This is a genomic window from Myxococcus sp. MxC21-1 (assembly GCF_032612255.1).
Classification (GTDB): Bacteria; Myxococcota; Myxococcia; order Myxococcales; family Myxococcaceae; genus Myxococcus; species Myxococcus virescens.
This window is the reverse complement of record NZ_CP123278.1, coordinates 5,040,353-5,098,023: the sequence shown is the minus strand read 5'-3', so window position 1 is coordinate 5,098,023 and position 57,671 is coordinate 5,040,353. Positions and strand designations below refer to the sequence as shown.

General features: G+C 69.3%; 25 protein-coding genes and 7 pseudogenes (2 of these 32 running past the window's edge). 18 read left to right on the top strand and 14 right to left on the bottom strand.

Annotated elements, in window-relative coordinates; genetic code table 11:
- From QEG98_RS22685 to QEG98_RS22625, 8 genes and pseudogenes are all read left to right on the top strand, one after another.
- Positions 1-8,628 (top strand): annotated as a pseudogene (locus QEG98_RS22685) (amino acid adenylation domain-containing protein); it begins 291 nt to the left of the window's first position.
- A gap of 10 nt (positions 8,629-8,638) precedes the next feature.
- Positions 8,639-14,202, top strand: a pseudogene (locus QEG98_RS42060) (type I polyketide synthase).
- 7 nt (positions 14,203-14,209) lie between these two features.
- Positions 14,210-19,699: a type I polyketide synthase gene (locus QEG98_RS22650; RefSeq protein WP_316562785.1), complete on the top strand. Its 5,490-nt coding sequence runs from the start codon at positions 14,210-14,212 to the stop codon at positions 19,697-19,699.
- On the top strand, positions 19,696-24,003 hold the full coding sequence (locus QEG98_RS22645; protein ID WP_316562784.1) for an amino acid adenylation domain-containing protein: 4,308 nt from the start codon (positions 19,696-19,698) through the stop codon (positions 24,001-24,003). The genes QEG98_RS22650 and QEG98_RS22645 overlap by 4 nt, the downstream gene beginning before the upstream one ends.
- Positions 24,003-25,082, top strand: coding sequence for a patatin-like phospholipase family protein (locus tag QEG98_RS22640; protein ID WP_090490719.1), 1,080 nt, complete (start codon positions 24,003-24,005; stop codon positions 25,080-25,082). The genes QEG98_RS22645 and QEG98_RS22640 overlap by 1 nt, the downstream gene beginning before the upstream one ends.
- Positions 25,083-25,100: 18 nt before the next feature.
- Complete coding sequence (locus QEG98_RS22635; RefSeq protein WP_316562783.1) at positions 25,101-26,264, top strand: ArsA family ATPase; 1,164 nt, start codon at positions 25,101-25,103, stop codon at positions 26,262-26,264.
- Complete coding sequence (locus QEG98_RS22630) at positions 26,264-26,734, top strand: hypothetical protein (protein WP_244171813.1); 471 nt, start codon at positions 26,264-26,266, stop codon at positions 26,732-26,734. The genes QEG98_RS22635 and QEG98_RS22630 overlap by 1 nt, the downstream gene beginning before the upstream one ends.
- 75 nt (positions 26,735-26,809) lie before the next feature.
- Positions 26,810-32,340, top strand: a pseudogene (locus tag QEG98_RS22625) (type I polyketide synthase).
- A gap of 4 nt (positions 32,341-32,344) precedes the next feature.
- On the opposite strand, the gene QEG98_RS22620 reads toward QEG98_RS22625, so the two are convergent.
- The 7 genes from QEG98_RS22620 to QEG98_RS22590 form a co-directional block, all read right to left on the bottom strand.
- Positions 32,345-32,605 carry an acyl carrier protein gene (locus tag QEG98_RS22620; RefSeq protein ID WP_090490716.1) on the bottom strand — a complete coding sequence of 87 codons (261 nt, stop codon included), beginning with the start codon at positions 32,603-32,605 and terminating at the stop codon, positions 32,345-32,347.
- Positions 32,602-33,390 carry a thioesterase II family protein gene (locus QEG98_RS22615; RefSeq protein ID WP_316562782.1) on the bottom strand — a complete coding sequence of 263 codons (789 nt, stop codon included), beginning with the start codon at positions 33,388-33,390 and terminating at the stop codon, positions 32,602-32,604. The genes QEG98_RS22620 and QEG98_RS22615 overlap by 4 nt, the downstream gene beginning before the upstream one ends.
- Before the next feature lie 30 nt (positions 33,391-33,420).
- A complete protein-coding gene (locus QEG98_RS22610) occupies positions 33,421-34,821 on the bottom strand; it encodes a hypothetical protein (protein ID WP_316562781.1) in 1,401 nt (466 codons plus the stop codon).
- A gap of 145 nt (positions 34,822-34,966) precedes the next feature.
- A complete protein-coding gene (locus tag QEG98_RS22605; protein ID WP_167371106.1) occupies positions 34,967-35,119 on the bottom strand; it encodes a hypothetical protein in 153 nt (50 codons plus the stop codon).
- A 61-nt stretch (positions 35,120-35,180) separates the two neighbouring features.
- The gene (locus tag QEG98_RS22600) at positions 35,181-36,509 is read right to left on the bottom strand and encodes a JmjC domain-containing protein (protein ID WP_316562780.1); all 1,329 of its coding nucleotides are present in this window, start codon (positions 36,507-36,509) and stop codon (positions 35,181-35,183) included.
- A 3-nt stretch (positions 36,510-36,512) separates the two neighbouring features.
- Positions 36,513-37,772, bottom strand: a complete 1,260-nt coding sequence (locus QEG98_RS22595; RefSeq protein WP_316562779.1) for a hypothetical protein — start codon at positions 37,770-37,772, stop codon at positions 36,513-36,515.
- A complete protein-coding gene (locus QEG98_RS22590) occupies positions 37,769-38,230 on the bottom strand; it encodes a DUF6624 domain-containing protein (RefSeq protein ID WP_316562778.1) in 462 nt (153 codons plus the stop codon). The genes QEG98_RS22595 and QEG98_RS22590 overlap by 4 nt, the downstream gene beginning before the upstream one ends.
- A gap of 258 nt (positions 38,231-38,488) precedes the next feature.
- On the opposite strand from QEG98_RS22590, the gene QEG98_RS22585 reads away from it, so the two are divergent.
- The 5 genes from QEG98_RS22585 (at position 38,489) to QEG98_RS22565 (ending at position 46,097) form a co-directional block, all read left to right on the top strand.
- Positions 38,489-38,647, top strand: a complete 159-nt coding sequence (locus tag QEG98_RS22585; RefSeq protein WP_316562777.1) for a hypothetical protein — start codon at positions 38,489-38,491, stop codon at positions 38,645-38,647.
- An 87-nt stretch (positions 38,648-38,734) separates the two neighbouring features.
- Positions 38,735-40,120 carry a hypothetical protein gene (locus QEG98_RS22580; protein WP_316562776.1) on the top strand — a complete coding sequence of 462 codons (1,386 nt, stop codon included), beginning with the start codon at positions 38,735-38,737 and terminating at the stop codon, positions 40,118-40,120.
- Positions 40,117-42,312: a phospholipase D family protein gene (locus QEG98_RS22575; protein WP_316562775.1), complete on the top strand. Its 2,196-nt coding sequence runs from the start codon at positions 40,117-40,119 to the stop codon at positions 42,310-42,312. The genes QEG98_RS22580 and QEG98_RS22575 overlap by 4 nt, the downstream gene beginning before the upstream one ends.
- Complete coding sequence (locus QEG98_RS22570; protein ID WP_316562774.1) at positions 42,299-45,229, top strand: helicase-related protein; 2,931 nt, start codon at positions 42,299-42,301, stop codon at positions 45,227-45,229. Before QEG98_RS22575 ends, QEG98_RS22570 begins: the two co-directional genes overlap by 14 nt.
- A gap of 169 nt (positions 45,230-45,398) precedes the next feature.
- Positions 45,399-46,097, top strand: a complete 699-nt coding sequence (locus QEG98_RS22565; protein ID WP_316562773.1) for a LysM domain-containing protein — start codon at positions 45,399-45,401, stop codon at positions 46,095-46,097.
- Between the two features lie 121 nt (positions 46,098-46,218).
- Here QEG98_RS22565 and QEG98_RS22560 read toward each other — a convergent pair whose 3' ends face one another.
- Entirely contained in the window at positions 46,219-47,130 is a 912-nt protein-coding gene (locus QEG98_RS22560; RefSeq protein ID WP_316562772.1) for a serine protease, read from the bottom strand.
- A 306-nt stretch (positions 47,131-47,436) separates the two neighbouring features.
- Here QEG98_RS22560 and QEG98_RS22555 point away from each other — a divergent pair, with 306 nt between their 5' ends.
- The 5 genes and pseudogenes from QEG98_RS22555 to QEG98_RS22535 form a co-directional block, all read left to right on the top strand.
- Positions 47,437-47,994 (top strand): hypothetical protein, encoded by a 558-nt coding sequence (locus QEG98_RS22555; protein WP_090490705.1) that lies wholly within the window; start codon positions 47,437-47,439, stop codon positions 47,992-47,994.
- A gap of 173 nt (positions 47,995-48,167) precedes the next feature.
- Positions 48,168-49,652, top strand: a complete 1,485-nt coding sequence (locus QEG98_RS22550; protein WP_316562771.1) for a hypothetical protein — start codon at positions 48,168-48,170, stop codon at positions 49,650-49,652.
- The gene (locus QEG98_RS22545; RefSeq protein WP_316562770.1) at positions 49,649-50,233 is read left to right on the top strand and encodes an HMA2 domain-containing protein; all 585 of its coding nucleotides are present in this window, start codon (positions 49,649-49,651) and stop codon (positions 50,231-50,233) included. Before QEG98_RS22550 ends, QEG98_RS22545 begins: the two co-directional genes overlap by 4 nt.
- 37 nt (positions 50,234-50,270) lie before the next feature.
- A complete protein-coding gene (locus QEG98_RS22540; RefSeq protein ID WP_316562769.1) occupies positions 50,271-50,909 on the top strand; it encodes a hypothetical protein in 639 nt (212 codons plus the stop codon).
- 11 nt (positions 50,910-50,920) lie between these two features.
- Positions 50,921-52,351: pseudogene (locus QEG98_RS22535) on the top strand (heavy metal translocating P-type ATPase); the annotation flags it as partial.
- A gap of 307 nt (positions 52,352-52,658) precedes the next feature.
- Here the strand turns inward: QEG98_RS22535 and QEG98_RS22530 are convergent.
- From QEG98_RS22530 to QEG98_RS22505, 6 genes and pseudogenes are all read right to left on the bottom strand, one after another.
- Positions 52,659-53,219 (bottom strand): SgcJ/EcaC family oxidoreductase, encoded by a 561-nt coding sequence (locus QEG98_RS22530; RefSeq protein WP_316562768.1) that lies wholly within the window; start codon positions 53,217-53,219, stop codon positions 52,659-52,661.
- An 86-nt stretch (positions 53,220-53,305) separates the two neighbouring features.
- Positions 53,306-53,794, bottom strand: coding sequence for an Hsp20/alpha crystallin family protein (locus QEG98_RS22525; RefSeq protein ID WP_316562767.1), 489 nt, complete (start codon positions 53,792-53,794; stop codon positions 53,306-53,308).
- A 144-nt stretch (positions 53,795-53,938) separates the two neighbouring features.
- Positions 53,939-55,194: pseudogene (locus QEG98_RS22520) on the bottom strand (hydroxymethylglutaryl-CoA synthase family protein).
- Between the two features lie 57 nt (positions 55,195-55,251).
- Positions 55,252-56,280, bottom strand: a pseudogene (locus tag QEG98_RS22515) (alcohol dehydrogenase catalytic domain-containing protein); the annotation flags it as partial.
- 47 nt (positions 56,281-56,327) lie between these two features.
- Positions 56,328-57,067 (bottom strand): annotated as a pseudogene (locus QEG98_RS22510) (CoA-transferase subunit beta).
- Positions 57,064-57,671, bottom strand: the 3' portion of a protein-coding gene (locus tag QEG98_RS22505; RefSeq protein ID WP_171440705.1) for a CoA transferase subunit A. Its footprint extends 190 nt past the window's final position; 608 of the gene's 798 nt are visible here — the last part of the coding sequence; its start codon lies off the right edge, out of view; the stop codon is at positions 57,064-57,066. The pseudogene QEG98_RS22510 and the gene QEG98_RS22505 overlap by 4 nt, the downstream one beginning before the upstream one ends.

The window sequence follows — 57,671 nt, the reverse complement described above, 5'->3', positions numbered from 1 at the left end:
GCGGCGATGCACGCGTACAACGAGATTGACTGCCACGCGCTCGACCTGGCCCGCTTCGAGGACGCCTGGAACCTGCTCATCGCCCGCCACGAGATGCTTCGGGTGGTGGCGCTCCCGGGCTTCCAGCAGCGCATCCTCCCCGACGTGCCGCGCTACGTCCTGCCCGTGGAGGACCTGCGCGGACGCGAACAGGAAGAGACGGAGGCTCGCTTCCAGGCCATCCGTGAGCGGCTGTCGCAGCAGGTGCTGGCGCTCGACCAGTGGCCGTTGTTCGAGCTCCGCGTGTGCCAGCTCGATGGGGGCCGCTCGCGCCTCTTCATGAGCATCGATGGGACCTTCATCGATGGTTACAGCTTCCAGATTCTCTACCGGGAGCTCGTCCACCTCTACAAACACCTGGGCGGGGCGCCCGCGCTTCCCCAACTGGACCTGTCCTTCCGGGACTACGCGCTGGCGGTGCAGCATGCGCGCGGTGCTCGTTACGCGCGTTCGCTCGAGTACTGGCGCTCCCGCCTCCCGACTCTCCCGCCCGCTCCGGACCTCCCGCTGGACAAGGACCCGGGTTCGCTCCGGCGTCCTCGTTTCGGGCGCGTGTTCGAACGGCTGGGGCCGGATATCTGGCAGCCGCTCAAGCAGCGAGCCCGCGCGCGCAAGCTGACGGAGCCGGAGCTGCTGCTGGCGGCGTACGCGGAGGTCATGGCGCGCTGGAGCCGCAGCCCTCGCTTCACGCTCAACGTTCCGCACTTCAACCGGCTGCCCCTTCATCCCCAGGTCAACGAGATTGTCGGAACCTTCGCCAGTTTCACGCTGATCGAGGTGGACCACCGGCCGGAGCGGACGTTCACGGAGCGGGCCCTTGCCATCCGGGACCAGCTCTTCCTGGCGCTGGAGCACCGTGAGGTCAGCGGCGTCGAGCTGCTGCGGGAGCTGTTCAGGGCCCAGGGCCGTATCGCGGGCGCCATCATGCCGGTGGTGATGACGAGCTTCGCGTCTCACTCCAAGAGCAAGGACTCGCACTGGGTCGACTTCCTGGCGGAGGAGTTCGGCGAGCTCATCGAAGCGCTGACGCAGACGCCCCAGGTGTGGATCGACCTGCAGATTGTCTACCAGCGGGGCGGCGTCTTCCTGAACTGGGACGTGGCGGAGGAGCTGTTCCCGCCCGGCATGATTGAAGACATGTTCTCCAGCTTCTGCGCCCTGCTACGGCGCCTGGCGGAGGACGACGCGGCGTGGGACCAGCAGGGGCTGGACACCCGTCCGGTCCGGCAGGTGGAGCTGCTGGCCCGCGTCAACGACACGGCGCGTCCGCGGAGCGGGGAGCTGCTCCACACGGGCTTCTACCGCCACGCCGCGGCGCGCCCGGACGCCCTGGCGCTGGCCTCGTCGAGCGTCAGCCTGAGCTATGGCGAGCTCGCCCGGCGCTCCAGCCGGCTCGGACATGCGCTGCGCGAGCGTGGCGCCGCGCCCAACCGCATCGTCGCGATTGTGATGGAGAAGGGGTGGGAGCAGGTCGTGGCCGCGCTGGGGGTTCTCAGCTCGGGAGCGGCGTACCTGCCCATCGACGCGGGGCTGCCGCACGAGCGGCGCGTCTACATGATGCGGAACGGCGGCGCCGAGCTGGCGGTGACGCAGCCGAAGTTCGCCCAGGAGTCCTGGCCCGAAGGGGTGCAGGTGCTGGTCGTCACGCCGGACGCCTTCAGTGAGTACAGCGAGGCGCCACTGGCGCCCGTGCAGAAGCCCGAGGACCTGGCGCACATCCTCTACACCTCCGGCTCCACGGGCCAGCCCAACGGGGCCATGCTCACCCACGCCGGGATGGTCAACGGAGTGGAGTGGACGAACCGGAAGTTCGGCGTCGGGCCGGATGACCGCGTCATCGCGCTCAGCGCGCTCCACCACGACTTCTCCGTCTACGACATCTTCGGAACCCTGAGTGCGGGCGCGGCCCTGGTCATGCCGGACGCCTCCTCGCGCAGGGACCCCTCCCATTGGGCCGAGCTGATGTCCCGTCATGGCGTCTCCATCTGGAGCACCGTGCCGGCGATGATGGAGATGCTGCTGACGTATCTCGAAGGCAGCAACGCCCGGCTGACCTGCCCGCTGCGTCTGGTGATGCTCGGCGGAGATTGGCTCCCCGTTACCATGCCCGCGCGGCTGCGGGCGAAGTTCGGCGACGTGAAGCTGATGAGCGTCGGCGGCCCGACGGAGACGTCCCTGTGGAACATCTCCCATCCGGTCGTCGAAGCCGACGAGCGGCGCCGCAGCATCCCGTACGGAAAGCCCATCTCGAACACGAAGTACTACGTGCTGGACGAGCACCTGGACGAGCGCCCCATCTGGGTGCCCGGCGAGCTGTGCTGCGCGGGCGTGGGTGTGGCGCTGGGCTACGTGGGCGCGGGAGCGGGCTCGAAGAAGTTCACCGTGCATCCACGAACGGGCGAGCGCCTCTACCGCACCGGCGACCTCGGGCGGTACCTGCCGGATGGCACCATCGAGTTCCTCGGCCGCGTCGACTTCCAGCTCTCCATCCGTGGACAGCGCATCGAGCCGGGTGAAATCGAGGCCGCGTTGCTCCAGGAGCCGAGCATCAGCGCGGCGGTGGTCGGGGCGGTCGGCGAGCACCACGAGAAGCGCCTGGTCGCCTACGTCGTCGCCTCGGACACGAAGCGCGGTGTGGATACCCGGCACGTCCGCGAGTTCCTGTCGCGCAAGCTGCCCGAACACCTGGTCCCAGCGACCTATGTCGTGCTGGAGGCGCTGCCGCTGACCCGCAACGCCAAGGTGGACCGCAAGGCGCTGCCTCATCCGGACCACGTCGCCCGGCCCACGCAGCGCGAGGAGAGCAAGCCCGCCGTCGCCGCCCGTCCAGGCCGTGAGGCCCAGGCGCTTCAGCAGTCCATCGCGAAGGCCGTGGCGGAGGTGCTGGGGGTTCCAGAGGTCCACCCGGACCGGAACTTCTTCGAGCTGGGCGCCAACTCGGTGCACCTCATCAAGCTCCACCTCGAGCTCAAGGAGAAGTTGGGGCTGTCGGTTCCCGTCACGGACCTGTTCGGCAGGCCCACCGTCAAGGTGCTCGCGGCCGTGCTCGCGGCGGCGGGCGGAGAGGCGAAGCCCGAGGTGGCGCTCGCGCCGCGCGAGGAGACGCCGCGGACGGAGGATGCGCGGGACATCGCCATCATCGGCATGAGCTGCCGCTTCCCCGGGGCGTCGACGCCCGAGCAGTTCTGGCAGAACCTGATGCAGGGCGTGGAGTCGGTGGGCACCTTCACCGATGACGAGCTGCTGGCCGCGGGTGTCAGTCCGGAGGCGTTCCGGAATCCCGGGTACGTCCGCTCGTCGGCGGTGATGGAGGACTTCGACGCCTTCGACGCGGAGTTCTTCTCGCTGACGCCCCGCGAGGCGCGTGCGTTGGACCCGCAGCAGCGGGTGTTCCTGGAGTGCGCCTGGGAGGCGCTGGAGCACGCGGGCTATCCGCCGTCGGGACGCAACGGGCTCGTCGGTGTGTATGCCGGGAAGAGCGTCAGCCACTATCGCTATCCCTACCCGGACCTGACGCGCCCCATCGGCTTCTTTCAGGACCTGATGGCCCAGGACAAGGACTTCCTGGCCACGCAGGTGTCCTACAAGCTCGACCTGCGCGGGCCCAGCATCAACGTCCAGACGGCGTGCTCCACGTCCCTGGTCGCGGTGTCCGAGGCATGCGCGGCGCTGAACGAGGGCAGCTGCGACCTGGCGCTCGCGGGCGGCGTGGCCATCAAGGTCCCCCACCGCGTGGGCTACTTGTACGAGGAAGGCAGCGTCTTCTCGCGCGACGGCCACTGCCGTCCCTTCGACGCCGGGGCCAACGGGACCATCCCGGGAAGCGGCGCTGGCATCGTGGTCCTCAAGCGCCTGAGCCAGGCACTGGCGGATGGGGACCGGGTGCTCGCCGTCATCAAGGGCTCCGCCATCAACAACGACGGGCACCGCAAGGTGGGCTTCATGGCGCCCGGTGTCGAGGGCCAGACGGACGTGGTGCGCCGTGCGCATCAGCACGCGAAGGTGGACCCGCGGTCCATCTCCTATGTCGAAGCCCATGGCACCGGAACGGCCATTGGCGACCCCATCGAAGTCTCCGCGCTGACGGAGGCGTTTGGGGGACAGGTCCAGACGCAGTCGTGCGGCCTGGGCTCGGTGAAGGGCAACATCGGCCACCTCGACAGCGCGGCGGGCATCGCTGGGCTCATCAAGGTCGTGCTCGCGCTTCAGCACCGCACCTTGCCGCCCACGCTCCACTATCAGTCGCCGAACCCGCGGCTGGAGCTCCACAAGACGCCCTTCTATGTGGTGGACAAGGCCCGGCCGTGGACCGCGACGCAGGGTGTCCTGCGGGCGGGGCTCAGTTCGTTCGGCATCGGCGGCACCAACGTCCATGTGGTCGTCGAAGAGGCGCCGCCGCAGGCGACGCCAGCGCAGGACGTGCAGCAGTTGGACCGCTCGCGGCACCTCCTGGCGCTCTCGGCGCGGAGCCCGGAGGCGCTGCGGCAGCTCGCGGGCCGCTACCGGGCGGCGCTCGAAGCACCGGGCGCATCGCTCGCGAACGTGTGCTTCTCCGCGAACACCGGGCGTGTCGCCTTCGACCACCGGCTCGCGGTGGTGGGGGCGGACGCCGCGCAGGTGGCCGCCGTCCTGGGCGCGGCGGAGCGGAAGGACGAGCACCCGGGAGTCATCCAGGGAGAGGCCGACACGAAGCAGGCGGTGAAGGTCGCGTTCCTGTTCTCCGGTCAGGGCTCGCAGTACGTCGGAGCCGCGCGCGAGCTGTACCAGACGCATCCGGGCTTCCGCCGGCGCATCGACTCGTTCGACCAGATGCTCCGTGAGTATTGGGACCGTTCGCTGATCTCCGTCCTCTATGCGGAGCCGGGGACGCCATCGCCCATCGACCAGCTCGACTACGCCCAGCCGGTGGTCTTCGTGTTGGAGTACGCGCTGGCCGAGCTGTGGATGTCGTGGGGAATCCAGCCGGACGTATTGCTGGGACACAGCACGGGCGAGCTGGCGGCGGCCTGCATCGCGGGCGTGTTCAGCGTGGAGGATGGCCTGAAGCTGGCCGTTCACCGCGGACGGTTGATTCAGCAGCTTCCGGAGGGCAGCAACATCGCGGTCTCCGCCGCGGAGCCGGAGCTGCGCCAGTTCCTCGCCCAGGGCGGTTGGGCCAGCTCCATCGCGGCCGTCAACGGGCCGGACAACGTCGTCATCTCCGGCATCCCCGCGGAGATTGTGGAGATAGGCCGGGCGCTGGACGCGAAGGGCTACAAGGTCAAGCGGCTGAACATCCCGCGCGCGGCTCACTCGGTGATGATGGAGGCCATCCTCCCGGAGTTCCGGGCCATCGCCGCGTCGCTGCGTTATTCGCCGCCGTCGATTCCGATGGTCTCCGGGATGACCGGCGAGCTCATCACGGACGGGCTCTGCACGCCGGACTACTGGTGCAGCCAGCTTCGCAACCCGGTGCAGTTCGGCCGGGGCGTGGAGGCGCTGTACCGCGACGGCATGCGCGTCTTCGTCGAGGTCGGCCCGAAGGCGACCCTGCTTGGCATGGCGGCGCGCTCGGTGCCCGAGGGCGCGGGCACCGGCTGCCGAGCCTGCGCGCCGATGACGGCGGCTGGCGGCAGATGCTGGAGAGCCTGGCGGCGCTGTACGTGCGCGGCGTTCCGGTGGACTGGGCGGCCGTGGATGCCGGCTACCCACGGCGCAAGGTGGAAGTCCCGACGTATGCCTTCCAGCGTCAGCGCTACTGGGAGGAGGGGGCGGGCCTCCAGCGTCCCAACGGGCGAAGCGTTTCCCGCGCCGAGCACCCGCTGATTGGCGAGCGCGTGCCCCTGGCCGTCCTGGAGGCCGGCGAGCTGCTGTTCGAGGCCACGCTGGGGCCTGCCTCGCAGGCGTTCCTGGGCCAGCACCGCGTCTTCGGAACGCCCACACTGCCTGCGACGGGCTACGTCGAGATGGCATTGGCCGCCGGAACCCGGCTGTTGGGCACGACCGCGCTGGAGTTGACGGACCTGGCCATCCTCAACGCGATGACCTTCCCGAAGGATGCCGAGCGGAAGGTGCAGTGCGCCGTGCGCCGCGACGGAGAGGGCAGGGCCGCTGTGCGCATCTTCAGCCGGATGGGTGAGGGCTCGGAGGGCGCGTGGAGCCTTCATGCGACGGGCACGCTCGCCGTCCTCGGTGATGATGCATCGGCCACCGAGGCGCACGACCTCGACAGCGTGTTGAAGGACCTGCAGACCCCGCTTCCCGTCGAGGACTACTACCAGCGAGCACGGAACGCGGGCGTCGACTTCGGGCCGGAGTTCCAGGGCATCACCGAGCTGCGCCGGGAAGGCGAGCAGGTCCTGGCGCGCATCGAGCGCCCGGCGGGCCTCGGAAGCGGCGGTGGCTACCTCGCGCATCCCGCCCTGATGGATGCCTGCCTTCAGGTGGTGGGCGGCGCCTATCCGGACATGGATGGCACCGAGCTGTACGTGCCGGTGCACATCGAGCGCCTTCACGTGCTGGGCAGCATCGAAGACGGCGTGTGGAGCCATGCCGTGGTGCGGCCGGTGGACGAGGCTGGGAAGCGGTTGCGCGCGGATGTCCGCATCTTCGGAAGAGATGGCGCGCTGCGCGCCTGGGTGCGCGGCCTGGAGCTTCAGCGCACGAGCCAGGAGGCGCTGCGTGCCGCGCTCTCCACCTCGCTGGATGAGTGGCTCTACGAGCGGCGGTGGGAGCCGCTCGCATTGGAGGGACTCGTCCGGAGACGCTGGTGCCCGCGAGCGGCGCGTGCCTGATTCTCTCGGAGCGCGACGGCACGGGGCAGCAGCTCGCACAGGTGCTGACGCGCGATGGCCGCGCTTGCTTCGTCGCCATCCGTGGCACGGAGCCGCGCCGTATCGATGAGACCACCTTCGAGGTCCCCGACGCGCCCGACGCGCTCATGGAGGCCTTGCGAGAGCTGCCACTTCCGGCGGCACTGTCCGACGTCATCCTGATGTGGGGCTCTCAGGCCGCGGAAGCGGAGACGCTGGATGCGGATGCGCTGGGGCAGGCGGCTCGGGTGACGGGGGGTGGCGCGCTGGGCGTGCTCCAGTTCCTGCTGGACCGTGGGTACTCCGGAACGGTGTGGCTGGTGTCGCGCGGCGCGCAGCCCGTGAAGCCGGGCGTTCCGTTGCCCGGGCTCGCCCAGTCGTTGCTGTGGGGCATGGCGCGGCCTCTGGGCATCGAGGCGTCGGAGTTGGACTGCCGGTGTGTCGACCTCGATGCCCAGGGCGAATCGAGCGCCCAGGTGGAGCTGCTCGCGCAGGAGATTCGCCGCCGCGCGGAGGTGGCGGAGGACCAGGTGGCCTATCGCGATGGCCGCTACGTCGCGCGACTCCGGAGGGCCGAGTCACGGAAGCTCGTCGAAGCGTCCGCGGAGCGCGTCGAAGCCTTTCGGCCGGACCGCACCTACCTCGTGGCGGGCGGGCTCGGACGTCTGGGCTTGCTGACGGCGGAGTTGCTGGCGAGCCGGGGGCACGCAACCTGGTGCTGACAGGCCGGGGGGCTCCGGGGCCGCAGGCGGTGGAACGCCTGGAGCACCTGCGCCAGCAGGGTGTCCGTGTCGAGTACCGGCAGGTCGACATCGCGGAGGCGGAGCCGCTGGCCGCGCTGCTGAACGAGGTGACGCGGGACATGGCCCCTCTGGGGGGCGTGTTCCACTCGGCCGGCGTGCTGGATGACGGCGTGCTGCGGCAGCAGCGCTGGGAGCGCTTCGAGACCGTGCTGCGGCCGAAGTTGCGTGGCGCCTGGAACCTGCATCGCCTGACCGCGGGCCTGCCGCTGGACTACTTCGTGATGTTCTCCTCCGTTGCATCGCTCGTCGGCTCGGCGGGACAGTCGAATCACTGCGCGGCGAACGCCTTCGAGGATGCGCTGGCGCACCACCGCCGTGCCCTGGGGCTGCCTGCCCTGAGCATCAACTGGGGCATCTGGGCCGGTGACGCGGGCGCCCAGGTGTCGGTGAGTGAGGAGGCTCGGACGCCGGGCTTCGGCGTCATTCCGAAGGCGCAGGGCCTGCGCGCCCTGGAGCTGCTCCTCACGTCGCGCGTTCCGCAGGTCGGCGTGGCCGCCATCGACTGGGCTGTCTTCGGAAGTGGCCGGTCCACGCCCTACGTCGCGGAGTTGCGCGAGCGGGCAGGGGGCGAGCGCACGGAGGAGCGCGCGTCGTTCCTGGACACGCTCACGGCGGCGCCCACCGAGATGCGCCGGCAGTTGCTGATGGACTACGTGCGCGAGCAAGTGGCGTGGATGCGAGGCGCGGGCTCCAGCGAGTCCATCGACCCGGCGCGTGGGTTCCACGAGCTGGGCATCGACTCGCTGGCGGCGCTCCAGCTCAAGAACCGGCTTCAGAGCGGGCTCGGCGTTTCGCTGCCGGCGACGCTCGTCTTCAACTACCCGACGGCAGAGAAGCTCGCGACGCAGCTCATGGACGCGTTCATCCCCCTGGAGTTCACGGAGGAAGCGCGCGTCACGTCGAAGTCAGACGCCCCGGTCGAGAGCCCGTTGGAAGGGCTGGCTGAAGCGAACCTCGCGCACCTGCTCTCCGAGCAGCTGTCGAAGATGAACTAGGGACGGATCGATGTCAGCGCAAGGAAGCGATACGAGCTACGGCGAGCTGATGAAGCGCGCACTCCTGAAGTTGCAGGAGACGCAGTCGAAGCTCGATGCCCATGAGCAGGAAAAGCACGGGGCCATTGCCATTGTCGGTATCGGCTGCCGTTTCCCGGGGGGCGTTACCAGCCCTGGCGAATACTGGCGCCTGCTCTCCGAGGGCGTGGACGCCGTCACCGAGATTCCATCCGACCGGTGGAACGCGGACAGCTTCTTCCACCCCGACCCGGACCATCCCGGTGGCATCTACACGCGCCACGGGAGCTTCCTGAGGGACATCGACCAGTTCGAACCGCGCTTCTTCGGCATCTCCCCGCGTGAGGCGGCGCGGATGGACCCGCAGCACCGGCTGTTGCTGGAGGTCGCCTGGGAGGCCGTGGAGCGTGCCGGCCGGAACCCGACGAGCCTGAGCGGGACGCGGACTGGCGTGTTCGTCGGGCTGATGGGGCAGGACTACACGCAGATTGCCACCCAGTCCCCGGAGCTCATCGACGCCCACACCGGCGCGGGAAATGGCGCGAGCGTCGCCGCGGGACGTCTGTCGTATTCCTTCGGGCTCGAAGGGCCCAGCCTCACGGTCGATACCGCGTGCTCCTCGTCACTGGTCGCGGTGCACCTGGCCATCCGCAGCCTGCGCCAGCGGGAGAGCGACTTCGCGCTGGCGGGCGGGGTGAATCTGGTCCTCTCTCCCGTCGCGACGCTGATTGAGTCGCGCACGCACATGCTGTCGCCCGATGGCCGGTGCAAGACCTTCGACGCCTCGGCGAACGGCATCGGGCGAGGGGAGGGCTGTGGGCTCGTCTTCCTGCGGCGCCTGTCGGACGCGATCGCGGATGGGGACCCCATCGTCGCGGTGATTCGCGGCTCGGCGGTGAACCAGGATGGGCGGACCAGCGGGCTCACGGTACCCAACGGGCTTGCCCAGCAGCGCGTCATCCGGGATGCCCTGCGGGACGGACAGGTGGAGCCCGCGAAGGTGGGCTACGTCGAGGCCCACGGGACGGGGACGTCGCTGGGCGACCCCATCGAGCTGGAGGCCCTCGCGTCTGTCTACTGCGACAGGACGGGACGGCAGCAGCCGCTGATGGCCGGCTCGGTGAAGACGAACATGGGGCACCTCGAAGGTGCGTCCGGTATCGCGGGGTTGATCAAATCCGCGCTGTGCCTGGCGAACGAGGAGGTCCCGCCGCATCTCCACCTGCGCACGCCCACGCCGCATGTGGACTGGAAGCAGTTGTCCATCGAAGTGCCGACCGCGCGCCGTCCGTGGCAGGGGACGGAGTCGCGCTTCGCGGCGGTGAGCTCGTTTGGCTTCTCGGGGACGAACGCGCACGTCGTCCTGGAGTCCGCGCCACGGCCGAAGTCTCCGGTCCGGGATGTGGAACGCCCGCGGCACGTCCTGGCGCTCTCAGCACGCTCGAACGCCAGTCTTCGCAGGCTGGCCGGGTCCATCGCGGAGGCGCTGTCGCTGGGCCCCGCGGAAGGGCTCGCGGATGTCTGCCACACGGCGAACACCGGCCGGAGCGCCATGGAAGAGCGCGCGGCCTTCACGGCTTCGACCTCCGAGGAGCTGTCCGAGGCGCTGCGCGCGTTCAGCCGTGGAACGCCCACCGTCCCCGGGACCTGCGTGGAAGGCCGCCGCGACGCCGAGGCACCGCGCGTCGCGTTCCTCTTCACGGGCCAGGGCTCCCAGTACGCGGGCATGGGCCGGGAGTTGTTCGACACGCAGCCCGAGTTCCGCAGGGAACTCCTGCGCTTCGAGGGCATCCTGAAGCCGCACCTGGAACGGCCGCTCACCGAGGTGCTCTTCCAGGACACGGAAGGGGCGCTGGACGAGACGCGATACACCCAGCCAGCGCTGGTGGCGCTGGAGCTGGCGTTGGCGCACCTGCTGCGAGCGTGGGGACTGCGCGCCGACGCGGTCCTGGGCCACAGCGTGGGCGAGTACGCGGCGGCCATGTTCGCGGGCGTCCTGGAGCCCGAGGTCGGCTTGCCCCTGGTGGCTGAGCGCGCTCGGCTGATGCAGGCGCTGCCCGAGCGCGGCGCGATGCTGGCCGTGTTCGCCGAGCCATCGCGCGTGCTGCCGCTCATCGCTGGGCATCCCCGGGTGACGCTGGCGGCCATCAACGGGCCGCGGAACACCGTCATCTCGGGGGACAGCACGGCCATCGAAACCGTGGTCCAGGCGCTCGTGGAGGCGGGCATCGAGAGCCGGCGACTGAAGGTGTCACACGCGTTCCACTCTCCGCTGATGCAGCCCATGCTGGCGGAGTTCGAGCGGGCCGCGAGCCGCGCCTCCTTCCAGAAGCCGCGCCTTCCCCTCATCTCGAACCTCGACGGACGCGAAGCAGGTGAGGCCATCACCCAGCCGGCCTACTGGTCCCGGCATGTCCTCCAGCCCGTACGCTTCGAGGAGGGCATCCGGACGCTCCTCCAGCGCGGGGTGCGTGTGTTCCTGGAGGTGGGCCCAAAGCCCTCGCTGTCCAACCTCGCGCGGGACGTGGTGGCGGGTGAAGAAGCGCTGTGGCTGGAGACGCTTCACCCGCGTCGCTCCGACTGGGCCGGCCTGCTCCGCGCGATGTCCGAGCTGTATGTGCGCGGCGCCAGGCTGGACTGGGAGCGCTTCGATGCGGGCTATGGGCGGACCCGCAAGGCCCTGCCGACCTATCCCTTCGAGCGGCAGCGGTACTGGCTGGACGTGCCCGCGCCGTGGACGCGCACGTCGCGCCGTGCGTCGACTCACCCGTTGCTGGGGACGCGTCTGGAATCCGCCGCTCTGAAGGAGGGGACGACCGTCTTCTCCAGTGAGCTGTCGGCGGGAACCCTGCCTTTCGTGGCGGACCATCGGGTGTACGGCAAGGCGGTGGTCCCCGCGGCGGCCTACGTGGAGATGCTGGCCTCGGCGGCGGCGCAGGTGCTCGGAACAGAGTCGCTGCGGCTGGAGGACATCTCCCTGCTCCAGCCGCTGGTGCTCCCCGAACAGCAGACGCGGGTCGTCCAGACGTTGCTGGAGGACCAGGGTGAGGCGGGCCTTGCGTGCAAGGTGGTGAGCCGGGGGGACGAGCGCTCGGAGGAGGGCGGGGCGGCGCGCGCGCGGCCTGGGTCACCCATGTGACGTGCCGGGTGTCGGCACTGAGCGCCGTGGCCCCATCGGTGGATCGGGCGGCGTGGGGCCGTGACTGCTCGACGCCTGTCTCCATCGATGAACTCTCCGCCGTCTTCACGCACCACGGGCTCGACTATGGGCCGTCCCTGCGCGTGCTGACGTCGCTGCATCGGGGGACTGGGGCCGCGTTGTCGTTGGGCCAGGTGGAAGACCGGAGCGGGCACTACCGCGTCCACCCGGCGCTCTTCGACGGCTGCTTGCGCACGGCGGCGGCGGTGTCGCAGCTCACAGCGGAAGACGCGCTGCACCTCCCCGTGGCCTTGCAGACGCTGGACCTGTACCGGCCGCTGCCGGAGCGGGTCTGGACGTATGCGGCGCAGCCTCCCCGGGAGGGACAAGAGGGCTTCTCCGCGTCGGACCTGACCCTGTGTGACGACGATGGCGCCGTGGTGGCCGTCGTGTCCGGGTTCTCGGTGCGCAAGGCCGAACGCGATGTGTTGCTGCGTGGGCTCGACAACGACTTCCAGGACTGGCTGTACCGCCTCAACTGGGTGTCGCGTGCCGTCCCGGAGGAAGCCCACTCCGCGAAGCAACATTGGGCCGTCTTCGCCAGCGAGGACGACTTCGCCTCGGACCTGGTGCAGGTGCTCTCGCAGCGTGGCGAGCGCTGCACGTTGGTTCGCAAGGGGGCGTCGTTCAGCAGCACGCCAGAGGGCTTCCGCATCAATCCCGCCAACCCGGAGGACCCTGCGCGGCTGGTCGAGGCGTGGGCGAATCAGCCTCCCACGGGGCTGTTGTACCTCTGGGGCCTCGATGAGGGGGACCAGGCGGGGGACGCGGGCGCCGGCTCGACGCGGCTCAGGAGTCGGGGTGCCTGGGCGCGCTGCGGTTGACGCAGGCCCTGGCGCATGGGCAGGGCGCGTCGCCCCGGCTGGTGCTGGTGACGCGAGGCACGCAAAGCCTGCCCTCCGATACGCACGGCGCCCGCGTCGCGCAGGCGCCGCTGTGGGGCTTCGGACAGGCTGTGGCGACGGAGTTGCCCGAACTGCGGTGCCTCCGCATCGACCTGCCCGCGGAGCCCCGGTCCGAAGACCTGGGCACCTTCGTGCGGGCGCTCGCGTTGCCGGATGGGGAGTCCGGCGCTGCCATTCGTGGCGGCGGTCTCTACACCCCCGGCTCGAGCGGGCCCGTTCACGGTCGGTCGCGGCGAAGAAGGTGTCCATCGTCGCGGAGGCCACCTATCTCGTCGCGGGAGGCCTGGGGGACTCGGTCTGCGTGCCGCCAGCTGGTTGGCGGCGCAGGGCGCGCGGCATCTGGTCCTGATGGGGCGCAGTGCTCCGGCGCCTGAAGCCCGCGCCCAGCTCGATGCGCTCGAGGCCCAGGGCGTGAAGGTGCGGGTCGCACGGGTGGACATCGCGTCTCACGACGCCATGGCGGACCTCTTCGCGAGCCTGCGCGAAGCCCCGCCCGTGCGCGGCATCATCCATTCGGCGGGCGTCCTCCGCGACGGAACGCTCGCCAACCAGACGCCCGAGCAGTTCCGGGAGGTGCTGGCCCCCAAGCTTCAGGGCGCGTGGAACCTCCATGCGCTCAGCCAGGGCATGGCGCTGGATTTCTTCGTCTGCTTCTCGTCCGCCGCATCCCTCATCGGGTCGCCGGGCCAGTCGAACTACGTCGCCGCGAATGCCTTCCTCGATGCGCTGGTCCATCTGCGCCACGCGGAGGGGTTGCCCGCGTTGACGCTCAACTGGGGCTCGTGGGCGGAGACGGGCATGGCGGCGCGGCTGGAGCGGGCAGCCTCCGCGCGGCCGGGGGCGCAGGGCTTCGGCGCCATCCCCGTCCAGCAGGGCTTCAGCGTGCTGGAGCGCCTCATCGGGAGCGCGCAAGTCCAGTGGGGCGTCTTCCCCGTGGACTGGACGCGGCTGGCGGAGCAGCTGCCAGGGCTCGCGCGGCAGGCGCTCGTCCAGGGCTTGCTGGGGAGCGTGCCACAGCGGGTGCAAGCGCCGGCCTTCCGCGCGCAGTTGGACGCGGCGCCGCCGAATCGCAAGGCGGAGCTGCTGCGTCAGCACGTCTCGGGGCAGGTGTCCGCGACGTTGGGCATGCCGGAGTCGGAGCGGCTGTCCGGAAACGAGCGCCTGTTCGAGCTGGGCGTCGATTCGCTGCTGGCCATTGAAATCAAGAACCGGCTCGCGAGCAGTCTCGGGCGAAGCCTGCGTTCGACGCTGATTTTCGACTTCCCCACCGTGAACGGACTCGTCGCGCATCTGGCCGAGGAGCTGGAGCTGGAGCTGGGGACCGAGGTTCAGAAGAAGCAGGAAGCATCGCGGGAGGCGCAGGGCGCGCTCTCCGCGGAGATTCAAGGGCTGTCAGAGCAGGAGCTGACGTCCCTCATCGACCAGGAGCTGGAGAGCGCGCTCACCAGATGAGACTCTGATGGCGAAACTATCTACACGCATTTCCGAATTGCCTGTCGTCAAGCTCGCGTACCTCGCGAGCCAGCTGCGCTCGAAGAAGGAGCTGCTGGCGGCCGAGCCCATCGCCGTGGTGGGCATGTCCTGTCGCTTCCCCGGTGGAGGTGACCTGCCAGAGACGTTCTGGGAGCTGCTCGCCGAGGGCCGCGACGCGACACGGGAGGTGCCAGCCTCACGCTGGGACGTCGACGCGTTCTACGACCCCACGCCCGGTGTCCCGGGAAAGATGTACACGCGCCGAGGCGCCTTCATCGACGGTGTCGACCTGTTCGACCCTGGCTTCTTCGGCATCACGCCGCGTGATGCCAAGGGGATGGACCCACAGCAGCGCTTGTTGCTGGAGGAGTGCTGGCGAGCCCTGGAGCGCGCCGGCATTCCGCCCGCCGGCCTCACCGGGAGCCGCACCGGCATCTTCCTGGGGCTGATGCACAACGACTACAACCTGCTGGGCATCGCCGAGAACATGGAGTTCCACTCGGCGTCGCTCAACTACCCGTCCGTCGCCGCGGGGCGCATCTCCCACACGCTGGGCCTTCAGGGGCCCGCGGTCTCCGTGGACACGGCGTGCTCGTCGTCCGCGGTCGCCATCCACCTGGCCTGTCAGAGCCTCCGCAACGACGAGAGCGACCTCGCGCTCGCCGCGGGCGCGAACCTGAACCTCTCTCCCGTCACGGTGATGGTGGAGTGCCAGAACCGCATGCTTGCGGCGGATGGCCGCTGCAAGACGTTCGACGCCTCCGCGGACGGCTTCGGGCGCGGCGAAGGTTGCGGCGTCGTCGTGCTCAAGCGCCTGTCGGACGCGCTGGCCCAGGGCGATGCCATCCTCGGCGTCATCCGGGGCTCGGCGGTCACACATGACGGCCGCAGCAGCGGGATGATGGTGCCGAACGGACGCTCGCAGGAGCGCGTCATCCGGGCGGCCTTGGACAGCTGCGGCGTGGAGCCGGACCAGGTGGGCTACATCGAGGCCCACGGGACGGGGACGCTGCTCGGTGACCCCATCGAGATGGAGGCGCTGCGGTCCGTCTTCGGGCGCAAGGGCGCTCGCGGTGAGCCGCTGTACGTCGGCTCGGTGAAGACGAACATCGGGCACCTGGAGGCCGCCGCCGGCATCGCGGGGCTCATCAAGGTCCTGCTCGCGTTGCAGAACGAGGCCATCCCCGCCCACCTGAACTTCGAGCGGCCCAATCCGAACATCCGCTGGGACGACCTGCCCGTCACCATCCCCACGGCCACGCGGCCCTGGCTGCGCGGTGACAAGCGCCGCATCGCGGGCGTCAGCAGCTTCGGCTTCAGCGGCACCAACGTGCACATGGTCGTGGAAGAAGCCCCCGTGCTGGCGCGGCCCCGCGTGGACGCGGAGCGCCCGGCCCATGTGCTGACGCTGTCGGCGAAGAGCGAAGCCGCGCTCGAAGCGCTGATGGAAGCGCAGGAACGCGCGCTGCCGGAGGACCCGCTGACGTTGGGAGACTGGTGCTACACGGCGAACGCGGGCCGCTCCCAGTTCGAGCACCGCGCCGCTGTTTCGGGCGCCACGGCCGCGGAGCTGCGCGCGAACCTGACGCGGCTGCGCGAAGAGAAGCTGCGCCCGGCGCGCGAACCCCTGCGCGGAACGGAGAGCCCCCGGCCTGTCTTCCTCTTCACGGGGCAGGGCGCGCTTCGTCCTGGCGTGGGACGGGAACTCTTCGAGACGCAGCCGGTGTTCCGGGCAGCGGTGGAGCGGTGCTCGAAGGCGCTGGAGGGCCTGCTCGATTGCAGCCTCGAAGCGCTCCTCTTCGGTGAATCTTCCGCGACGCTCCTGGAGGACACGCGCCATGCGCAGCCCGCGCTGGTGGCGCTGGAGTATGCGCTGGCGGAGCTGTGGGGTGCCTGGGGCGTCACACCAGCGGCCCTCATCGGGCACAGCCTGGGAGAGTATGCCGCGGCCGCTGTCGCGGGGGTGTTCAGCATCGAGGAGGCGCTGCGTCTGGTCGTGACGCGCGCGCGGCTCATTGGCGAGCTGCTGGGCCCAGGCGCGATGCTGGCGGTCTCTGCTTCGCTCGACACGGTGATCCGGGCCATCGCGCCGCACGCCGGCGCGGCCTCCCTGGCGGCGGTCAACGGCCCTGATGACGTGGTCATCTCCGGGACGCCCGACGCCATCACCGAGGTGGAGCAGGCGCTGTCGAGCCAGGGCATCCAGACGAAGCGTCTACGGATGTCCTACGCCTTCCACTCCACGCAGATGGAGCCCGTGCTGAAGCCGTTCGCCGAGGCCTTCCAGGGGCTCACGCTGTCGGCACCGCGCATCCCGCTGGTGTCCACGCTGGAGGGCCGGCGTGTCGGCGACGAAGTCTCCCGGCCCGATTACTGGTGCCGCCAGATTCGAGAGCCCGTCGCCTTCGCCAAGGCGCTGGAGGCGTCGCGGGAGGACGGGCACCGGACCTACCTGGAGCTGGGGCCCGCGCCCATCCTGGCTGGCATTGGCCGTAGGACGTTCCAGTCGGAAGACCTGTGCTGGCTCCCCAGCCTGCGTCCGTCCACTGGAGAGACAGCGCAGCTGCTCTCCAGCGTGGCGGAGCTGTACATGCGTGGCTTCGACGTGGATTGGGCTGCGTTCGATGCGCCTTTCGAGCGGCGCCCGCGCTGCTTGCCGACGCATCCCTTCCAACGCGAGCGCTACTGGATGGACTTGCAAAGCTCCGAGAATCGCCGGGGCTTTGCGGCGCGTGACGATGCCGCGCGAGGCGAGGCGCACTCCCTGCCGGGGACACCGCTGTCGCTCGCGGGAGCGAAGGAAACGCGCTTCGCGGCCCGGCTGAGCAGGGACGAGCCCGCCTTCATCGCGGAGCATCGTGTGCTGGGCAACCCAGTGCTGCCAGCCGCCTGCTACGTCGAGATGGTGCTCGGCGCCGCACACCACGCGACGTCCGGCGGGAAACCTCTGGAGCTCACGGCCATCGAGCTGGAGCGAGCGTTGGTCTTCGCCGAGGGACAGTCACAGGACGTCCAGACGGTGCTGACGCCCGAGGAGCAGGGCTCCCGCTTTGAAATCTTCGGGCAGACGACGGGGACGGCGGACCGGAATTGGGCCCGGCTGGCGCAGGGCCGCATCACCGAGTACCGCACGCAGCCGGAGAACGTGGCCCTGGAGTCGGAGCTGTTGCAGGCGTTCCCCCGGCAGGGCTCCGTCAGCGCGCACTACGACATGATGGCGCGCGGTGGGTTGGAGTACGGCCCTTCGTTCCGAGGCATCGATGCGCTGCGGTTCGGCGGGGAGGGATGCCTCGCCCACGTGCGGCTGCCCGATGCGCTCGTCATCGGTTTGGGGGACTACTGGCTGCATCCGTTGCTGCTCGACGCATGCTTCCAGACGGCGGCGGCGGCGTTCACGGACGGCGGCGCGCAGGTAGGAAGCGAAGGGCAGGGGCGCATTCCGGTCGCCATCGAGCGGCTGCGTTGGTTCAAGCGGCCCGGGAGCAGCATCTGGGTGCATGCCCGAACCGGGGCGCGCACGTCGCTCTCTGACGGACTGGTGAGCGCCGACCTCCGCATCCTGGATGAGGACGGCGCCGTCGTCGCCGAGGTGGAGGGTCTGCTGCTGAAGCAGGTCGACCGCCGTGCGTTCCAGGCGGCCTTCTCGGGGGCGATGCAGGAGCTCCTCTTCGAGCTGGCGTGGCGGGAGCAGCCCGTGCCCTCCGCGCGTGACCAGGTGGCTTCGCAGTCCGGGCCCTGGCTGTTGCTGGTGGATTCGGACCGCGTCGCGGACGAAGTCAGGGCGTTGGCGCGGCAACGCGCGTGGACCTGCGTGGTGGCCACGCCCGGTGCGTCCTACGAACGCGTCGACGCCAACCACTACCGGCTGAACCCCCATGACGCTGCGGGCTTTGACCGGCTGCTCCAGGACGTCTCCGCTCCAGCGGCAGTGGCCTACCTGTGGGGGCTCGGCGACCGTTCTCCCGAAGCCCTCTCCGGCGCGGTGACGTCGAGCACCGTGGGCGCGCTTCACCTCGTGAAAGCGATGGCGCGTGCCGGCTGGGCGCAGTCGCCTGCCCTCTGGATGGTGACGGAGAGCGCGGTGGCCGCCACGTCCACGGATGCGGTGGAGGGCTTTGCTCAGGCCTCGCTCTGGGGCTTCGGCCGCGCGGTGGCCATCGAGCACACGGAGCTCATGTGCCGCATGGTCGACCTGGAGCCGGGCTCCGAGTCGCTGGAGCGCTTGTTCCACCTCATGGCGCAGCCGCCGCAGGAGAACGTCATGGCCCTGCGCGGCGGCCGGCTCCTGGGCGCGCGCCTCGTGCGTCCTGGCAAGCCACCGGAACGCGCGGCCCCCGTGCGTATCCACCCGGAGGGCGTCTACCTCGTCACGGGAGGCCTGGGGGCGCTGGGGCTCGCGACGGTGGAGTGGCTGGTGGGGGCCGGGGCGCGGCACCTGCTGCTGGTGGGACGGAGCGAGCCCACAGACGCGGCGAACGCTCGGCTCGCGGCGCTGACCGCCCGGGGCGTCGGCGTCACCGTCGTACGCGCCGATGTCTCCCGTCAGGAGGACGTGCAGCGGCTGGTGGCGGGCGTGTCCGAGCGGGGCCAGTCCCTGCGAGGCATCATCCACACGGCGGGTGTGCTGGAGGACGGCGTCATCCTGCACCAGGATGCGGAGCGCTTCTCGCGCGTGTTCGCGCCCAAGGTGCAGGGCGCGTTGAACCTGCACCGCGCCACGGCCGGGATGCCGCTGGACCTCTTCGTCATGTACTCGTCCGCGGCCTCGCTGGTGGGCGTGGCGGGGCAGTCCAACTACGTGGCGGCGAACAGTGTTCTGGACTCGCTGGCGCATCACCGGAACCGCCAGGGTCTGCCAGCCCTCAGCATCAACTGGGGACGGTGGGCGGGCGCGGGCATGGCCGCCAAGAGCGCGGACCGGCCGGAAGCGTCGGATGCCGCCAGCCTCTCACCCGAAGTGGCGCTCCAGGTCTTCGAACAGCTGCTGGAGCAGGGGGCCGTGCAGGTGGGCGTGGTGCCCTTCAGCGTCTCCTCGCTGGAGGCGGGGCCTTCGCCCGGCCATGGCCCCTTGTTCTCCGAGCTGATGCTCCGTGAGCAGGCCCGGTCCGCGGCGGCTTCGCGGATGCATGAGCTGATGGACGAGCTGAAGCGGGCGGACGGGGAGCGCCGGCGCGCGCTGCTGACACGGTACGTGCAGAGCCGGCTGGGGCCCTTGCTGGGCTTCGCCCCGGACCACGAGGTCCTCCAGAAGAGGATTTCCTTGAACGAGATGGGGCTCGATTCGCTGCGCGCGGTCGAGCTGAAGAACCGCATTGGCCGCGAGCTGGGAGTGGACCTGCTCATGGCGCGTTTCATCGACGGCACCACGCTCGACGGGATTGTGGATGCGCTGAGCACCCAGCTCGAGCTCAAGGAGCTGCTCGCGCGTGCTCCCGCGGCCGAGGCCGCAGCCGACATCGAGGAGTTGACGGTATGAACCTGGGGGAATTGCTCGCCGAGCTGAATCGGCGGGGCCTGGAGGTCCGGGTGGAAGGCGACGCGCTGAGGCTGCGCGGACCGAAAGGCGCCGCCACCCCAGAGCTTCGGCAGTCACTGGCGGAACACAAACCCGAGCTGCTCGAGCTCCTGCGTGCCCATGACCGGGGGCAGGAGGAGGCGCCCATCGTCCCGGTTCAACGCACCGGGCCCGCGCCGCTCTCCTATGGGCAGACGCGGCTGTGGTTCCTCGACCGTTTGGAGCCCGGGAGCACCGCCTACAACCTGATGCTGGCGTTGCAGGTCGAAGGGCACCTCGACGTGGCCATCGTGAAGCGCTGTTTCACCGAGGTCATCCGCCGCCATGAGGTGCTGCGCACGCGGTATGCCGAGCACGCGGGCGTCCCGGTCCAGATTGTCGACCCGGAGCCCCGGTTCGACTTCCGCGTGCTCGACGAGCGCGAGGTGCTGGCCTCCGAGCCCGCGGGCGTGGAGGCCTTCCTCCAGCGGGAGGGCAAGCGGCCCTTCGACCTGGCCACGGGCCCCGTGATGCGTGTGCTCATCATCGAGCGGGGGCCCCAGGGACAGTACCTCCAGCTCTGCCTGCACCACATCGCGGCGGACGTGTGGGCACAGGCCATCCTCGTCCGCGAAATCGTGACGTTGTATGGCGCCTTCGCCAGCGGCCAACCTTCGCCGTTGCCGCCCCTGACGCTCCAGTACTCCGACTTCGCCGTCTGGCAGCGGGAGTACCTCCAGGGCGAGGTTCGCCAGAAGCTGGTGGACTACTGGCGCAAGAAGCTGGAGGGGGCGCCTCCGCTGCTCGAGCTTCCCACGGACCATCCTCGCCCCAAGGTGCAGTCGAACCGAGGCGGCGAGGTGCGCTTCGAAGTGGGCCCCCAGCTCACCGCCGCCCTGAAGGCACTGAGCCACACGGCCCGCACCACGCCCTTCGCGGGGATGCTGAGCGCGTTCTTCGTGCTCCTGCACCGCCTCACAGGGCGTGAGGACCTGGTCCTGGGCGCGAACTCCATCAACCGGACGCGCACGGAGCTGGAGCCGTTGGTGGGCTTCTTCGTGGACAACCTGGTGATGCGGGTGGACCTCGGCGGCAACCCGGGGTTCGCCGCGGTGCTGGAGCGCGTGCGTGAGACGGTGCTCGATGCCTTCGCTCACCAGGACCTGCCCTTCGACCTGCTCGTGGAGGAGCTGAGGCCCGCGCGCAGCCTGGGCTTCAACCCGTTGTTCCAGGTTGTCTTTGCGTGGGTCCGCGCTTCCGGCGAGGCCCAGGACGAGACGGGCCTCCGCATGCGGCCAATCGAGTTCGAGGCGGAATCATCGCGCTTCGACCTCAACCTCTTCGTGGATGACCACGGCGACCGGTTGTCGGCGCGGATGGTGTTCAACCGCGACCTCTTCGAGCAGGGCACCATCCAACACTACGTGGACTGCTTCCAGGTGCTGCTCGAAGGGCTCGTGGCCGAGCCCCAGCGGCCGGTGGGCGAGCTGCCCGTGCTCCCCGCGGATGTCCGCGAGCGCGTGCTCCGGCAGTGGAACGACACGGGGACGCCGCAGGCGGAAGGCGCGTGCCTCCATGCGCTCATCGAAGCCCAGGCGCTGCGCACGCCGGATGCGGTGGCCGTCGTCGTGGACGACTGGGAGCTGACCTACGGCGAGCTCGACCAGCTCAGCGACCGGGTCGCGGCGTCACTCCAGGATTGGGACGTGGGACCGGAGGTGGTGGTCGGCGTCTACCTGGACCGTTCGGCGGAGCTCATCGTGAGCCTGCTGGCGGTGATGAAGGCAGGGGGCGCGTTCCTCGCGCTCGACGCAGACGAGCCCGTGGACCGGCTCCGCCACATCGTCGCGGATGCCCGGCCCCGGGTGGTGATTTCTTCCACGAAGCTGTCCGAGCGCCTCTGGGGCATGGGGGGCTTCGTCACGCTCCACGTGGACGAAGGCTTTCGGGGCGTGCCCGCCGCGCCAGGCCAGCAGCTCCGCCGTGAGGTTCTCCCCGAACAACTGGCCTACATCCTCTACACGTCAGGCTCGACGGGCCGGCCCAAGGGCACGGAAATCACGCACCGGAGCATCGTCAACTACCTGCGCTGGAGCGTGGACGCCTACCGGCTTCGCGAAGGGACGGGGAGCCCGGTGATTGGCTCCGTCAGCTTCGACGGTACGCTGACGAGCCTCTTCGCGCCGCTCCTGGCGGGCCGCGCGCTGTTCCTCGTGCCGCGCGGTCACGAAATCGACCAGCTGACGTCCCGGGACTACCCCGAGCAGGGCTTCAGCTTCATCAAGATGACGCCGTCGCACCTGCGAGCCTTCAACGGCCTGGGGCGCACGCGCGAGGTGCTCGGCCGCACCCATGCGGTGGTGCTGGGCGGGGAAGGGCTGCACGGCGTGGACCTGGCCCCGTGGCGGGAGCAGGGTATCCCCACGCGCGTCATCAACGAGTATGGCCCCACCGAGGCCGCGGTGGCGTGCTGCTTCGAGACACTGCTGCCGGATGGAACACCCCCTCCAGAGCGGGTGCCCATTGGCCGGCCCATCCCGCACATGCGGTTGTACATCCTGGACCGGTACCTCCAGCCCGTGCCCGTTGGCGTACCCGGCGAGCTGTACATCGGCGGCGTCGGGCTGGCCCGAGGCTATCTGCGCCGGCCGGACCTGACGGCGGAGCGCTTCGTGCCCAACCCCTTCGACGGGGGGCTCGAGGGCTCGCGGCTCTACCGCACGGGGGACCACGCACGGTACCTCTCCGACGGCCGCATCGAATACCTGGGCCGCCAGGACGACCAGCTCAAGATTCGCGGTCACCGCGTCGAGGCGGGAGAGGTGGAGGCCGCGCTGGGCCGCCATCCCGACGTCGTCCAGGCCGCGGTGCTCCTGCAACGCCTTCCCAGCGGGGCACCGCGCCTGGTGGCCTACGTGCAGCCCCAGTCGATGGAGAACGGTGACCTGAGGGCGGAGCTGCGCAAGTCCCTGCGTGAGGTGTTGCCCGAGTACATGATGCCGGAGGTCATCGCGGTCCTGCCCGAGCTGCCGCTGACGCCCAGCGGGAAGATTGACCGCAAGGCGCTCCCACCCGGGGTGTCCGAGGCCCCCGTCGCCAGCGCGCTGACCCGCACGGAAGCGCGGACCGAGACGGAGCGGCAGCTCCAGGCGCTGTTCGGCGAACTCCTGGGCCTGAGCGCCGTGGCGCCCACCGACAGCTTCTTCGAGCTGGGAGGCCACTCGCTCCTCGCCGTCACGCTCATCTCGCGCATCTCCGCGAAGCTGGGCATCGAGGTGCCCCTCAACGAGGTGTTCGACCGGCCCTCCGTGGAGGCCCTGGCGCACTGGATTGACGAACACTCCAGCAAGGTCACCGCGCTGATTCGCCAGCTGCCCGCCTGTGTGGTGGCGCTGAAGCCCCTGGGACACAAACCGCCGCTGTTCCTCGCCCCGCCGTCCGCTGGCAGCCCGGCCGTCTACGTCGCCCTGGCCCGCCACCTGGACGCGGAGCAGCCCGTGTTCGGCTTCCAGATGCCTGGCGTCATGGACGACCAGCTGCCACCGGAGACCATCGAGGACACCGCCGCGCTGTATGTGGCGGCCCTGCGGCAGGTCCAGCCGCGCGGGCCGTACCGGATTGCGGGCTGGTCCTACGGAGGGCTCGTCGTCTGTGAAATGGCGCGGCAGCTCGAAGCGCTCGGGGAACAGGTGGCGCTGCTCGGCTTGATTGACGGTGCGGCGCTGGACCGGCTGGCCGGGCACGACGGTACCCCGCAGGAGATTCCCGCGGGCTCCCAGCTCATCAAGGTGCTGGGGGAGGCCCAGATGCCGCGGGACTACGCCAGCCTGAGATTGATAGGCGAATGGATGGGAATCAGCCTGCCCGAGTCATGGGCAGACCTGCTTCGTCGGGATACAGATGGGCAGTATTCATACCTGTGGCGTTTCTTGCGAGACAGCGCGCTGACGGCCCGGAATTTCCTGGCAACACGCCGTTCGGAGCAACTCTATACGTTCTCTTCGTATGGAGGCTCCGCCACACTTTTCAGGACGGGTCCGGTGACGATTGGGGGCGATCCGCTCGTCGACAGTGTGCGCAGATTCGCGCTCGCGGGGACGGAAGTGATACCGGTTCCAGGCAATCACATGACGCTCATCATGGATGAACGGAATGTCGCCGTGCTTGCAATTGAAATACAGAAATGTCTGGATAGGGTTTTGCCGCTCCCGCCAATCGCAGAAATGTCTCGGGCGGAAATGCCAGCAACGGGGCTGGCTGCGCAGCTCCCCATGGAGGTCATGTAATGCCGCACCGAGTCCTAGCAATGGATGGTACGTCTATTTCCGGCGGTGAGGGGTATGTCACCGCGGGCTTGCTCAAATCGTTGAAGGAGACGCTGACCAGCCGCGGAGGCGGGCAGAGCCTGCTGAACGACGTGGAGCTGTTCTCCGGCACGTCCGCGGGGTCCTTCAACGCCGCGTTCTTCGCCACCTACGAGAACCCCGATGACGCCTTCCCCAAGATCCTCGACTTCTGGGGGGAGGTCGTCCAGATGAACCGCAAGGCGGTGTCGCTGGGGCGGACGGCCATGGCGCTGACGGGCAACGCCGCGCTGCTCGACTCCAGCTACATGCGCGACTTCTTCTGCAGCTACTTCGGCGCCACGTTGCGCCTGGGAGACCTGAAGCGGAAGGTGGCGCTGCCGTCCTTCCAGCTCGACGGCCACCGCAAGTCGCTGCGGACCTGGAAGGCCAAGATCTTCCATAACACCGGTCCGGACAACGACTCCGACCACAACGAGCTGGTGGTGGACGTGCTGATGCGCAGCGGTTCGCCTCCGCTCTCCTATCCCGTCTACCAGGGCATCCGGGAGCAGGGCAGCGGCTACGTCGACGGCGGCATCTTCGCCAACAACCCGTCGCTGGTGGCGCTGGCGCAGATCATCAACAACATCACCCGCAAGAGCCGCTCGGAGAAGGTGGAGACGCTGGAGACGGAGCCGCCCGACCTGACGAACATCCTGATGATGTCGGTGGGCAACGGCTGCATGTCGTCGTACCTCACGCCGCACTTCTGCAAGGGCGTGGCCAACTGGGGCTTCTCCAAGTGGCTGCTGGACTTCCACGACCCCATGGTGCTCGTGAAGATGATGCTGGAGGCCGGCTCGGACGCGGCGGACTACCAGTGCCGCATGATTCTTCGGAAGAAGTACTTCCGCCTGAATCCCGTGGTGGACCAGACGCTCTCCGCGGCGAACCTCAAGCAGGTGGAGTCCACCGTCCAGAGCCTGCTGAGCACCCAGTCCACCGTCTCGCAGCTCAACCGTGCGCAGACGTGGCTCGGGAAGTCGGGCTGGGTGTCTGACGCGGCCAAGGCGGCCTAGCGCGAGAGGTGGATTGAGATGGCCAGGATCATTCTTGTCTCCGGTACCGGCGGCTCCGGGAAGACCACGGTGGCGGCCGCGACGGGGCTCGCGGCTTCCCGCCGGGGGCTTCGGACCCTCGTGCTTTCGTTCGACCTGTCTCGCGGCCTCAGCGCCGCCATGGGCGTCGAGAGTCCACTCTTCGCTGGCCCCCGGGGCGTTCCCGTGGGCGTCAACGACCACCTGTCCTTCCACGAGGTGGACGTTGGCGAAGAGCTCCGCCGGGGATGGAACGGAGGCCAGGGCGGACTGGCCGCGCTCGTGGATGGCGGGCCGGAGCGCGTGAACGCGGAGGAGGTGGCGATGACGGCCGAGGCGGCCCACGTCGTCATGCTCCTCCGGCTGGGCGAGTACCTCCGCGAGCAGCAGCACGACCTCGTCATCGTGGATTGCCCGTCCACCCGCACCGCCCTGCAGTTGCTCAACACCGTGCCAGCGATGAGCTGGTACGCACGCAAGCAGCAGACCCCCACGCAGCCGGGGCGCAAGGCACGCCTGCTGGCGGCGTGCCTCCACGGCGCGGACGCGAGCCTGGAGGTTCGCGACCGGCTGAACGCCGTGGACGCGCTGCTGCACGACCCGGAGGTGACGACCCTCCGGCTGGTGACCACCGCGGACACGGTGTCCGGACAGGAGGCGCAGCGGGCGTACACGTACTTCAGCCTGCTGGGCCTCGCGGTGGACTGCGTCGTCATCAACCGACTCGCACCGGAAGCCGCCGACGCCGGCTCCGACCCGGTGCGGACGCAGCAGCCACACGTCGAGAAGCTCCAGCGCGCGTTTTCGTCGCTGCTGGTGTTGAAGGTCCCGCACCAGTCCACGGAGGTGGTGGGGGAGAAGCCGCTGGAGGTCTTCGCGGAGCAGCTCTACCAGGGAGAGGACCCTGTCCGTCTCACGGCCCCGCAGCCTGCCCTGGGCATCCGCAAGGACGCAGTGGATGCGTACTCGCTGGAGGTGCGGCTCCCCTTCGTGGCGAAGAGCGATGTCGAGCTCTCCCGCCGCGGCGCGGAGTTCGTCATCCAGGTCGGGGCCGTCCGGCGCAACGTCGTGTTGCCTCGGATGATTGCACTCCTCCCGACGTCGGGCGCCCGCATGGAGGGTGACCGGCTCATCGTGAGTTTCCAAACAGAAAGAGGTGTTTGATGTCCACGCAAGATGATCGTTATCCGCAGGGTTCCTTTGGCGCTTCGCCGGAGTACGGCGCTCGGTTCGCCGAGCTCACCAACGCCCTGATTCCGGGCGGGCGAGGCCTGGTGCAGCAGCTCTTCCGCGCGAAGCAGGAGGCGCTCAAGGGCGTCGCGCACATCCTCGATGCGCAGATTCACGAGCTGCAGCACATCGACGCGGCCATCGAGGACCGGGCGAAGCAGGCGCACACGGCTCCGGCGGCGGGCCAGCCGCACCGGTCCGGCGTGTCGTTTGGCGACGTGCTCCAGAAGGCGGGGGACCTGATCCTCGCGAAGCGGCCGAAGGGGACGACGGGTTCCGAGGCTGGCGCCCGGCCCAGTGACCGCCGTGCGCCTCCGGAGAGCGCCACCTCCCCGGATTCAAGCAGCCCGGCCGCTGCGTCCAGCCCTGCACCGGAACCGCTGGAAAAGATCTCCATCAGCTAGTCGAAGCGAAAGGGGTGGGCAGTGTCGGATGAGTCCATTCGAGTGAGGATGTCCAACGAGGAGAATGCTCTCTCGATGGAGTCGATGACGCCCTTGCAACGGGCGGCATTGGCCATCAAGACCCTCCGGGCGCGCGTGGATGGATTGGAGCGCGCGCGCTCGGAGCCCATCGCCGTCATCGGCATGGGGTGCAGGTTCCCCGGCGGCGCGAACGACCCGCGCGCCTATTGGGAGCTGCTGCGCGGCGGCGTCGATGCCGTGAGCACCGTCCCGCCGGACCGCTGGGACGTGGATGCGTACTACGCAGCGGACCCGGACGCGGGCTGGAAGATGGTGGTCCGTGAGGGTGGGTTCCTCAACCAACCCATCGCCGGATTCGACAGCGAGTTCTTCGGCCTGTCGCCGCGCGAGGCGAACTACGTCGACCCGCAGCAGCGCTTGATGCTGGAGGTGTCCTGGGAAGCCCTGGAGGACGCCGGAATCGCCCCGGGCTCCCTGGTGGGCAGCGACACGGGCGTCTATGTCGGCTTCCTGAGCAGTGACTACGGGCGCGTTCCCTTCAACGCGGTGCAGACACGGGACCTGCCGTACATGGGGACCGGGAACGAGCTGAGCTTCTCCGCGGGCCGTGTGTCCTACGTGCTGGGCCTCCAGGGGCCGTCCATGGTGGTCGCGACCGCGTGCTCCTCGGCGCTCGTCTCCGCCCACCTGGCCTGTCAGGCGCTGCGGCAGGGAGAGTGTTCGCTGGCGCTCGCGGGCGGGGTGAACGTGATTCTCCGGCCGGACAACAACATCGTCCTGTCGAAGATGCGGGCGCTGGCGCCGGATGGGCGCTCGAAGACATTCGATGCGTCCGCCAATGGCTACGGGCGCGGCGAAGGCTGCGGCGTCCTGGTGCTCAAGCGGCTCTCGGATGCGCAGCGGGACAAGGACCGCATCCTCGCCGTCATCCGTGGCTCCGCGGTGAACCATGACGGGCTCAGCGGCGGCCTGACGGTTCCCAACGGGCCCGCGCAGGAGAAGCTGCTGCGCAAGGCGCTGGAGTCGGCGAGCCTGGCTCCAGCGGACGTGAACTACATCGAGGCCCATGGCACGGGGACACCGCTGGGCGACCCGATTGAGCTGCGGGCGCTGGACGCGGTGCTCCGGCATGGGCGCGGCGCGGACGCCCCGTTGCTCGTCGGCTCCGCGAAGACGAACCTCGGGCACCTGGAGTCCGCCGCGGGTGCCGCGGGGATGATCAAGGTCGTGCTGTCGCTGGGACAGAACGAGATTCCTCCGCACCTGCACTTCCGTACGCCCAACCCGGCCGTGGACTGGCAGCAGCTGCAGCTCGCCATCCCCACGCAGGTGACGCCGTGGCCCAAGGGCGACAAGCCCCGCGTGGCCGGTGTCAGCGGCTTCGGGCTCAGCGGCGTCAACGCGCATGTCCTCATCGAGGAAGCTCCGCCCGCGCCTGCCCGGACGCCGGACGCGACGCCGCGGCCGATACACGTCCTGACGCTGTCCGCGCGCAGCCCCCAGGCGCTGAACGAGCTGGCGCAGCGCTACGCGCAGACGCTCGGCGGCCCGGGGCTCGCGTCACAGTCGCTGGAGGACATCTGCTTCACCGCGAACACCGGGCGGGATGCCTTCCGGCACCGGCTGGCGGTGCTGGGAAGCTCACAGGAGGCCATGCAGGCGCAGCTGACGTCCTTCCTGTCCGGGCAGACGTCATCGTCGGTGCTGCGCGGGAAGGCGGACGGGGAGCCCCGGCTGGCCTTCCTGTTCACCGGGCAGGGCGCGCAGTGGCTGGGCATGGGGGAGGAGCTCTTCCGCACCGAGCCCACCTTCCGCAAGACGCTCCTGCGTTGCGACGCGGTGCTGAAGCCGTTGATGGGCCAGTCGCTCATCGACCTGCTGCACCCCGCCGAGCGGGACGCGCAGGCGCGAGCCCGGCTGGATGAGACGGGCTTCACCCAACCCGCGTTGTTCGCGCTCGAGTACGCCCTGGCGCAGGTGTGGATGCAGTGGGGCCTCCGCCCGGACTTCGTGATGGGGCACTCCGTGGGTGAGTTCGTGGCGGCCTGCGTGGCCGGCGTCTTCACCCTGGAAGAAGGATTGGAGCTCATCGCCACGCGCGCCCGGCTGATGCAGTCCCTGCCCGCGGGCGGGACGATGGCCGCCGTGTCCGCGGAGGCCGCGGAGGTGGAGGCGCTGCTCTCCCGGTACGACGGGCAGGTCTCCATCGCGGCCCTCAACGGCCCCCGCAACGTGGTGATTTCGGGGCGCGAGGCCGCCGTCAATGAATGCGTGGCCGAGCTGACGCGGAAGGGCAAGCGCGGAACGATGCTGCGCGTCTCGCACGCGTTCCACTCCGCGTTGATGGACCCCATCCTCGACGCGTTCTCCAAGGCCGTGGCGAAGGTGAAGCTCCAGCCTCCGTCCGTCCCGCTGATCTCGAACCTGAGCGGGCACGAGGCGGGGAAGGAAATCCTGACGCCCGGGTACTGGGTGCAGCATCTTCGTGAGCCGGTGATGTTCGCCCGAGGCATGCAGACGCTGGAGCAGGCCGGCGTGAAGGCCTTCCTGGAGGTCGGCCCGAAGCCCACGCTGGTGACCATGGGCCAGTCCTGCATCACGCAGGAGGACACGCTCTGGGTGGGCAGCTTGAGGCCGGAGCGCTCGGACTGGCAGCAGATGCTGGAGGGGCTCGCGGCCCTTCACGTCGCGGGCGTGCCCGTGGACTGGCGGGGCGTGGACCAGGGGCGCGAGCGCCACAAGGTCGCGTTGCCCGTCTATCCCTTCCAGCGGCGCAATCACTGGATGGACCTCAACGGGTCCACCTGGGACATCCCGGGCGTGAGCTCCGCGCCGGAGGCAGGGGCCACGGGAGGACATCCGCTCCTGGGCCATCCGCACGCGTCGCCTTCACAGGTGCGGCAGTTCGAGTCCTCCGTGGGCGCCGCGAAGCCCGCCTTCCTGAAGGACCATGGCGTCTACGGACAGATTCTGATGCCGGGCGCGGCCTACGTGGAGATGGGGCTCTCCGCGGGCGCTTCGCTCTTCGGTGCGGCGGGTGGGGCGGTGGACGAAATCACCTTCTCGCAGGCCCTCTTCCTTCCGGAGGAAGGGACGCGCCGGGTGCACCTGCTCTACTCGCCGGAAGGCGAGCGCGCCGGGCGCTTTGAAATCCACAGCCAGGAGGAGCGCACGGGAGAGGGTGAGCCCGCGTGGATCCTCCATGCCCACGGAAAGCTCTCCGCGATGACGGCCGCGCCAGCCGAGCGTGTCGACGTGGAGCGTCTGCGGGCCTCGCTGACTCGCGAGGTGCTGGTGGAGGGCTACTACGCGAAGCTGGGGCAGGCGGGGCTCGCGTATGGCCCCAGCTTCCGAGGCATCCAGTCGCTCTGGCGGGGTGAGAACGCGGTGCTGGGGCGCCTGGCCCTGTCGGGCAGCGCTGCGGCGGACGCGGGGCAGTACCAGCTTCAGCCCGCGCTCCTGGATGCGTGCTTCCAGATGGTGGGCGCGGTGCTCGACGAGGAAGGGGATGCCGCCTACCTCCCCGTGGGGGTCGGCAAGGTGCAGGTGCAGCGCGGCGGGCTGGGGGAGGTGTGGGCCCATGCGACCCTGGCGCGGAGTGATGACCCGAAGGGTCCCGGCTACGTGTGCGACATCCAGTTGCTCACGGCGGATGGGGAGCGCGTGGCCACGGTGGAGAAGCTGCTGCTGCGGCGCATCACCCGGGAGGGCCTCCTGGGCGCGAAGAGCAAGCGCTACCAGAACTGGCTGTACGAGCTGGAGTGGCAGGCCCGGCCGCTGGAAGCCCCGGCGGCAGGGGCGGAGGCGGCGCACGCCGGGACACAGTGCCTCATCCTCGCCGACGCGGCGGGGCTGGGCGCGCGCCTGGCCGAGCGACTGACGAAGCAAGGCTGGCACGTGGTGACGGTCCCTGCTGGCGCGCGAGCCACGGTCGATGGCCGCGATTCGGCGCTCGCGCTCCTGGGCCAGTTGCGCCCGGAGGCGCTGCAAGGGCCCCTGCATGTCATCGACCTGTGGAGCCTGGAAGGTGGTGGAGACGACGTCCCCGCGCAGGCCCTTGGACACGGCACGCGGGTGCTCGCGCTCGCCCAGGCGCTCGTCGAGGCCAAGGGAAAGAGCACCTCGCTCTGGTTGGTGACTCGCGGTGCCCAGGCGACCTCGGAGAAGGAGCGCATCACCCACCTGGGGAGTTCGGTTCTCTGGGGCCTGGGCAAGTCCATCACCCGCGAGCATCCGGACCTCCATTGCCGGCGTGTGGACCTGGATGCCAGTGCGTCCGAGCACGAAGTCGCCCAGCTTCATGCGGAGCTGCTCGGTGCGAGTGCCGAGGACGAACTCGCGTTTCGCGGAACCACGCGTCGCGTGCCCCGGTTGGTGCGCAGCCGGAAGCTCCGTGGAGCGAGCGGCGAGCCCGCGCTGAAGCCGGACGCGAGCTACCTCGTCACGGGTGGCCTTGGCGGACTGGGGCTCATCGTCGCGGAGCGGCTGGTGGAACGCGGAGCGCGCCACCTGGTCCTGATGGGGCGGCGTGAGCCGGGCCCGAGGCGCGCACTCGACTGGAAGCGTTGGAGCAGCGCGGCGTCACCATCCATTGCGTGCAGGGCGACGTGGCCGTGGCCGCCGACGTGGAGCGCGTCCTCGCCGGGCTCTCAGGACGCGTGCCGCCCCTGCGTGGCGTCATCCACTCCGCGGGCGTCATCGATGACGGCCTCTTCGTGCAGATGACGCCGGAGCGGCTGGCCAAGGCCTTCGCGCCCAAGGTCTCCGGTGGGTGGAACCTCCACCGTGCGTTGCAATGCACGGCGCTGGACTTCTTCGTCGTGTTCTCCTCGGCGGCGTCGCTCATCGGATCGGCGGGACAGGCCAACTATGTGGCCGCGAATGCCTTCCTGGATGCGCTGGCCTGCTCCCGCCAGGCCGACGGATTGCCCGCCCTGAGCCTCAACTGGGGCGCCTGGGCAGAGGTGGGCGCTGCGGCGGAGGAGCAGATTCGACGCCGCATGGAGCAGCTGGGCTTCGGCGTGATTCCTCCGGAGGATGGCCTCCAGGTGTTCGAGCAGTCCCTTGGGCTGAGCGGTCAGCTCGGTGTCCTGCCCGTGGACTGGGCGGTGCTCGGGCGGCGCGGGCGTTCGCCGCTGTTCGAGGCCTTCATCGAGAAGGCCAGCCCCGCGGCGAGCGAGGGGATTCGCCAGCGCCTGGAGCGGCTCGAGCCCAAGGAGCGGCGCGGTGCCTTGCGCGCGCACGTGGGCGAGCTGGTCAACGGCGTGTTGGGGCGTCCCACGACGGAGCCACTGGACCCGAACCAGGGCTTCTTCGAGTTCGGCATGGACTCGCTGATGTCCGTGGAGCTGCGCAACGTCCTGCAGCGGAGCCTGGGCACCTCGCTGCCCGCGACGGTGGCCTTCGACAACCCGACCGTCAACGGGCTGGTGGACTACCTGGCGGCCGAGGTCCTGGGCCTGAAGGAAGAGGCAGCCGCGCCCGTGGAGGAGGCGCCCGAGGACGCGGAGCTGGAGTCGCTCCTGGCGGATGTGGACAGCCTGGACGATGACACCGTCCAGGCCATGCTGCGCCGGGGCCGCTGAGCGGCTACGGCTGCCGGGGCCTCGCGTCGTAGACGAGGTCGGCGATGGCGGAGATCGTCTGGAGGTTTTCGACCTTCAGCGACTCCGAGGGGATGGTGATGCCGTACTTCTTCTGGACGAAGCCCATCATCCGGGCCGTCTCCAGTGAGTTCAGCACGCCGAGCTCCAAGAGGGGCGTGGAGGAATCGAGGTCCTCCGCGTCCCCGTCCAGGAGTTCATCCGCGACATAGCGGGTCAGGACATCGAGCAGGTCGTCTCTGTTCATGGTGCTGGGGTTGCTCCGACTGCGAGTTCGGCATGGACGGCCTGGACCACCTGGGCCGTCAGCTCGTTGAGAAAGAAGTGGCCGCCTGGAAACATCTTCATCGAGAAGGACTGCTGTGTTTGCAGTCGCCACTCGTCGAGCGCGGCTTCCGAGACGCGAGGGTCGCGAGTGCCACCCAAGGCACACAGCCGCACCGGAAGCGGAGGCTCCTCCTGATAGGTGTAGCGCTCTGAAATCTTCAGGTCCGCGCGCAGGATGGGGAGGATGAGGTCCAGGATCTCCGGCTGCGCCAGGACCTGCTGCGGAATGCCGTCGTAGCGAGCGGACAGCTCGCGGATGAAGTCGTCTCGCCGCAGGCCGCTCAGTGGGGGAAGTCCACTGCGCCGGGAGGGCGCCTCGGAGCCGGAGACGACCAGGGTGCCAGGCAGCGGAAGGCCCCGGCGGCGGAGCTCGCGCGTCAGCTCGAAGGCGATGAGCGCGCCCAGGCTGTGGCCGAAGAAGGCAAAGGGGCCATCGAAGAGGGGCGACAGCTCCCGCACGAGCGCGTCCAGCAGTTGTGGGAGTTCCTCCACGGACGGCTCATGCAGGCGGTTCTCCCGGCCGGGAGGCTGCACGGCGCACACCTCGATGTCCGTTTCGGGAAGCAGGTCCGGCCAACGGAAGTAGGGGAGGCTGCCGGCTCCCGCGTAGGGAAAGCAGAACAGCCGGAGGCGAGGCGACGCCTGGGGTTTGCGGCGGACGAGCCAGGAGGACTCGGCCGCCGCGATGCTGGATTCAGGATTCATTGACGATGGATGAGGTGATGGACAGAGGTTCTATTTCCGGCAGCCGTCGCGGACCCCGCGGGCCGTCGCCGCGAGGGCCTCGATTCCCAACGCGAGCCAGTCCGCGCCGTCGCGCGAGAACCGCTCGGCCAGCTCTGCGTCCACCACCGGGGCCCGCTTTGAGCCAGGGCGAAGCTGCTGGAGGAAGTTCTCCCGGGCGGTGACGGAGTTCCGCGCGGAGCGCTCCGCGAGCTTGAGCCCGCTGGCGAACACCTCCGACAGGTTGGGGTCACGCAGGTTGGACGGAGAGCCCTCGGTCGATTCGCGGCAGCACCGCGCGAAGTCCGCCGCCGTGTGCTTGGAGGGCGAGGCCCGCAGCACGCGCTCCAACACGGAGGCCTCCGGCCCGGGCGCGTCGAAGTTCGCCGCGTCTCCCTCCGCCTCGCAGACACCCATGGTGTCCAGGGCCACTTCTGGCGCCAGCGTCTGAGGGCAGCCCCCGAGCTGTTGCAGCTCCCGCCGGCAGGCCTCCACGTCCACGGGCGGAAGCGGCAGGGCGGAGATGAGGGAGAACAGCGAGTGCAACACGGGCAGCTTCACGGTTTCCGAGCCCGGCAGCGCCTTGAGGACGCGCTGCACGGAGTCCCAGGGCTTGGGGCCTCCGGGCGTGTATAGCTTGAGGTAGCCCTGCTGGAGGAAGCTCAGCCAGCCCTCCGCGAAGGCCTGGGCGCGCTTGCGGCTCTCCGGCGAGGCGATGCGCGAGGCTTCGTCATATACCGCGAGGAAGTACTCGAGGCAGATGGCCTTGCGCAGCCGGATGATGCGCTCCCCCGCGGTGGTGGCCAGCGTCGCGGGCGGCGCCGTGGACAGCCCCAGCAGTTCGAGCTCCTCCGCGCTCAGCCACAAGCGCCCCCGGTCGAGATCCGCCTGGAGGTCCACTGCGTCATCGAACATCTGAAGTCCCACGGCGGAGAGCTTCGCGATGCGCCGCACCGTGGCTTCGTCCACGTCCGTGAGCTGGAGCCGCTGCGCCATGTAGGCGCCCGGCAGGGCCTTCAGGTACCAGAGGGAGAACAGCTCGTGCGCGGTGAGCGGACGGCCCTGGTCCAGCGCGTCTCGTTCCGCGGCGAAGGCGCGAAGCTGCTCCACGAGCCTCCGGCGGCCGTCCATGAGCGGGGGCGCGGCGGCCATGAACTCCCGCAGCGCCACGATGGCGTCCAGGTCATCGCTGAGGAGGGAGGCGTCGTCGAGGGCCGCGTAGCCGTTCGCGCGGACGAGCTCATCGATGCGCCGGACGCCGAACCCGTAGTACGTCCAGAGGCGGCCTTCAGACTCCGTGGCGGCAATCTGTGGCAGGTAGCCCAGCACATCGGCTTCGAGGAGCCATCGCCGCATCGCGGCGAGGGAGAGGTCGCTCAGTGGGTTGCCCTGCAGGTCGACAGCGTTTTTCATGTCACGGCTCCTCGGGAGATCCAGGAGGGTGACAGGATAGTGAGGGGGGCTGCATGCTCCAGAATGCCTTACATCGGTTCTGCGAGGCACACTGCGCAGGTTGGGAAGCGGGCCGCTGGGACGAATGCCCAGCGGCCCGAGGCCATCAGTAGGGGGAGCAGTAGATGCGAATGCAGGTTCCGGCCATGGCCTTCGTGGCAGCGGGAACCGTGGCCTTCTCCATGACGTTCATCAGCTTCACGAGCTTCTGCTTGGCCTGCTTGGACGACCGGGGGGCCTTCGCCTTCGTCTTCGTCATGACACTCCTCCGTCGATGGATGTGGACTGCTGGCCAAGCCTGGGCGCTGACGGCACACGCGTCAAGTGCTGAGAGTGATTGCGTGAAAGGCGTGAAGTTTTTTCAGGAGGCTGCGCATTCCTTCATGCGTCGCGGCAATGATTTCTGAGTCATTCCTCGCAGTGCGTTGTGTCCGAAACGGGCTCAGCAATTCTTCAACGCTTACATCCGCGCCGGAGTTCAGCTTTCGGAAGAATATTTCAACGGCGCGTCCGCCACCCACGCCGCGCAAGGCATGTCCATTGGCGGAACAAATCCACCGTGTGGGGCCGTCACGTTCGAAGAGGACGGGGAAGCTTGGGTCCACCCGCACGTGGTGTGAGTCACGCAACGGCCTTTCACGGGTGGGCGGCGGCACGGGCTCGAAGCCTCCCGAGGTCAACCGCTTGAGCCAGGTGGCTTGGATGTGCCGTCGCGCCTCTTTCGGGTGGCTGACGTCGCGAAACGCGCTCACGGCTTCGGTGAACGCCCGGGGCAGCTCCGTGGCCAGTACGCCGCTCTTCGTCAGGGCTCCGCGAGCCAGGGGCGATGCCGACACCCGCGAGAGCCGCGTCTGCTTCCACTCCTGGTCGGCGAGCGACGTCTCGTCGAGCATCCCGCGCAGCAGGTCGTCCACGGAATAGATGGCGCGGTGTTCGGTGATGGGGATGCCGACATTCACGCTGCTGGCCACGCCTGAGCCGGCGCTCTCGCCCACGTGGTAGTACGTGGAAGGCCAGTAGAGGATGTCGCCGGGTTCGACCTCCGCGACGAAGGAAGACGCCAGGTAGGGCTGGTAGTCCAGGATGGTGGAGACGTCCTCGCGCCACGGCCGCTTGCGCCAGAAGCGCATCCGCTTGCGTCCGCGCAACGCGAACAGGAACGTGGTGAAGCGGTCCAGGTGGACCCCCACGGGGCTGTGTTCGTACGTCCCATGGAACAGCGTGGTGATGGCGCCCGTCACGGGCATGCCCACGCGTTGCCACAGGCCGGAGAAGAAGGCGCGTTGCCGTGACCAGAGCCGGAAGCCGGAGGCGTGCAGGGTGGCGATGATGAGGGCGTACCGGCGCTCGCCCAGCTGCGAGGCGATGCGGGCGTCATACCCGTCCAAGGAACCGTCGGACGCGCGGGGCAGCCACTCCCGGGAGCGGAGCTGCCGCAGGCGGTCCACCGTGAAGGTGACGTCTGGCCGTGACGTCGGCGCGTAGCTGTGGGACAGGTAGCGCTGGGTGGCGCCGGCCGACGCGTCGAAGACGTCGCCGACGGTGAAGGGCGAGGCCTGCGTTCCCTTGAAGAGCACGGGGCGCTGGTTCCAGTAGCGCCTGACGAAGGTGTCCCAGTCGAAGCGAGTTGCGATCTCCAAGGCGGGCATCCGTCAGGCCTCCGCTCCGGTGATGACGTGAATCCCGCGCAGCCGGAGGAGCGCCGCCAGCGTGGCGCGAATGGCCTCCCGCTGCGGACCGGGGCGCGCCAGTTTGCACAGCTCACCGACGCAAGGCGGCGCTTCCGAGGACAGTGCGTTGATGAGCCGCTGTCCCACGGCCTCGTTGGGGCCGGGAAAGGCATGTCCGTTGACGGCCCAGATCCACAGCCCCGAAGGGTCCTTCATCCGGATGATGTCCACGGTCGGCGTCTTCCGCACCCGGTCGGGGTCTGACAGGGGTGGGGCCTGGTCCGGCGGCGGCACGGGCTCGAGCGCGCAAGCGCTGACCCTCCGGGCCCAGATGAGGCGCAGGACCTGCTGGACGTCTTCTTCTCGCGTCAGCGCGTGGAGCGTATCCGCGGTCTGCTCGACGGATGGAATGGTGGCCTGTGCGCCCTTGCGCGGCCGGCGCCAGGGGTAGGGGTGGTAGGGCACGCGCTCATCGTGCGCGTGCCGCGCTTCGAGGAGCCCCACGAGCACGTCCTTGACCGCGTCCGTGGGCCGGCTCCCCTTGACGGGAATCCACACCCGGACGGCCATGCAGTCCCCCTGGGCTTCTTCGAGCTGCCAGTAGCGAGAGGGGCTGTAGAGCAGCTCACCGGGACCGGCGTCCAGGGTGGTGGCCTTGTCCAGGTGGCGGTCGAAGTCCTCGGTTTCGTTGGGGGGCGAGCCCCAGAGCTTCTTCCAGAGCCGGACGCGCAGCCGGCCCTGGAGCACCAGCGTCACCAGCGAATGGTGGGGCCGCTTCGCGATGCCGTAGGGGCCTCGTGAGAAGCGGCCCAGCAACAGGTCGGTGGCCATGGGCAGCACCGGGACGCCCACGCGCTCCAGGAGCCCCCTGAGGAAGTCTCTCAAGGTGCTCCAGAGGGCGAAGTCGAACATGAAGGGTTGTTCGATGTGGAGCTGGAAGGACGCGCCGTCCAGGTGCTTGGAGGCGCGGCGCGAGAACGACTCCAGGGACGCGTCGTCTTCACCCGGGAGGAGCGTTCCCGGGGCGGCGAGCCTGGCGGCCTCCACGAAGAAGCGCGCGTCGGGAAGGGCGCGGAAGCGCGTCCCGTGGCGGAAGGGGGCACAGGCGGAGATCGCGGCCTGGAAGACCTGGTCGACGGGGAGGATGGGGCCGGGCAGTGCCAGGCGCGCGGGTGCCTTCTCCCAGTGTTGCTTCACGAAAGACTGCCAATCGAAGGCGTGGTGCATGGCGGGTCCCGTCACGAAGGTTGGAATGTGCGGCGAATCTTCCGCGCATAGGCGGCGAGCGACGGCAGGTTCATCTCCTTCCTGCGCAAGTCGACGCCGGCTTCCTTCTCGATGGGGTAGGGGACGAGCGCTCCCTTCACCTTGCGGAACTTCGTTCCATAAAGCTGCTTCTTCCCCTCCCGCATGCGCACCACGTCCGTGAGGTAGGCCACCTGCTGGATGGGAACGTCGCCTCGTGCCGCCGCGTCCCGCAGCAACTTCAGGCAGCGTTTCTGGAAGGCCAGCGAGCAGTCGGCATGTTGAATCAGCCGCCAGGCGGCCGCTGCTCCGCTGCGGCCCACGAGGCGATGCCCAGGCCAGCCGTGGACCTTGAGCGTCTCGCGCAGCCAGTCGATACCCGCATCGGTGAGCGCATCGAGCTTGCGTTCAAGGGCACGGTCCTTGAATTCCGTCGCCACCCACGCAGAACGCAAGGTGCTGTCGATGCGGTCCAGCCGTAGCAGTTGCGTGCGGAGGTCTCGATTGACGGTGGGGCGGGGGGCGGCGCTCGACGTCCGGGCCGCTCGCGGAGCCTTTTGGGACGGGCGTCCTTCATGGCGTCGGGAGTCCTGCAGTCGTTCAACGAGGCTCATGGCCGTCTACATTAGCAGACGGTCGCGACCACTCCGTCGAAGGACTGCAAGGCAATGCCGTGCGTCATGACCCCAGAATGCCTGGTGGCAGACGGACGCATGGCTATCGTTGGCGTGCTCCACTTCGACCGGGGTGGGCTCCAGCAGGTACTCCAGCGGTTTATCGCCCACGCCCAGTCGCCGCCAGCCCTGGTCTGCTCGAAGGTGGCGTGGTCACGCAGGAACGCGAAGATGGGGTGTGTGACATTGGATGGATGAGGTCCCCAATGACACGCTGGCCATACTCCTCGGGAGGTAGGTCCCCTGCCTTTCCAGCACGGCGCCGAGATGCGAGCCTGCGCGTGCATGCCCACGCTCACGCCGTTGAAGAGTCCCGCCGATGCCCTCTGCTGGGTGGCGCCGCCCGCGGAGAATCCCGAGCTGACCTCCGAAGACCCGCTCGCGCTCGACTATGTCTCGCAGCAGGTGGGGCTCTGGGGGTTGCCTACGCTGACGACGCGCTCCAGCAGGGCCCAGGCCTACGCGATGGTGCTCTATGGATTGCAGCTCGTGGAGCGGGCCATCGAGCACCATTCCTACCCCGCGACGGACGAGGTTCGGCGAGAGCTCTTCGAGCGCTGGGAGCGCTTCTGGGCCCTGGCCACGCTCGAGTTCCGTGAGGGCCAGCTTCCTCGGGGTGATTGGGATTCCATGCGGGGCGTGCGAGGTGCGCGAAATGCGTGGCGCTCAGGTGCGTCGAGCCTGCCGCTCGACTTCCAGCTCATCTCCCGTCAGCAGGAGCTGGGAAACCTGGGGGCCTACCTGGCGCCGCTGCGGCGCTCCGGGCTCGTCATCGAGGGGTCCCTGCGGCCGGGCCCGGGCGCGCTGGCGCTCATCGACGCGTTCTGGGACGAGCCCTCGGAGAACAAACACCGGGGACGATATGAGGAGTATGCGCTGCTGGCGCTGGACAGGAAGTCGACGAGCATCACGCGGGTTCACGGGCGGTTGACGTTGGCTCAGGTGGGGCGGTTCAGCCGTCTGACCTCCCTGGTCGAGCGCGGACGCACCGCCCAGCAGCACCGGTTGTTCGAGGCCCTCTTCGTGCACGCACGGGACCCGCACTCGTTCGCGATGAGCCAGTTGGTCGAGTCGGCCGCGAAGGCCGGGGTCTCTGCTCCGCGAGACATCCTCGACGCGGCGCTGGCGGGCCGGCTGGGACGGCTCTCGGATGAGCTGCTGGCGCTCCTGCTGACGGCGCGCCGCTTTGGTGAGGTGATGCAGGGACTCGTCGGGGCCTTCGATCGGGTCTATTCCTGTCTGGATGGCGCCGGTTGGGTCGCTCCCCGCGAGCGCATCGGGCGCGAGGCCCTCGATGCGGAGACGCTTGGGGCGCTGAAGGACGCATGCGCGGCGTTGCTGTCCTCGCCGAAGGTCGGCGCGATCCGGCGTCTGCCCATGCATGGCGCTGCCTTTCTTCGCTTGGTCGAGGCGCTGGTGGATGCGGATTCACTCGCGGCGCTCGACCTGTTGCTGCTCTATCACGCCCATGTCCAGCGCGAGCGGCGACGCGGCGAAGGCTGGATTCGCAACGAGGCCGGAAAGCTCGTGCTCATTGTCACGTCCTACACCGCGCGTCCGGAGTCGGCGCGCTTCCCCTCGTTCAAGCTGGATGTGGTCCGCACGTTGCTGACGGACCTGGGACGGCTGCCCATGAGCCGGGAGCTGGATGTTCTGGAAGGTGCCGCATGATGATCGAATCCCGGAGGCTCATCGAGCAGGTCCTCGTCTCCGAGCAGCCCTGCCTGGGAGCCGTCTTTTGCTCCTACACATTCGACCCTTCCTATTTCGAGGACCGCATCCTGCGCGCATTGCTGCGCCTGCAGGGGGACCCGGAGGAGGAGGCTGTCCGCTACCATGAGGAGGCCCGCGCGGCGCTCCGCGAGACGCCGGTGGCTTGCTTCGTCGACGCCCATGTCCGCCGGGGAGGCCGTCGCCTGCCGTATGACCTCCAGCTCATCCGGGAGCGGACGTTCCACCCGAAGGTCATCCTGGTGCTGTACGACGGGGAGGCGCGCGTCGCCGTGGGCTCGGGCAATGCCACCAGGCCGGGCCACGAGCAGAACGCCGAGCTCTTCTTCACGCGCACGTTGCGCTACGACGTCCCCGGCGACGCGGCGTTCCTACGGAATGTAGACAGGTTCCTCAGAAGCTGCGCGGCGCTCGCGACCCACCCGGGCACCCAGTTGACGCTGGTCCGCTCCGCGCTCGCGGCAAGAATTTCCGGCACGCCGTTTCCCAGCGGCCACGCGCCGACGGATGCGCTCTTCGTGGACACCTTCAGCGCGTCCATGCTCGATCATCTGAAAGAGGCGCTCCCCGAGGACGCGCGAGTCACTCGCGTGGGCATCCTGTCCCCGTTCTTCGAACTGGATGACCTCGACATCGCGAATGACACGACGGGGCTCGCGTCGGTGCTCTCCGAGTTGCTCGCGCTTCGACCCGGGAGTCCGCCGCCGTTGGACCTCGGCGTGCCGTGGGAGGACGCACCACTCGCCCCTCCCTATGGCGGGGGAACGCCCGTGCTCGCGGAGGGCGAAGGGCGGCTGTGGGCCTCGCGTTATCGCGAATCGGTCGACGGCGAGGACATCGAGCGGCTGGAGTACTTTGGGGTCAACCGCGTCACGGCGAAGCGTGTCGAGATTCAGCTCGGCACCGGGCGGCCTGGGCGGTACGAGCGAGAGGCATTCGAGCATGAAATCGCGGAGGGCCGGATGTGGCCCGTGGAGCCGCCGACGGTCCATGCGCCGAGGCGAATCCTCGAGCGCATCGTCCGCGAGCACGAGGTCCAGCTCTGGCTCCATCCAACGGCGACGCTGACACCTGCCGGGCGCGCGAGCCGGCGCCCCCTGCATGCCAAGCTCTTGCTGCTGACGGTAACGAGCGCTGGCAGGACGCTGACCTATGCGCTCGTCGGGTCCGCCAATGCCTCCGCCGCCGCGCTTTCGCGTGGGGTGGAGCAGGGGGGAAACGTCGAGGCGGGCGTCCTGCTCTGCCTGGACGGAGAGGTGCGCTTGTCGGAATTGCTGCCCTCGCTGGTGCGCGCGCCCTTCGAGTCGGTGCGCTTCGAGGAGCGAGAGGCGCCCGGGGCCGACGTCGACTTCTCGGCGTGGCTCGAGGACGTCGTCCATGATGCGGCCGATCGCACATTGACCGTCACCTGGAGTCAGCAGGGGCCAGCGGGGCTGGGGGCCTGGTCCTGGTGGTACCTGGACAGGGAACTGGCGAAGGGCGTGGGACCGGGCTCGGGTCCGGTGGTGCTCTCCGACTTCGAGCTGGCCGCGGCGGGAGCCGAGTTGGAGTTCCGCGCGGCGGGACGGTCGTGGCTCGTTCCCATCCGCGTCGCGGACCTCGCGATGCTGCCCACGAGTGCCCATCTTGCGGGCCTGGGAGTCCGGGAGTTGCTGGCGTTGTTGGCGCGGCGTGTGGGCGCGGAGCGGTTGTCGACCCTTCGCGAGCAGCGAGGCGTGGCGGGGGTCGACTCCATCCTGGACTCCGTATTTGGCGAGGGCTTTGGCCCCACGGACGTCTTCAGGGCCTGGTGGGGCCTGAAGGAGGATCTGCTCGCCGCATCGACGGTCTCCGCGTTTCGCTATCGGTTGTTGGGGCCGATGGGGGCCCGGACGCTCTGGGAGCGGCTGCGCGACTTGCCTCGGGATTCCGTGTCCGATGACGAAATCTGGGTCTATGGCTGCGAGCTGCTTCGCGAACTGGAGCAGCTCGTGTTGCCCGAGAGCGCGGATCTGGAGGCGAAGCAAGTGCTGCTCGCGGAGCTGCGGACCCTGCTGCGCGCGGACTTGACGCGGCTGCGACCGCGAGGTGCCGGCTGGCTGGACGGTGTCGTTCGTTTCTACGGGATCGAGGGCACTCATGGAAAGACGTGAGCGGAATTGGTTGCGGAGCTTCCTGCACCTGGATGCACGGGCCGATTCGACGGTGCCCCTGCGTGACATCGAGCGACAGGAGAACACCGTCCTCCGCGCGCTGGAGCTGTTCGATGACCAGCCAGGAGTCGTGCTGGCGGATGAAGTCGGAATGGGGAAGACGTATGAGGCGCTCGGCGTCCTCGCGGCCCGGTTGCATGTGCTGCCGGATGCCCGGGCGCTGATTCTCACCCCGGGGCCCGACCTCAATACGAAGTGGTCCAAGGAGCTGCGTGCATTCTGTGACACCAGCCGCCCCATGTACCGGGGCTTCGCGGGTCAGTCCAAGAGCGCGAGCACCCTGGCTGAGCTGGTCGCGGCCGCTCGCGAGACGCGAATCACCATCGCGCCCGTGAACATCTTCGCGGGAAGTCGCTCCCTGGCGGACCAGGCCTGGTTGCTTTCGTTGTGGGCGGATGCACAGGGGCTCGCCGGCAATCAGGTGGCGGCCATCTTTCGTCGCTACCGGGAGGGCGCGGTGGCGCGCGTGGACGTCGAGCAGCAGGCGTTCCTCGATACCTTCGAGTGGTCGGTCATCAGGCCCCATGTCCGAGAGGCGTTGAAACGACACAAACAGCGCGCGGGAGAGGGCTCACTCGACGCCCTCTGGAAAAGCGCGGAGTACGACGGCTTCGCGAACCAGCGGTGGGTCGATGATGCGCTGATGGACCTGCGCTTCCGCCTGGTCGGGCAGCTCATCCCCGACTTCGACCTGCTCATCGTTGACGAGGCCCATAAGCTGAAGAACGTGGACTCGGTGCGGGCCACCGGGGTGCGCACTGTTTTCGAGGGGCGCTTCGACAAGGCGCTGTTCCTCACGGCCACGCCGTTTCAGCTCTCTGTCGATGAGCTGAAGCAAGTGCTCTCGCTCTTTGCCCTGGCCCGGTCCGCGCCTGCTGACCTGATGGAGCAGGCCCAGCGATTGTTGGACGACGTGGGGGACTACAAGCAGGCGTATAACGAGCTCGAGCGCGTCTGGTCACAAGCGGACGAGGCCGCCATCTCGGACTTCGGCGCGTTGTTTTCCAGGGACCCCCGGCTCGTGGAGGAGCCGGCAGATGCGTCCCTGCGGGCGGTGGTCCAGTGCGCGCGCCGGTTGCTGTCCCTGAAGGCGGAGCGCATCGAGCCGGGCTTCCGGCGGTGGATGATTCGGAGCCTCCGGGAGGACAAGCGTGTCTACCGCAGGAGCCACCGCTCCCGGCTGCGAGCCCAGGGTGGGGAAGGCGTTCCCTTCATGCTTTACGAGCGGTTCATCGCGGAGCTCTTCCGGGAGAAGAGCCGCACTCATAAGGCAGCGGTTCAGATCAACATGGTCTCCTCCTACGGGGCCGCGCGCGAGGGGGCGCTGCTCTCCAGTGAGCGGCAGGCCCTGCCGGACGGCGACGCCGAGGCCTACCGCGGGCTCTTGCGGAGCGTGGTGGGGGCGTTGCGCGTGGAGCAGGGGGGCCACCCGAAGGTGGACCACGTCGTGCGGGACGCGCTGGAGGCTGTCGCCCGCGACGAGAAGACGCTCATCTTCTGCGCCCGCATCGAGACGCTCCGTGAGCTGAAGCGGAGAATCGAGGCGGAGTGGGAGAATCTCTTGCTGGAGCGATGGAGGAAGGTGTTTCCGGCCGCGAGCCACGGCGACATCTTCGAGCACGAACTGGACGGCAAGCGGGTGGATGGACATCACTCTCGCCTGCGTGATCGGTTCGGCCGCGCTCAGGATGCGCTCTATCTCGCGCTGCGAGAGCGGTATACCGGTACGCTGCTGGAGAGCGTCGTGGTGGAAGGGGCCCACCTTGAACGCGTCATCGAGCGGGCGAACGGCCTCCTGCGCCAGCAACGCGTTTCGAAGACGCAAGCGGAGAGGATGGACTGGTCCCTGGTCAAACGCTGTGTCGAGCAGGCCGTGGCCCTCTTCGTGCGAGACGGAGGATTGGCGGGGGATGTCGACCCGGAGGTGTTGAGGCGCCTGACGGACGCGCGCTTCGTGGCGCTCGGCTTCGACCTCGTCGCCGACGACGTCGAGGACTCCGCCGAGGGGGACAGGACGCCTTCCTGGTCGATTGACGCAGGGGCCGCAGCCCTCGTGCTTCGCCGCGAGCATCTCTGGTCCTACCTCAAGGCGCCCCTGCTCGAGGTACCTCCCGAGCTGCGGGTCCGCACCGTCGAGCGGCTCGCCAGCTACCTCGTCGCTCGCAATGTCCCCTTCCTTCCGGAGTTGCTGGCATTCGCGAAGGAGCAGGGCGTTGACGTGGAGGCGGTCGAGTCCCGGGCGCTGTCGTCGGTGGTGGACCGCTTCTGGACCACGCCTCGGGGACGGCCCTGGTTCGAGTTGTTGAAGCGCTTCCTGTCCTATGCGGGGAAGCTCGACGAGGAGCGGCGGCGCGAGGTGCTCGATGATGCGGTTCGCGCGGGTGCGCTCGTCCGCCACACCGTGGAGGGCGAGAGCCGGGAGCGGCTCCGCGAGGCCTTCAACACGCCACTGTACCCGATGGTCCTCGTGGCCAACGAGGTCATGCAGGAGGGGCTGGACCTGCATCATCACTGCCGTCGGGTGGTTCATCACGACCTGGCGTGGAACCCCGCGCAGCTCGAGCAGCGCGTGGGGCGCGTCGACCGGCTGGGCTCGCTCGTCCAGCGGCTTCGCGCGCGACAGCCGGACACCACCCTGGACGTTCACCTTCCGTTGATTGCCAACACCATCGACGAGCGCCTGGAGCGAACGGTTCGGCTGCGGGAGCGCTGGCTGGAGTTCCTCCTGGGGGCGGCGCCCCGCATCGAGGAGTACGGCTTGGCGGATGACCCCCTGAAGCCTCTGCCAGATGCCTTCGCGCAGGCGCTCCGCGTGGAGCTGGGGCCGGTGGCGAAGGCACGGCTGCCAGACGGGTGATGCTCAATTCGGCACGGAGGCGGCATCGCAATCGAGCGCCTCCAGGTTCCTGGTTTTATTCGGGTTTTCTCGATTTGCGGCCCCTCGTTTCCCTGCGGATTCCAAGATTTTGGGAAACCGGACGCAACTCCGGAAGGGCCGTGACGACAATGGGAGCCAGGAGACCTGAATGTCCACGTCCATCAATTCAAGCCGCAGGGGAGCACCTTCCTCCTACCTGATTTGCAAGGGGGACACCCTCTCTGAGCTCGCCGCTCGCTTCAAGACGTCGGTGAAGGAGTTGGCGCGCATCAACAATATCGCCAATCCAGACCTCATCTACGCGGGGGCCACGCTGCGCCTCCCCGGGAGCGCTGGCGGCCGCCCCCCGGGCCACAGCGGCAAGGATTCCTTCGACTCTGGCAAGAGCGGTCCGCGGGGCTCCGGCGGTGCGTCGGGCGGTGGAGAGGTCAGCGGGAGCGGCGGTGTGGCCCCGGGCCAGGCGACCCCCGCGATGCGCAGGCTCGCCGAGGCGGGCCGCCAGGCCGCGCTGAGCATGGGCGGGTACAACAGCCAGGGCCTGTGCGCCACGGGTGTGAGCCGGGCCATCCAGAACGCCTTCGGCTTCAAGGTCTGGGGCAACGGCAACCAGATCGACAACAACCTGCCGCGCGACAAGTTCAAGCAGGTCAACATGTCGCTCGAGCAGGCGTTGAAGATTCCGGGCCTCGTCCTCACCTGGGAGAGCACCTCCAGTCGACTGGGCAGCATCTACGGCCACACGGCCATCACCACCGGCGACGGCCACTCGTCCGTCAGCGACTTCATCGAGCGCAACACGACCAACAGCGGCCGCACCGGGTTCAAGGTCTTCATGCCCCTCATCTAGTTCCGCCGCACGGTGGAACCTGTCGTCTCATCGCCTCCGGGGCATTCGACCGGAGGCGATGTCGTGTCCGGGATTCAAGTTCACGGGCGGCTGGGCCTGACGGAGCCCTCTCACGCGCCCGCTACCTGACGGCGCTGTAGGTCCGGATCTGCGTGTTGATCCACGGGATGTAATTGGAGACCCGCGTATAGATGCCGGGAAACCCCGCCCTCGCGCAGCCCCAGCCGAAGCTCACGATTCCCTGGATCACGTACCCGTGGGGCCCCGGTACGATGAGAGGTCCTCCGTTGTCCCCTTGGCACGAGTCCTTGCCTCCTAGCGCGTACCCGGCCCCGAACATCGCCTGCTCGTTGATGGTGATTCCCCGGGATTCGTAGCGATTGGCCACGTCCCGGTGATTGAGGGTGGGGACCCCCACCTGCCGCAAGAGGGGGGACATGTCATACCCTCCCTCCTGTGTCAGGCCCCAGCCCGCGACGGTCGCCATCGTGTTGTCTGGAACCGTCTCCCCGCTGGCAGGGAGGCAGACAGGTGCGCGGTGGCCTCCAGATGCGTACTGCTGGGCCAGATTGGGTCGCATGGTGGATGACTGACCGCAGGCACCGGCAACGGCCTGGTCGAACTTGATGGGCCGGTCGAGCTTGAGAACGGCGATGTCGTTCATCGTCGTGTCCCGATTGTATTGCGGGTGAAGGACCGCCCTCACCACCCGGGCTGTGGCTTGTGCCGCGGTGTGACTGTTCAGGTCATGAGCCCCTGCGACCGCGGTGACGTTGGACGAACCGTGGTAGAAACAATGGGCAGCGGTGAGGACGATATCGGTCTCTTCCTTGAGACCGACCCGCACGAGGGCGCCACCACAGAAGTGGCTGTTGCCCTGCTGCAAGCTGACAATCCAGGGGAAGGAGTGAGGCCGAGCCTCGAATCCTCCCACAATCTCCTGGTCCATCTGGCTGATCGTATCGACCGGGTCTCGCTCCACCTCCGGACCACCGCACCCCAGCAGACCGACCGCGACGACCACTCCGCTCATGAATCGCAATGCAAGCTCCCGTTTCAAGTGCGGAGGCAATCAGCAAGCCACATGCCGGATTGCTGCCCAATCGATTCACGTGCTTGTCCGCGCAACAGCAGGCTCGGTTCGTGTCATGACACGTCAATTGGAGGCGCTTGACGCGTCAGTCGCACCTTCCTGAACCCTGTTCGTCGCGGGGCACAGGCGCGGGGGCATCGTCGCAAACATGCGCTTCGTGGGGGAGTTGGCCGAGCCCACGGGCGCGCAGTCGCGCCACGTTCGGGGTTGTCCCAGGGCCACCGCGAGGAGAGAGTGGGCGCCGCGATGAGTGAATCCCCTGATGCGTTCCTGCTCGGCATGTTCCAGAAGTCGGGCCTGGCCTGTGGCTCCGTGGACGAGGCCTGGCAGCGCTCCGAGTACCTCTATCCCTTGCTGGGCTGGCTGACGGCGCGGTTCCCCGAGCCCACGGCCTTCCAGATTTGTGCGGAGTGGCTGCGGCTGGCCGCGACGCGTGTCGAGGGCGCCACCGCCGCCGCGGACCTCTTCGCCCAGGCCCGCGGCGAGGCCTATCGCCAGGGGCATGTCATCGCGGGGGCGTTGGGAGACCTGCGCAACGCGTCCATCCTCGAACAGAAGCCCGCCGTCGCCGCGTTCGCGGACGCCGCCAGCCACCTGTGTGAAGTCTGGGCCGCGGTGACGACGAACGAAGCGGACGCGGAGACGAATCCCTGGGCCCGCGCCAAGGCAGCCGCAGGCGCCATGGTGACGGCCCTGGTGGAGCAGCGAGGTCAGGACGAGAAAGACCCGGCGGCGAAGGCGCAGGCGCGTGTCGAGCTCACCGAGCTCCTGCGCACTGCCCGGGCGGCCATCACCGTTCGCTGAGGCAGCCGTCAACCCGGCGGCGAAAGCGTTGCCCCGCAGGACCGGTTCTCCCGGTCCTCGAATCCCCCTAGCTTGAGTGCGCCGATTCCTGGAAGCCCACATCGGATGCACCCCCCACCAGCCGTGTCGCGTCCTCCAGGTCTGGCGCGCACGGCTGTTCCGCACTCATGCCCATGACACGAACCGCTCCATTCCACCCGGAAGATGCCGCGACGTCGGCGGCCACCCTGCACCCGTTGCGAGACTTCGCCGAGAAGCTCGGGCGTGAGTTGCGCTTCGAGGACATCCGTTCGGGCGCGTGGCACGCCCGGCTGGTGACCGCCTACGTGCGCCACTACGAGGCGCGGCGCGCCGGTACCGCGTCCGCCGTCCGTGCGTCCGAGACGGATGCCCTCATCCGGCGTGCCAGCAAGGAGGCTGCGCTGGTGGGGGCAAGCGCCGCGGGTATCTCCACCAGCGCGGCCATGTTCACCCTGGACACTGGCTTCGTGGGGGCGCTCGTGGCTGTCCCCGTGGCCGGAGCCGCCATGGGATTGGACACGATGCTGCGCTCGCTCATCCAGGCCCGGATGATGTGCGACGTGGCGTCCGCGTTCGGCGTGCGCATCGACCCGGATGACCCGTGGGACCTGCTCCACCTGAACGCCCTCACGTCGGGCTCGGAGACGTGGGAGGACTCGGACCACGGCGGTGCGGGGCTCGTGGGCCGGATGCTGACCGAGGACACGGAGGCTGCGGAGCGGAAGCTGGGCAACCGCTTGATGGGAGAGGGCGTGCTGCGAAACCTCCTTCCCTTCGCCAGCGTCCTGACCTCCTCCGTCACCAGTTGGCGGCACACTCGCCGGCTGGGCGAGGCCTCGGTGGCGTATGCGCGCTACCGCCGCGCCCTGGACGATGCGTTCTCCGCCGTGCGCGCCGTGGACGCGCGGTGCGTGGAGCTGCTCATCGAAGGCGCCTGGTGCCTGTTCGGAACGGATGGGGTGCTGCGGTCCGAGGCGACGGTCATGCTGGCGCACCTGCTGCGCAACAGCCCTTCCGCGGCGCGCAAGCGGCTGCTGGAGCGCCTGGGCGGAGACGAGGCGCAGTGGGTCGAGCGTCTCCACGAGGTACCCGAGCCCGCGCGGGATGCCTTCCTGCACGCGCTCGAGGTGATTGCCGCGGTGGACCTGTCCATGTCGAACGCGGAGTGGTTGCTGCTGCGGCAGGCCGCCGCCGCGCTCAACCGTCCGTTGCGCCGGGAGCGGGTGCAGGCCCTGCTCAAGCAGTTCCGGACCGACGGCGTCGTTCGTGCGCCGCAGGGCGACGCGTTCGAGCCGCGCGAAGGGCGGATGCCGTCGTCTCCCGTCGCCGGGCTGGGCGCTGACGCCCATGCCGCTCCGGGGGCTATGAAGACAGCGGTGGCATTCCTGGCGGGCGTGGCCAGCGGCTGGATGGCCCGGAGCACCGTCGACAACTCACGCGGCGCGGTCGTCTCCGTGGCGACGGCGGCGTTTGGTTTGGTGGCGTGGATGCGGCGGGTCATCGCCACCGAGCGTGAGTACCTCTCCGACCTGGTGGCGGAGGCGCGCTCGCGGGCGAACCTCCATCAGGTCCACAGCCGGCGTGCGGCGGACAGTGGCGCCCGGCCCGTCGCGGACAGCCGAGAGGGGCACGCATGAGGCTCGACCCGGACTCGGGCGCGATCGAAGGGGAGTGGTTGTTGCTCGTGCACCACTCCCCGGGCCGGCTTCGTGTGCGCGCGAGCTGCTTCCGAGATGACTCGGACCTCGCGGACCGCGTGCGCGGTGAGCTGGGGGAGACGCAAGGCGTGTTCGGCACCGTCCATTCTCCACTCACGGGCAGCTTGCTCGTCGAATACAGCCCGGACGAGGCTGATGTGGAATCGCTCCTGGCGGCCATCGTCGACACGGCGGGCCTGGACGGCATCGTCGACGCCAAGTTCATGGCGAAGTCGCGGAAGGCCCCGGCCGAGCACGTGGTGAGCGGCGCCCGGTGGCTGGACGGACTGGCGCGTGAGCTGACGGGGGCGGGCCTCTACGAGTTGATTCCCGTGGTGCTGACGGCCACGGGCATCTACTCGCTGGTGGCGAACCCGTCGCAGAAGGGCTGGCTGCCTCGCTGGGACAACGCGCTGTACTGGGCCTACAGCGTGTTCCGTGACGGTGTGCGGGAGCAGGAGCAGGAAGACGCCGCGCGCGTCAGCGGGACGGTGGCCTTCCGGCCCCGGCCCCACGCGTGAGGCCGCGGTTGCACTGCGTTCAGCTCGGGGGGCGTTCATGCGGGCGGAGGTGGAGTTCCTGAGTGGCATGGCGCGCGGCTTCAAGGGGCGCGCGCACGATGTCCTGGATGGGCATCAGCGGCCCGTGTCCGTCCACGTCACGGACGTGGCTCCGGGCCGGCTCCTCATCCGAGGCGCGGCGGAGGATTCCAAGACGCTGCGCCAGTTGCTCGGCTGGCTGGAGTCCCGCCCCGAAGTCCAGGTGGCCACGTGTCAGCGCAGCACGGGCCTGGTCAAGGTTCACTACCAGGAGTCCTCGCGCTTCCCTGGCGCGTTCGCGCTGCGGGTGCGGGACTTCGCCTTCACGTTGCACCAGCTTCCGCCCAAGCCATTCCAGGTGGAGCTGCTTCACGCAGTGCCCGGGCGCGTGCGCCTGCACGTCCGAGGGCTCGAGGACGACGACATCCTCAAGCTGGCGGCCTGGGCCGCGACGCTGGCGGGGGTGCACAAGGCGAGCGCCTCGCCGGCCATCCATTCGCTGGTGGTGAGCTTCGACCCGGAGATGCTCAACGCGAGCCAGTTGATGGCGGCCCTGCGCACGAGCGACCCATCCACCGGCCCGCCGCGCCCGAGCCGCCCCGGCGCGAATGGGCCGCCACGGTCTTCAATTCGGCGGTGCTCGCCGCGTGCGTCGTGAATGCGGCGCCCATGCCCGTGTTGGCCACGGGTGTCGCGTTGACGAGCCTGCCGCTGGCACAGCGCGCCTTCCAGTCCGTCGCGGAGCGGCGCATCACCGTGGACCTGCTCGACCTGGTGGCGGTGGGGGTGTCCCTCGCCACGGGGCAGGTGCGGACCGCGGCGCTCATCACCTCCCTGCTGGGCATTGGCGACTTGTTGATTGAGCGCAGCGCGGACCGCGCCCGGTCCGCCATCTCCCGGTTGATGCGGCTGGAGGTGTTGTACGCTTGGCGGCTGCGGGTGGACGGAGAGGTGGAGCAGGTCCGGGCGGACCGGCTCAAGGAGGGCGACCTCATCGTCGTGCACTCGGGGGAGAGCGTGCCCGCCGACGGGACGGTGGTGGCCGGCACTGCGTGGGTGGATGAGAAGGCGCTCACGGGTGAATCAGAGCCCCGGGTCCGCGACGTGGGAGACCGCGTGCTGGCCGCGTCCGTGGTGGGCGAGGGCAGCCTGCGGGTGCGGGTGGTGCGCGCGGGCGTGGAGACCACGGCGGCGAAGATTCTCCACATCCTCGAAGGCGCAGGCGCCAAGCCCATGACGCTGCAGGCGAAGGTGGGCTCGGTGGCGAACGGCGTCGTGCTGCCGACCTTCGGGCTCGCCGCGGCGACAGGGCTGTGGACGCGCGAGGCGTCACGGCCCATCAGCATCCTCATCACGGATTTCGGGACGGGTGTCCGCATCGTCGTGCCGGCGAGCGCGCTGGTGGCGATGACGCTCGCGGCGCGCCAGGGCATCCTCATCAAGGGGGCGCAGTACCTGGAGCGGCTGGCGCAGGCGGACACCATCGTCTTCGACAAGACGGGCACGTTGACGTTGGGTGTCCCGGAAGTGGTGGACGTCATTCCCGCGCGGGGCTGGGACGCGCGCGAGGTGCTGTCGCTGAGCGCCGCCGCCGAGCTGCGTCAGTCTCATCCCGTGGCGGAGGCGGTGCGCCGGCATGCCCAGACGCAAGGCGTGGAGGTGCCGCAGCCCGAGGCGGGACTGGAGGAGTTCGTCCTGGGGCGGGGCGTCTGCGCTCAGGTGAACGGGCGCCGCGTCTGCGTGGGCAGCGCGCGCTGGATGCAGCAGCAAGGTGTGGACGTGACGGACGCGGGCTCGGCGCTGGCCTGGTCCGTGCCGCGCGATGTCGCCACCCTGTGGGTCACCGTGGATGGCGCGTTGGCCGGGTGCATCAGCTACGTGGAGACACTGCGGCCGGAGAGCGCGGGCGTGGTGCAGGCCCTGAAGGAGAACGGGCGCCGGCGCATCGTGCTGCTGTCCGGGGACTCGCCGTCGCGGGTGGCGGAGGTGGCGAGCCGGTTGGGCGTGGACGAGGCCATCGCGGAGCTGCTTCCCGAGGACAAGGCCACGCAAGTGCGCGCGCTCCGGCGCCAGGGACGCATCGTGGCCATGGTGGGGGATGGCATCAATGACGCCCCGGCGCTCGCGCTCGCCGACGTCGGCGTCTCCTTGCGGGGGCGACGGACGTGGCGCTGGAGACGGCGGACGTGGTGCTGCTGCGAGGCAGCCTCGATGACCTGTTGCTGGCGTTCGACGCGGGCCGCGACACCCTGGCCCGCGTGCATTTGGGGCTCGGGCTGGTGCTGGTGCCCAATGCCGTGGCCATGGTGCTCGCGGCGCTGGGATGGCTGCCGCCTGTCGCCGCCGCCGTCATCAACAACGGCTCCACGGTGGTGGCTGGCTTCGCCGCGCTGGCGCCGCTGTTCCGTCAGGCGCGCGCCGCCCAGCGCGAGGATTCCACCACCCACTGAGCATCAGGGCGTCTGGGGGCGGCCGCCTGGGGCCTGGGCTTCACGTCCGTGTTCTGGCCGGCCAGGATCTGCCACTGCCCGTTCACGTGCTTCATCACGTACCGCATCTGCGTGCGCAGCAGGCCGGGCTCGGTGTCCTGGACGCCGGGGGGCAGGCTGGGATGGCCCGTCACCTCGTGTATGGTGTCGACAATGGCCAGGTCCTCCTGGATGAACTGGACCTTGCGCACGGTGACCTGGCTCTGGCTGCCCTTGAAGATGGTGGCGAAGATGCCCGCGTGGCGCTCCTGGATTTCATCGCGGCCTTCGAAGACGGTGCCCACGATGTTGATGAAGGCCGCGTCCGGGGCGAAGTCCTTGGACCAGGCCACCGCGTCCTGGCGGTTCCAGGCCTCCGTCTGATCATTCACGAGCTGGAGGATGTCCGCCTCCGCTGGCGTCGTGCCCGGGGTCGCGCACGCGGACGCCAGCAGGAGGAGGGTGGCCAGGGAGGAAAGGGGAAGGGCGCGGCGCATCATTTAGGGAGCCTTCTTTCGGGAAAAGCCGGTTGTCGTGCCAAGTCCCATAACACGGCCGGCTTCTCCCGCGCGCCCCTCCCGGTGCCTCAGGCCTTCGCCTTGTCACTGCGTTCGCCACCGCCGACCTTGATGCGCTTGGGCTGTTCCTCGGACTTCTTGGGGATGCGCACGTTGAGGACGCCACTCTTGAAGTCCGCCTGGACGTCGTCGGCATTCACGCCGCGGGGGAGCGTGAAGGTTCGGCTGAACGAGCCATAGCTGCGCTCGTAGGCGTAGTAGCGGTCGCTTTCGTCGCGGCGCTCTTCTTCCCGCTTGCCGCTGATGGTCAGCCGGTTCTCCGCGAGGGTGATTTCCAGGTCCTTCTCCTCCACGCCGGGAACATCGGCCTTGAAGATGAAGGCATCCTGGGTCTCCTTCACCTCGAAGTCGGGCACGAAGCCGCCTTCCCGTGTGCCCTGGGGGCCGAGCATCCGACCGAGGTCGAATCCCAAGAGCTCCTGCATGCGCTCGAAGGGGTCCCAGCCGCGTGGGGCTCCCAGCATGCCTCCGCCTCTGCGGGCAGGTAGGTCCGCCATGATTCCGTCTCCTTTCAGCCGTGCCCCGTTCGTCGAGGCAGGGGTTCAGGGATTCACGGTAGGGAGACGGCGGCAGAAGGGGAGGCACCGGGGAGCCTGCCGGTGCCTCGCCTCGCGTCTGGGATGGGCGCCCGGCGCCCTGCGTCAGTTCCCTTCGGCGTACTGACGGCGGTGGTCGCGAATCTCCGTCAGCCGGAAGGCACCGGGCGACGGGGCCACGGCCTCGGGTGCATCCGCCGGCAGCTTCATCAGGCGCTCGTATTCCTCGATGGAGACGCGCTCCCGCCGGGCGAGCACCGCCTCCAGGTCCGCCTTCGCCATCCGCTCGGCGGCCTTCTTGCCCACCGTGCCGGAGTAGAATTCGGCCGCGCAGCCGCTGCCGTAGGACAGCAGGCCCATGCGCTGTCCCGCCAGCACGCCAGCCTCGCGGTGCAGCAGGCCCGCCAGCGCCGGTAGAGGGACGCGGTGTACACGTTGCCGATGCGCGCGTTGAGTCCCAATGAAGTCGCCACCTGGGCGTCATAGCTGGCGGCCGACTTCGCCTGCGCCTCCCGCGACTCCGCCGTCGAAGCCGCCGCGTCCGCCGCGTCCTCCAGGTCGCACAGGCGCAGCTGGGTGTGCGCCTTCCGGGCCATCTTGCAGAAGGGCACGTGGTAGGCGATGCGCGCCAGCTGTTCGCCGGGCAGCGTGTCCGACCAGCGGACCAAGCCCGCCGCCAGGGCCTTCTCGCGCCAGCCCCGGTAGGCGCCGGACAGGGCCTCCAGGTAGCAGGTGATGGAGTAGTGTCCGTCCACCAGCGCCTCCCGCCGGCCCACGGGCCGCCAGAAGTCATACACGTCCATGGTGCACACGCCGTTGAGGCCCACGTGCATGGCGAGCAGGTCGGGTTGCTCGGAGACCAGCAGCGCCACCGCGCCGCCGCCCTGGGTGGGTTCGCCCGCGGTGTTCAGCCCGTAGCGCGCGATGTCCGAACACACCACCACGGCCACCTTGCCCGCGCCCGCGCCGGACGCAATCCACTCCACCGCCGCCATCAACCCGGCGGTGCCGCCATAACACGCGTGCTGCGTGTCATAGGTCCGCATGGCGCGCGGCAGCTTCAGCAGGCCCTGGACGTGCGAGGCGACGGGCTTCGAGTGGTCGATGCCCGTCTCCGTGCCCACCACCAGCATGCCGATGCGGGACGGGTCCACGTCCTGCTGACGGATGAGGCGGGCCGCCGCGGTGGCCGCCAGGGCCACGGTGTCCTCGCCGGGGTCGGTGACGGCCATCTCCTTGGCGCCCAGGCCCGCCGTGTACTTGGCCGGGTCCACGCCCCGTGCCCGGGCCAGGTCTTCGATGTCCACGTACCGGGACGGCACCGCGACCGCCAACGCTTCGATTCCCACGCGCTTCTTCATCGGACTCCTCGATTCCTTGTCGTGCTCTGGATTCCAGCCGCCGCTTCGCTCACGCCTCGGGGGCACCAGCACCAGCCGGCCCGCGACTTCGCGGTTCTCCAGCCGGAAGTGCGCCTTCGCGGCCTCGGCCAGGGGCACCGCGTCCGTCACGAACTGCCGCACGCCGCCGGTGGCCGTCAGGCGCAGGGCCTCGTCCAGCTCCGCCTGCGTGGTGGCGTAGGCCCCCAGGATCTCCAGCTCCTTGACGATGACGAGCCCCGGGTTGAGCTGCACCATTCCCGACTCCAGGTTGCCCACCACCACCACGCGGCCTCCGGGCGCCATGGACTTCAGCGTCTGGTCGAACGTGGCGCTGCCGACGATTTCGACGGCCATGTCCACGCCCGTGCCCTGGGTGCGCTTGCGGACGTCCGACGCGAAGTCCAGCCCGCGCGACACGATGACCTCGTCCGCGCCCGCCTCCTTCAGCGCCTGCACCTTCGCCTCGCTGGACGTCACCGCGATGACGCGCGCGCCGTCCAGCCGCGCGAGCTGCACGGAGGACAGGCCCACGCCGCCACTGGCGCCGGTGATGAGCACCGTCTCGCCCGCGCGCACCTTGCCGCGCGTGCGCACCGTGTGGACGGCCGTGCCGGTGGTGCAGCACACCGTGGCCGCCTCGTTCCAGGGCAGCGACGCGGGCACCCGGCCCAGTCCGCCGATGGGGGCCACCATGAACTGGGCGTAGCCGCCGGCCAGCTCCTCGCCGAAGAAGCGGTTGTCCGTCTTGCAGAGGCTGTTTCGGCCGCTGCGGCACAGGGCGCAATCGCCACACGACATGCGCTGGAGCGTCGCGGCGCGGTCGCCCGTCTTCCATCCCGGCGTGTCCGGGCCGACTTCAATGACTTCACCCGCGGCCTCGTGGCCAAGAATCGCGGGCACGCTGGTGCGGGGCAGGTTGCCTCGGCGGTTGATGACGTCGTGGTAGCAGACGCCACAGGCATGCACGCGCAGGAGGACCTCGCCACGCCCGGGACGGGGCATGGGCACGGTCTCCATCTTCAGGTTGCCCGCTTCACCAAAGCTGCGCAGTACGACGGCTTTCATCTGGGAGCCTCCGTGCATCTGAATTCGTGGAAGGGGAAGGGCCCGGCTCAGGCGCCGACGAGCGCGTCGCGGTAGCCGTGCGGGTCGATGGCGCGAATGGCCGCCACCGTCCGGGCATCCGGCAGCGAGGTGACGGACAGCGCTTCGGAGACCTGGAAGGCGAAGCCCGTGCGCTCCGCGATGTGCTCCTCCGAGGCCCAGGGGTGTCGCGCGAGCAGCCGCGCGCCGAACGCGCCCAGTTCGAACACGCCCAGGTCGGAGATGAGCGTCACCGGCCGGCGCGGATCTCTCGTGGTGGCGACCTGCACCTCCGGCACCAGGTTGCGGCGCGACTGGCGCGGCACCAGGAGCACCGGCCGGCGCACCCACTGCCGCAGCGTCGCGGCGCCCGCCACGCCGGGGAACTTCGTCCGCGGCTTGTCCAGGCTTCCGCTGGCCGTCATGTTGGTGCGGCCCTCGGCATCCACCTCGGCCGCGCCGAAGAAGACGGTGTCCACCCGGCCGCGCCGCGCGTGGTCGAACAGGTCCGGAATGGTGATTTCCGCGGACCGGCCATCCAGGTAGCCCAGGTCCTCGGAGGAGGGCAGCAGCGTGGGAATCTCCGGATCCAACGAGCCCACGCAGGCCGGTACGTCAGGTCCGGCGCGTGCGTCGCGCGCGCCACGGCGATGGCCAGGATGGCCAGCGGTGACGCCACGCCCGTGGCCACCACGCCGCCGTCATCAATCTGTCGCGCCAGCAGGGAGACCACGGTCTCCGCTGGGGTGATGTCCAGCGTCGCGCTCATGCCGCCCTCCGCGTCAGCACCGTTTCCAGGAACTCCGCTTCACGGCCCGTCTCCGCCAGCGACAGGTAGCGGGCCAGCATCCCGTCGTCGTGCGGGTAGAGCCCGGCGCAGCCGGTGGGCAGGGCGCCGCCGGGCGCCAGGACGATGCGGTCCACCTGGAAGCCGGGCAGGGTGGCGCGAGGCAGCTTCGCCACCCGCTCCTCCACCGTGGCAATCACCCGCTTCGCCGCGCCCGCCACCAGCAGGTCCGTGGTCGGGTCTTCCATGTAGAGGTTGCCGCGCTCGTCCGCGGCGCGCGCGTGGAGCAGCGCCACGTCCGGATAGAAGGCAGGCTCCACCGCCACGCGCAGGCCGGTGAAGGGGTCCTCCACCGTGGGAGGCGGCTCCGTCCGCGCCAGCCCGGACACGTCCGCGTCCGGCGCGGGGATGAAGGGCAGCCCCATGGACGCGGCGCGCAGCCGCTGGACGACGCGGTAGCCATCATGTTCACGCCAGGCGAGGGTGCCTTGCTCCATGGCCCGCTTGAGGCAGGGCATGGGGCGCACGCGGCCCTGGAGGCTCAGCGCGCCGAAGGCAATCTCCAACCTTCCCAGACAGCCGCCCG

Coding starts and splice junctions, on each gene's coding strand:
- QEG98_RS22555 (WP_090490705.1), top strand. CDS start 47,437: ATGAGTGAATCCCCTGATGCGTTCCTGCTCGGCATGTTCCAGAAGTCG.
- QEG98_RS22575 (WP_316562775.1), top strand. CDS start 40,117: ATGATGATCGAATCCCGGAGGCTCATCGAGCAGGTCCTCGTCTCCGAG.
- QEG98_RS22635 (WP_316562783.1), top strand. CDS start 25,101: ATGGCCAGGATCATTCTTGTCTCCGGTACCGGCGGCTCCGGGAAGACC.
- QEG98_RS22580 (WP_316562776.1), top strand. CDS start 38,735: ATGCCCACGCTCACGCCGTTGAAGAGTCCCGCCGATGCCCTCTGCTGG.
- QEG98_RS22540 (WP_316562769.1), top strand. CDS start 50,271: ATGCGGGCGGAGGTGGAGTTCCTGAGTGGCATGGCGCGCGGCTTCAAG.
- QEG98_RS22525 (WP_316562767.1), bottom strand. CDS start 53,794: ATGGCGGACCTACCTGCCCGCAGAGGCGGAGGCATGCTGGGAGCCCCA.
- QEG98_RS22585 (WP_316562777.1), top strand. CDS start 38,489: ATGGCTATCGTTGGCGTGCTCCACTTCGACCGGGGTGGGCTCCAGCAG.
- QEG98_RS22610 (WP_316562781.1), bottom strand. CDS start 34,821: ATGAAAAACGCTGTCGACCTGCAGGGCAACCCACTGAGCGACCTCTCC.
- QEG98_RS22600 (WP_316562780.1), bottom strand. CDS start 36,509: ATGCCCGCCTTGGAGATCGCAACTCGCTTCGACTGGGACACCTTCGTC.
- QEG98_RS22550 (WP_316562771.1), top strand. CDS start 48,168: ATGACACGAACCGCTCCATTCCACCCGGAAGATGCCGCGACGTCGGCG.
- QEG98_RS22530 (WP_316562768.1), bottom strand. CDS start 53,219: ATGATGCGCCGCGCCCTTCCCCTTTCCTCCCTGGCCACCCTCCTCCTG.
- QEG98_RS22565 (WP_316562773.1), top strand. CDS start 45,399: ATGTCCACGTCCATCAATTCAAGCCGCAGGGGAGCACCTTCCTCCTAC.
- QEG98_RS22560 (WP_316562772.1), bottom strand. CDS start 47,130: ATGAGCGGAGTGGTCGTCGCGGTCGGTCTGCTGGGGTGCGGTGGTCCG.
- QEG98_RS22640 (WP_090490719.1), top strand. CDS start 24,003: ATGCCGCACCGAGTCCTAGCAATGGATGGTACGTCTATTTCCGGCGGT.
- QEG98_RS22630 (WP_244171813.1), top strand. CDS start 26,264: ATGTCCACGCAAGATGATCGTTATCCGCAGGGTTCCTTTGGCGCTTCG.
- QEG98_RS22615 (WP_316562782.1), bottom strand. CDS start 33,390: ATGAATCCTGAATCCAGCATCGCGGCGGCCGAGTCCTCCTGGCTCGTC.
- QEG98_RS22650 (WP_316562785.1), top strand. CDS start 14,210: ATGGCGAAACTATCTACACGCATTTCCGAATTGCCTGTCGTCAAGCTC.
- QEG98_RS22645 (WP_316562784.1), top strand. CDS start 19,696: ATGAACCTGGGGGAATTGCTCGCCGAGCTGAATCGGCGGGGCCTGGAG.
- QEG98_RS22620 (WP_090490716.1), bottom strand. CDS start 32,605: ATGAACAGAGACGACCTGCTCGATGTCCTGACCCGCTATGTCGCGGAT.
- QEG98_RS22570 (WP_316562774.1), top strand. CDS start 42,299: ATGGAAAGACGTGAGCGGAATTGGTTGCGGAGCTTCCTGCACCTGGAT.
- QEG98_RS22605 (WP_167371106.1), bottom strand. CDS start 35,119: ATGACGAAGACGAAGGCGAAGGCCCCCCGGTCGTCCAAGCAGGCCAAG.
- QEG98_RS22545 (WP_316562770.1), top strand. CDS start 49,649: ATGAGGCTCGACCCGGACTCGGGCGCGATCGAAGGGGAGTGGTTGTTG.